At 64.8% G+C, this 56,167-nt stretch carries 53 protein-coding genes and 2 pseudogenes (2 of these 55 cut by a window edge); 23 read left to right on the top strand and 32 right to left on the bottom strand.

The window, feature by feature from the left end:
* Window positions 1–186, bottom strand: the start of a protein-coding gene (locus SFA35_RS22650; protein WP_320572885.1) for a carbon starvation CstA family protein. It extends 1,881 nt beyond the left edge of the window; 186 of the gene's 2,067 nt are visible here — the first part of the coding sequence; it begins with the start codon at window positions 184–186; its stop codon lies beyond the left edge, outside the window.
* Window positions 187–337: 151 nt separating this feature from the next.
* Between SFA35_RS22650 and SFA35_RS22655 the strand changes: the two genes are divergently transcribed.
* The gene (locus SFA35_RS22655) at window positions 338–712 is read left to right on the top strand and encodes a PilZ domain-containing protein (protein ID WP_320572887.1); all 375 of its coding nucleotides are present in this window, start codon (window positions 338–340) and stop codon (window positions 710–712) included.
* Window positions 713–852: 140 nt separating this feature from the next.
* On the opposite strand, the gene SFA35_RS22660 is transcribed toward SFA35_RS22655, so the two are convergent.
* Complete coding sequence (locus SFA35_RS22660) at window positions 853–1,539, bottom strand: HAD-IA family hydrolase (protein ID WP_320572889.1); 687 nt, start codon at window positions 1,537–1,539, stop codon at window positions 853–855.
* Window positions 1,540–1,611: 72 nt separating this feature from the next.
* Window positions 1,612–2,979 carry a DNA repair protein RadA gene (gene radA / locus SFA35_RS22665; RefSeq protein ID WP_320572891.1) on the bottom strand — a complete coding sequence of 456 codons (1,368 nt, stop codon included), beginning with the start codon at window positions 2,977–2,979 and terminating at the stop codon, window positions 1,612–1,614.
* A gap of 222 nt (window positions 2,980–3,201) precedes the next feature.
* On the opposite strand from radA, the gene mscL reads away from it, so the two are divergent.
* Entirely contained in the window at window positions 3,202–3,639 is a 438-nt protein-coding gene (gene mscL, locus SFA35_RS22670) for a large-conductance mechanosensitive channel protein MscL (protein WP_320572893.1), read from the top strand.
* On the opposite strand, the gene SFA35_RS22675 is transcribed toward mscL, so the two are convergent.
* The gene (locus tag SFA35_RS22675; protein WP_320572895.1) at window positions 3,630–4,406 is read right to left on the bottom strand and encodes a ferredoxin--NADP reductase; all 777 of its coding nucleotides are present in this window, start codon (window positions 4,404–4,406) and stop codon (window positions 3,630–3,632) included. The two genes, mscL and SFA35_RS22675, sit on opposite strands and share 10 nt — an antisense overlap.
* Window positions 4,407–4,555: 149 nt before the next feature.
* Here SFA35_RS22675 and SFA35_RS22680 point away from each other — a divergent pair, with 149 nt between their 5' ends.
* Window positions 4,556–5,680 carry a class I SAM-dependent methyltransferase gene (locus tag SFA35_RS22680; protein ID WP_320572898.1) on the top strand — a complete coding sequence of 375 codons (1,125 nt, stop codon included), beginning with the start codon at window positions 4,556–4,558 and terminating at the stop codon, window positions 5,678–5,680.
* Between the two features lie 111 nt (window positions 5,681–5,791).
* Here SFA35_RS22680 and SFA35_RS22685 read toward each other — a convergent pair whose 3' ends face one another.
* Genes SFA35_RS22685 through SFA35_RS22695 form a run of 3 tightly spaced genes read right to left on the bottom strand, consistent with a single transcriptional unit; the run spans window position 5,792 to window position 8,399 of the window.
* Window positions 5,792–5,935, bottom strand: a complete 144-nt coding sequence (locus tag SFA35_RS22685; protein WP_320572900.1) for a DUF2474 domain-containing protein — start codon at window positions 5,933–5,935, stop codon at window positions 5,792–5,794.
* Between the two features lie 13 nt (window positions 5,936–5,948).
* Entirely contained in the window at window positions 5,949–6,956 is a 1,008-nt protein-coding gene (cydB, locus tag SFA35_RS22690) for a cytochrome d ubiquinol oxidase subunit II (RefSeq protein WP_320572902.1), read from the bottom strand.
* A 3-nt stretch (window positions 6,957–6,959) separates the two neighbouring features.
* On the bottom strand, window positions 6,960–8,399 hold the full coding sequence (locus SFA35_RS22695; protein WP_320572904.1) for a cytochrome ubiquinol oxidase subunit I: 1,440 nt from the start codon (window positions 8,397–8,399) through the stop codon (window positions 6,960–6,962).
* 227 nt (window positions 8,400–8,626) lie between these two features.
* Here SFA35_RS22695 and SFA35_RS22700 point away from each other — a divergent pair, with 227 nt between their 5' ends.
* Complete coding sequence (locus SFA35_RS22700) at window positions 8,627–9,850, top strand: MFS transporter (RefSeq protein ID WP_320572906.1); 1,224 nt, start codon at window positions 8,627–8,629, stop codon at window positions 9,848–9,850.
* A gap of 94 nt (window positions 9,851–9,944) precedes the next feature.
* Here SFA35_RS22700 and SFA35_RS22705 read toward each other — a convergent pair whose 3' ends face one another.
* The 5 genes from SFA35_RS22705 to SFA35_RS22725 all read right to left on the bottom strand — a co-directional run bounded on the left by SFA35_RS22705 (window position 9,945) and on the right by SFA35_RS22725 (window position 16,131).
* Window positions 9,945–10,697, bottom strand: a complete 753-nt coding sequence (locus SFA35_RS22705) for a sulfite exporter TauE/SafE family protein (protein ID WP_320572908.1) — start codon at window positions 10,695–10,697, stop codon at window positions 9,945–9,947.
* A 313-nt stretch (window positions 10,698–11,010) separates the two neighbouring features.
* Window positions 11,011–12,183, bottom strand: coding sequence for an MFS transporter (locus tag SFA35_RS22710; RefSeq protein ID WP_320572910.1), 1,173 nt, complete (start codon window positions 12,181–12,183; stop codon window positions 11,011–11,013).
* Between the two features lie 245 nt (window positions 12,184–12,428).
* Window positions 12,429–14,618: a xanthine dehydrogenase family protein molybdopterin-binding subunit gene (locus SFA35_RS22715; protein ID WP_320572912.1), complete on the bottom strand. Its 2,190-nt coding sequence runs from the start codon at window positions 14,616–14,618 to the stop codon at window positions 12,429–12,431.
* Complete coding sequence (locus tag SFA35_RS22720) at window positions 14,615–15,604, bottom strand: xanthine dehydrogenase family protein subunit M (protein ID WP_320572914.1); 990 nt, start codon at window positions 15,602–15,604, stop codon at window positions 14,615–14,617. The genes SFA35_RS22715 and SFA35_RS22720 overlap by 4 nt, the downstream gene beginning before the upstream one ends.
* On the bottom strand, window positions 15,601–16,131 hold the full coding sequence (locus SFA35_RS22725) for a (2Fe-2S)-binding protein (RefSeq protein WP_320572917.1): 531 nt from the start codon (window positions 16,129–16,131) through the stop codon (window positions 15,601–15,603). Before SFA35_RS22725 ends, SFA35_RS22720 begins: the two co-directional genes overlap by 4 nt.
* A gap of 262 nt (window positions 16,132–16,393) precedes the next feature.
* On the opposite strand from SFA35_RS22725, the gene SFA35_RS22730 reads away from it, so the two are divergent.
* The 4 genes from SFA35_RS22730 (at window position 16,394) to SFA35_RS22745 (ending at window position 21,286) form a co-directional block, all read left to right on the top strand.
* On the top strand, window positions 16,394–17,689 hold the full coding sequence (locus SFA35_RS22730) for an NCS2 family permease (protein WP_320572919.1): 1,296 nt from the start codon (window positions 16,394–16,396) through the stop codon (window positions 17,687–17,689).
* Window positions 17,686–18,774 carry a tRNA (uridine(54)-C5)-methyltransferase TrmA gene (gene trmA, locus SFA35_RS22735; RefSeq protein WP_320572922.1) on the top strand — a complete coding sequence of 363 codons (1,089 nt, stop codon included), beginning with the start codon at window positions 17,686–17,688 and terminating at the stop codon, window positions 18,772–18,774. Before SFA35_RS22730 ends, trmA begins: the two co-directional genes overlap by 4 nt.
* Window positions 18,775–18,975: 201 nt before the next feature.
* Window positions 18,976–20,346: an MFS transporter gene (locus SFA35_RS22740; protein ID WP_320579194.1), complete on the top strand. Its 1,371-nt coding sequence runs from the start codon at window positions 18,976–18,978 to the stop codon at window positions 20,344–20,346.
* A 97-nt stretch (window positions 20,347–20,443) separates the two neighbouring features.
* On the top strand, window positions 20,444–21,286 hold the full coding sequence (locus SFA35_RS22745) for a shikimate dehydrogenase (protein WP_320572924.1): 843 nt from the start codon (window positions 20,444–20,446) through the stop codon (window positions 21,284–21,286).
* 77 nt (window positions 21,287–21,363) lie between these two features.
* Here the strand turns inward: SFA35_RS22745 and SFA35_RS22750 are convergent, their stop codons facing one another.
* Together SFA35_RS22750 and quiC are read right to left on the bottom strand one after the other, a co-directional pair.
* A complete protein-coding gene (locus tag SFA35_RS22750) occupies window positions 21,364–22,035 on the bottom strand; it encodes a TetR family transcriptional regulator (protein ID WP_320572926.1) in 672 nt (223 codons plus the stop codon).
* Window positions 22,036–22,156: 121 nt separating this feature from the next.
* Entirely contained in the window at window positions 22,157–24,067 is a 1,911-nt protein-coding gene (gene quiC / locus SFA35_RS22755; protein WP_320572928.1) for a 3-dehydroshikimate dehydratase QuiC, read from the bottom strand.
* A gap of 428 nt (window positions 24,068–24,495) precedes the next feature.
* Here quiC and SFA35_RS22760 point away from each other — a divergent pair.
* Window positions 24,496–25,767: pseudogene (locus SFA35_RS22760) on the top strand (MFS transporter); the annotation flags it as partial.
* A 37-nt stretch (window positions 25,768–25,804) separates the two neighbouring features.
* Here SFA35_RS22760 and SFA35_RS22765 read toward each other — a convergent pair.
* The 4 genes from SFA35_RS22765 to pcaH all read right to left on the bottom strand — a co-directional run bounded on the left by SFA35_RS22765 (window position 25,805) and on the right by pcaH (window position 30,588).
* Window positions 25,805–26,686: a DMT family transporter gene (locus tag SFA35_RS22765; RefSeq protein WP_320572930.1), complete on the bottom strand. Its 882-nt coding sequence runs from the start codon at window positions 26,684–26,686 to the stop codon at window positions 25,805–25,807.
* Window positions 26,687–26,784: 98 nt separating this feature from the next.
* The gene (locus SFA35_RS22770) at window positions 26,785–27,561 is read right to left on the bottom strand and encodes an IclR family transcriptional regulator (protein ID WP_320572932.1); all 777 of its coding nucleotides are present in this window, start codon (window positions 27,559–27,561) and stop codon (window positions 26,785–26,787) included.
* A 1,689-nt stretch (window positions 27,562–29,250) separates the two neighbouring features.
* A complete protein-coding gene (gene pcaG, locus SFA35_RS22775) occupies window positions 29,251–29,856 on the bottom strand; it encodes a protocatechuate 3,4-dioxygenase subunit alpha (protein WP_320572934.1) in 606 nt (201 codons plus the stop codon).
* Between the two features lie 12 nt (window positions 29,857–29,868).
* Entirely contained in the window at window positions 29,869–30,588 is a 720-nt protein-coding gene (gene pcaH / locus SFA35_RS22780) for a protocatechuate 3,4-dioxygenase subunit beta (protein WP_320572936.1), read from the bottom strand.
* Window positions 30,589–30,734: 146 nt separating this feature from the next.
* On the opposite strand from pcaH, the gene SFA35_RS22785 reads away from it, so the two are divergent.
* On the top strand, window positions 30,735–31,637 hold the full coding sequence (locus SFA35_RS22785) for a neutral zinc metallopeptidase (protein WP_320572938.1): 903 nt from the start codon (window positions 30,735–30,737) through the stop codon (window positions 31,635–31,637).
* 45 nt (window positions 31,638–31,682) lie between these two features.
* Here SFA35_RS22785 and SFA35_RS22790 read toward each other — a convergent pair whose 3' ends face one another.
* The 3 genes from SFA35_RS22790 to SFA35_RS22800 form a co-directional block, all read right to left on the bottom strand.
* Complete coding sequence (locus SFA35_RS22790) at window positions 31,683–32,279, bottom strand: HAD family hydrolase (protein WP_320572940.1); 597 nt, start codon at window positions 32,277–32,279, stop codon at window positions 31,683–31,685.
* Window positions 32,276–33,145 (bottom strand): acyl-CoA thioesterase II, encoded by an 870-nt coding sequence (gene tesB / locus SFA35_RS22795; RefSeq protein ID WP_320572942.1) that lies wholly within the window; start codon window positions 33,143–33,145, stop codon window positions 32,276–32,278. The genes SFA35_RS22790 and tesB overlap by 4 nt, the downstream gene beginning before the upstream one ends.
* A 67-nt stretch (window positions 33,146–33,212) precedes the next feature.
* On the bottom strand, window positions 33,213–33,779 hold the full coding sequence (locus tag SFA35_RS22800; RefSeq protein WP_320572944.1) for a GNAT family N-acetyltransferase: 567 nt from the start codon (window positions 33,777–33,779) through the stop codon (window positions 33,213–33,215).
* A gap of 87 nt (window positions 33,780–33,866) precedes the next feature.
* Between SFA35_RS22800 and SFA35_RS22805 the strand changes: the two genes are divergently transcribed.
* Window positions 33,867–34,787: a histone deacetylase gene (locus SFA35_RS22805; RefSeq protein WP_320572945.1), complete on the top strand. Its 921-nt coding sequence runs from the start codon at window positions 33,867–33,869 to the stop codon at window positions 34,785–34,787.
* A gap of 163 nt (window positions 34,788–34,950) precedes the next feature.
* Window positions 34,951–36,231 carry a TIGR03862 family flavoprotein gene (locus SFA35_RS22810; RefSeq protein WP_320572947.1) on the top strand — a complete coding sequence of 427 codons (1,281 nt, stop codon included), beginning with the start codon at window positions 34,951–34,953 and terminating at the stop codon, window positions 36,229–36,231.
* 69 nt (window positions 36,232–36,300) lie between these two features.
* Here SFA35_RS22810 and SFA35_RS22815 read toward each other — a convergent pair whose 3' ends face one another.
* Window positions 36,301–37,635, bottom strand: coding sequence for a DEAD/DEAH box helicase (locus SFA35_RS22815; protein ID WP_320572950.1), 1,335 nt, complete (start codon window positions 37,633–37,635; stop codon window positions 36,301–36,303).
* 39 nt (window positions 37,636–37,674) lie between these two features.
* Window positions 37,675–38,574 (bottom strand): drug/metabolite exporter YedA, encoded by a 900-nt coding sequence (yedA, locus tag SFA35_RS22820; protein ID WP_320572953.1) that lies wholly within the window; start codon window positions 38,572–38,574, stop codon window positions 37,675–37,677.
* Window positions 38,575–38,702: 128 nt separating this feature from the next.
* On the opposite strand from yedA, the gene SFA35_RS22825 reads away from it, so the two are divergent.
* Complete coding sequence (locus tag SFA35_RS22825; protein ID WP_320572955.1) at window positions 38,703–38,954, top strand: CopG family ribbon-helix-helix protein; 252 nt, start codon at window positions 38,703–38,705, stop codon at window positions 38,952–38,954.
* Window positions 38,929–39,210, top strand: a complete 282-nt coding sequence (locus tag SFA35_RS22830) for a type II toxin-antitoxin system RelE/ParE family toxin (RefSeq protein WP_320572956.1) — start codon at window positions 38,929–38,931, stop codon at window positions 39,208–39,210. Before SFA35_RS22825 ends, SFA35_RS22830 begins: the two co-directional genes overlap by 26 nt.
* 3 nt (window positions 39,211–39,213) lie before the next feature.
* Here the strand turns inward: SFA35_RS22830 and SFA35_RS22835 are convergent, their stop codons facing one another.
* From SFA35_RS22835 to SFA35_RS22845, 3 genes are all read right to left on the bottom strand, one after another.
* Window positions 39,214–39,822: a 3'-5' exonuclease gene (locus SFA35_RS22835; RefSeq protein WP_320572958.1), complete on the bottom strand. Its 609-nt coding sequence runs from the start codon at window positions 39,820–39,822 to the stop codon at window positions 39,214–39,216.
* A 32-nt stretch (window positions 39,823–39,854) separates the two neighbouring features.
* Entirely contained in the window at window positions 39,855–40,334 is a 480-nt protein-coding gene (locus tag SFA35_RS22840) for an NYN domain-containing protein (RefSeq protein WP_320572960.1), read from the bottom strand.
* 128 nt (window positions 40,335–40,462) lie between these two features.
* Window positions 40,463–41,206 (bottom strand): DUF2076 domain-containing protein, encoded by a 744-nt coding sequence (locus SFA35_RS22845; RefSeq protein ID WP_320572963.1) that lies wholly within the window; start codon window positions 41,204–41,206, stop codon window positions 40,463–40,465.
* A gap of 202 nt (window positions 41,207–41,408) precedes the next feature.
* Between SFA35_RS22845 and SFA35_RS22850 the strand changes: the two genes are divergently transcribed.
* From SFA35_RS22850 to SFA35_RS26840, 5 genes and pseudogenes are all read left to right on the top strand, one after another.
* Complete coding sequence (locus SFA35_RS22850) at window positions 41,409–42,116, top strand: glycerophosphoryl diester phosphodiesterase membrane domain-containing protein (protein ID WP_320572965.1); 708 nt, start codon at window positions 41,409–41,411, stop codon at window positions 42,114–42,116.
* A gap of 63 nt (window positions 42,117–42,179) precedes the next feature.
* Window positions 42,180–42,848, top strand: coding sequence for a hypothetical protein (locus SFA35_RS22855; RefSeq protein ID WP_320572967.1), 669 nt, complete (start codon window positions 42,180–42,182; stop codon window positions 42,846–42,848).
* 33 nt (window positions 42,849–42,881) lie between these two features.
* On the top strand, window positions 42,882–43,118 hold the full coding sequence (locus SFA35_RS22860) for a hypothetical protein (RefSeq protein ID WP_320572970.1): 237 nt from the start codon (window positions 42,882–42,884) through the stop codon (window positions 43,116–43,118).
* Window positions 43,119–43,302: 184 nt separating this feature from the next.
* Entirely contained in the window at window positions 43,303–44,523 is a 1,221-nt protein-coding gene (locus tag SFA35_RS22865; RefSeq protein ID WP_320572972.1) for an MFS transporter, read from the top strand.
* A 1-nt stretch (window position 44,524) separates the two neighbouring features.
* Window positions 44,525–44,611 (top strand): annotated as a pseudogene (locus SFA35_RS26840) (ABC transporter ATP-binding protein); the annotation flags it as partial.
* Between the two features lie 122 nt (window positions 44,612–44,733).
* Here the strand turns inward: SFA35_RS26840 and hrpB are convergent.
* A complete protein-coding gene (gene hrpB, locus SFA35_RS22870) occupies window positions 44,734–47,256 on the bottom strand; it encodes an ATP-dependent helicase HrpB (protein WP_320572974.1) in 2,523 nt (840 codons plus the stop codon).
* Window positions 47,257–47,373: 117 nt separating this feature from the next.
* Between hrpB and SFA35_RS22875 the strand changes: the two genes are divergently transcribed.
* Together SFA35_RS22875 and SFA35_RS22880 are read left to right on the top strand one after the other, a co-directional pair.
* Complete coding sequence (locus SFA35_RS22875; protein ID WP_320572976.1) at window positions 47,374–47,793, top strand: polyribonucleotide nucleotidyltransferase; 420 nt, start codon at window positions 47,374–47,376, stop codon at window positions 47,791–47,793.
* A gap of 7 nt (window positions 47,794–47,800) precedes the next feature.
* Entirely contained in the window at window positions 47,801–48,706 is a 906-nt protein-coding gene (locus SFA35_RS22880; RefSeq protein WP_320572978.1) for a cation diffusion facilitator family transporter, read from the top strand.
* Here SFA35_RS22880 and SFA35_RS22885 read toward each other — a convergent pair.
* Window positions 48,699–49,685 carry a DUF6515 family protein gene (locus SFA35_RS22885; RefSeq protein ID WP_320572980.1) on the bottom strand — a complete coding sequence of 329 codons (987 nt, stop codon included), beginning with the start codon at window positions 49,683–49,685 and terminating at the stop codon, window positions 48,699–48,701. The two genes, SFA35_RS22880 and SFA35_RS22885, sit on opposite strands and share 8 nt — an antisense overlap.
* A gap of 460 nt (window positions 49,686–50,145) precedes the next feature.
* Between SFA35_RS22885 and SFA35_RS22890 the strand changes: the two genes are divergently transcribed.
* Both SFA35_RS22890 and SFA35_RS22895 read left to right on the top strand, forming a co-directional pair.
* Entirely contained in the window at window positions 50,146–50,625 is a 480-nt protein-coding gene (locus SFA35_RS22890) for an Lrp/AsnC family transcriptional regulator (RefSeq protein WP_320572982.1), read from the top strand.
* A gap of 7 nt (window positions 50,626–50,632) precedes the next feature.
* Entirely contained in the window at window positions 50,633–50,833 is a 201-nt protein-coding gene (locus SFA35_RS22895) for a DUF2788 domain-containing protein (RefSeq protein WP_320572984.1), read from the top strand.
* A gap of 6 nt (window positions 50,834–50,839) precedes the next feature.
* Here the strand turns inward: SFA35_RS22895 and SFA35_RS22900 are convergent, their stop codons facing one another.
* The 4 genes from SFA35_RS22900 to SFA35_RS22915 form a co-directional block, all read right to left on the bottom strand.
* Entirely contained in the window at window positions 50,840–51,400 is a 561-nt protein-coding gene (locus SFA35_RS22900; RefSeq protein ID WP_320579195.1) for a pseudouridine synthase, read from the bottom strand.
* A 128-nt stretch (window positions 51,401–51,528) separates the two neighbouring features.
* Entirely contained in the window at window positions 51,529–53,001 is a 1,473-nt protein-coding gene (gene amn / locus SFA35_RS22905) for an AMP nucleosidase (protein ID WP_320572986.1), read from the bottom strand.
* 83 nt (window positions 53,002–53,084) lie between these two features.
* A complete protein-coding gene (locus SFA35_RS22910; RefSeq protein WP_320572988.1) occupies window positions 53,085–54,731 on the bottom strand; it encodes an acyl-CoA dehydrogenase family protein in 1,647 nt (548 codons plus the stop codon).
* Window positions 54,732–54,785: 54 nt separating this feature from the next.
* Window positions 54,786–56,167, bottom strand: the 3' portion of a protein-coding gene (locus SFA35_RS22915) for a hybrid sensor histidine kinase/response regulator (RefSeq protein ID WP_320572990.1). Its footprint extends 1,030 nt past the window's final position; only the last 1,382 of its 2,412 coding nucleotides appear in the window; the start codon falls outside the window, past its right edge — the gene reads right to left on this strand; its stop codon occupies window positions 54,786–54,788.

The following is a 56,167-nucleotide window of genomic DNA, read 5'->3' on the forward strand; positions in this document are numbered from 1 at the left end:
GTTATTGGCGATGAACAGGCTGTAGTAACGATAAGCGACAAGATAGATGGCGACCGCCGCGACGACGATCCATAGAGCGTTGATTGCTTCGCCACGGCGTAACGCGACGACCCCTAGCGCCCAAGCGCCAATGACCGCCACGACCAGCCACGGCAAGTGGCGGAGTGCGCTGTTATTATTTTTCATTTTTTTATATTTCCAGCAATTGGAGACAAAAACTCGCTTTACAAGTCTAGCGTTAGCTGAGCGAAAGACACAGCCCCCACTTTTGTCGAACACGCCACAAACAGCGTCTTGCCCGTGCGCTATAGTCAGGTCACTTGTCGAGGGACCTGCCATGACCGATTCAGCCGTTGCACACGAACGCCGCCGCTTCAAACGCATTGCTTTCGATGCCCGTACCGAGCTCAAGCAGGGGCCACACAGCTGGGCCGTGCAACTGCTGGATCTATCGCTCAAGGGCCTGCTGGTGGAAAAGCCGGTGGCCTGGGAGAGTGATGCGGAACAGCCATTCGTCGCCGAAATTCATTTGGGCGATGAGGCTCAGGTGGAAATGCAGGTGCAACTGGCCCATGACGATCATGGGCAGTTGGGATTTCGCTGCGAGAATATCGAGTTGGAGTCGATCGGGCATCTGCGCCGAGTGATCGAGCTGAACCTGGGCGACCCCGCGGAGCTGGAGCGGGAATTTGCCGAGCTCATTCAGCCTTAGCATAGAGCGGGATGGATGGCCATATGGAAGCGGGCTAGGCCCGCGAGCTTTTGATCTGGAAGATGAAGCCGGCCTGGCGGCCTATCGGGAGCTCTGCCCCCTCCCACATGGGCGCGGCGACTTCAATCAGGCAGGCCAGCCTAGAACTTGGGCAGCCCCCACACCTCAGGCTGAAACTCCAGCAGGCTTTTCAGCTTGTCATCGGCATGCAGGTACTTTTCCGCTGGCATCGCCGCATCCGGCACGGCGATGGCGAACATGCCAGCCGTCTTCGCTGCGGTGATACCGAACGGCGAGTCCTCGAACACCAGGCAGTCTTTGGGCTCGACGCCCAGCCGCCTGGCCGCCACGAGGAAAATATCCGGCGCCGGCTTGGCCGCACCGACTTGCGGGTCGTCCGCGGTGACCACGGTGTCGAACAAGGAAAACCACTCCTGATGCAGGGTGGTCTTCTGCGCGAAATAGTGCCGCGACGAGCTGGTGCCGACGGCGATCGGAATCCCGGCTGCCTTCAGGTGGCGCACCAGGGTCTCGGCCCCGGCCATCGCCATGGCGTGGGGGAAGCGCTCGGCCATCAGTGGCGCGCGGGTCTCCATGAACTCATCGGGGGTCATCGGCAGGTCCAGCGCCTTGACGATGTAGGCGGCCAGGTCGCCGGCACCCAGGCCGATGGTGTTCTGCTTGATGCTCCAGTCGAAGTTGCGTCCGTGGCGCTGAGCGATCATCTGCGTGACCTCGGTGTAGATGCCCTCAGTGTCCAGCAGCAGGCCGTCCATGTCGAAGATCACGGCCTTGATCGGGCCTTTGGCGGTGCAGGCTTGAGTCATGCGGCGTCCCTTGCAAAAGATTTAAACAATTGCCTGCACAATACACCCGCTGGCCGCCAAGGCGAATGACATCTATTCGAACAAAGCGTCCAGCGCCTGCTCCAGACGGCTCACGGCGATCACCTGCAAGCCCGCCGGCGGCTCCTTCGGGGCATTGCCCTTGGGCACGATGGCGCGCTTGAAGCCGTGCTTGGCGGCCTCCTTGAGGCGCTCCTGGCCGCTGGGCACTGGGCGCACCTCGCCAGACAGGCCAACCTCGCCGAACACCAGCAGGTCGTGGGGCAACGGCCGGTTGCGCAGGCTCGACATCACCGCCGCCATCAGCGCCAGGTCCGAGGCGGTCTCCAGCACCTTGACCCCGCCCACCACGTTGAGAAATACGTCCTGGTCATGGGTGGGAATGCCGCCATGGCGATGCAGCACCGCCAGCAGCATGGCCAGGCGGTTCTGGTCCAGGCCCAGGGTGACCCGGCGCGGATTGGCCAGGTGGCTGTCGTCCACCAGCGCCTGGACTTCCACCAGCATCGGCCGAGTGCCTTCCCAAGTGGCCATCACCACGCTGCCAGGCACTTCTTCCTGGGCGCGGGTCAGGAAGATCGCCGAAGGGTTGGAGACCTCCTTGAGGCCCTTGTCGGTCATGCCGAACACGCCCAGCTCGTTGATCGCGCCGAAGCGGTTCTTCACCGCCCGCAGCAGGCGCAGGCGGCCGTCGGACTCGCCTTCGAAGTACAACACCGTGTCCACCATGTGCTCCAGCACCCGCGGGCCGGCCAGCGCGCCTTCCTTGGTGACGTGGCCGACCAGGAAGATCGCCGTGCCGCTCTGCTTGGCGTAGCGCACCAGCAGCGCGGCACTCTCGCGCACCTGGGCGACGCCGCCTGGCGCCGACTGCAACTGCTCGGTGAAGATGGTCTGGATCGAGTCGATCACCATGACCTTGGGCTGCTCGACCTTGGCGGTGGCGATGATGGTCTCGATGCAGGTCTCGGTCATCACCCGCAGCTTGTCCTGCGGCAGACCCAGGCGTCGCGCCCGCATGGCCACCTGTTGTTGCGACTCCTCACCGGTGACGTACAGCGCGGGCATGCGCGTGGCGATGTTGCACAGCGTCTGCAGCAGGATGGTCGACTTGCCGATGCCGGGGTCGCCGCCGATCAGCACCACCGAGCCGTCGACCAGGCCGCCGCCGAGCACCCGGTCGAGCTCGCCGGAAGCGGTGCTGAAACGCGGGATCTCTTCAACGCTGACCTCGGCCAGGGTGCGCGTCTGCGCCTGCTGTCCGGCCCAGCCGGTACGGCCGCTGGGCGGCTGGGCAGCACCACTCTCGATCACGGTTTCGACCAGGGTATTCCAGGCGCCGCACTCGCCGCACTGCCCAGCCCATTTCGGAAAGGTCGCACCGCATTCGGTGCAGCCGTACAAACGCTTGGCCTTGGCCATGGAGGGAGGGTCCTGTGAACGCAAAACCGCCATGATAGCGGACCGCGCCATGGCCGGGGGCCGCCTGTCCTGCATCTTTAATCGGCGTGCAACTGAAAACCAACTAAGCTCATTTCCGGCAAAACTAATCGACGCTGCATCGGTCATTTGCACACGCACTGAAGTTTCGGGCCCTGCTGCTCGCTACTTGTACGGATTCACTTTCAATCTGAGGAAATACCCATGAGCATAATCAGCGAGTTCAAGGCCTTCGCCCTTAAAGGCAACGTCGTCGACATGGCAGTCGGTATTATCATCGGCGCGGCGTTTGGCAAAATAGTTTCATCCTTAGTAGGCGACGTGGTCATGCCGCCCTTGGGTTTGCTGATCGGCGGGGTGGATTTCAGCGATCTTGCGGTCACTTTGAAACCCGCTGAAGGAACTACCCCTGCGGTGATTCTGGCTTACGGCAAGTTCATCCAGACGGTTATCGACTTCCTCATCGTGGCCTTCGCCATCTTCATGGGCGTCAAGGCAATCAATCGCCTGCGTCATCACGAAGAAGCCAAGCCGCCAGCGCCGAGCAAAGAAGAAGTTCTGCTCAGCGAGATTCGCGACTTGCTCAAGGAACAGAACAACAAAGCGCCCGAAGCGCCGGTGACCACCGCGCCTTACCAGTAATTTTCCACCGCCACCTGCCCTGGCCGGCGACTCAGGCTCAGGCGCAGGTCGCGCGCCTTGAGCAGCGCTCGGGTGTCATCGATCATCTGCGGGTTGCCGCAGATCATCACCCGTGAATGCTCCGGCGTCAGCGCCACCCCGGCGGTGCGCTCCAGCGTGCCATTGGCGATAAGATCGGTAATGCGCCCGTGCAACGCTCCTGGCGCCTGCTCGCGGGTGACGGTGGCGATGAACTGCAGCTTGCCGGCATATTCGGCCAGATATTCCCGCTGTTCCAGGCCCGCTATCAATTCCTGATACGCCAACTCGCGGCCTTCCCGAGCGCTGTACACCAGCAGGATTCGCTCGAATTTCTCCCAGACCTCGAAGTCCTGCAGGATCGACAGGAACGGCGCCACCCCGGTGCCGGTGGACAGCAACCACAGGTCACGCCCGTCGACAAAACGGTCCAGGGTCAGATAGCCAAAGGCCTGTTTCTCCACCAGCAACGTGTCGCCCTCGCGCAACCGGCTCAACTCGCTGGTGAACTCACCACCCGGCACCACGATGGACAGGAACTCGAGGAACTCGTCATGCGGCGACGACACCATGGAATAGGCGCGCCAGGCGATCGTGCCATCCGGCTTGGTCACCCCCAGTCGGGCGAACTGCCCGGCCACGAAGCGAAACCCGGCGTCGCGGGTGGTGCGCAGGGTGAACAGGCTGGGGGTCAGGGGTTGTACCTGCAGCAGGGTCTGGCGGGTGAACTTGTCGGCGCTATCGGTCATGGGCGCTTTCCTTGAGTGAATGGCTACAGTGTCCCGCAAACCGCAGCGCACTAACACCGGTGGTTTGTAGGGCTGCCCTGCAAAACCGGGCGAAACCCCGTAGAATCCGGCGTCCAGACCCCCGCGTCGCTCTCGTTGCCCGAACCGCCATGCCGCAGCTGAACTCCGCCTACGCCCAGCTTGATCTCATTCGCCAGCCCGACCAGCCCAACGAGCCGCTGCAGGCGTTCGATGCCGCCGACGAGTACCTGCTCGCCTACCTGAGCCAGCAGAATCTGCCGGCGAGTGCGCGGGTTCTGGTGTTGAACGACAGTTTCGGCGCCTTGGCCATCAGCCTGTTCGGCAAGGTGGCAGTGGTCAGCAGTGGCGACTCGTACCTGGGCAGCCTCGGGCTGGAGAAAAACCTGGCGCGCAACGGCCTGCCGTTCGATGCCCTGCGCCTATTGCCGGCGAGCGAGCCGTGGCAGGGACTGTTCGACCGGGTGCTGATCCGCGTGCCCAAGACCCTGGCCCTGCTCGAAGAGCAGCTGATTCGTCTGCACGGCCATCTGGCGCCGGGGGCGCAGGTGGTCGCGGCCGGGATGGTCAAGCATCTGCCCCATGCGGCGGGTGACCTGCTGGCGCGCCATGTCGGGCCGATGCAGGCCTCGCTGGCGGTGAAGAAGGCGCGGCTGCTGATTGCCAGCGCGCAGGACCGCCCGGCGGCGGTATCGCCCTACCCTACTCGCTATCGCCTGGAGCAGCCGCCGCTGGAGCTGGTCAACCACGCCAACGTGTTCTGCCGCGAAGGCCTGGACATCGGCACGCGGGCCTTCCTGCCGCACCTGCCGGGCAACCTGGGCAGCGCGCGGGTGGCGGACCTGGGCTGCGGCAACGGCGTGCTGGGCATCGTCAGCGCCCTCGCCAACCCGGACGCGCAGTACACGCTGGTGGACGAGTCGTTCATGGCCGTGCAGTCGGCGGGCGAGAACTGGCGAGCGGCGCTGGGCGAGCGCGCGGTGACCCTGCGCGCCGATGATGGCCTGGCCGGGCAGGCGCCGCAGTCGTTGGACGTGGTGCTGTGCAATCCGCCGTTTCACCAGCAACAGGTGGTCGGCGATTTTCTCGCCTGGCGGATGTTTCAGCAGGCGCGCGAGGCGCTGGTCGTGGGAGGCGCGCTCTACATCGTCGGCAACCGCCACTTGGGCTATCACAGCAAGCTGGCGCGGTTGTTCCGGGCGGTCGAGCAAGTGGCGGCAACGCCGAAGTTCGTCGTGCTCAAGGCACGCAAGTAGGCAGGATCGGGAACTCGGGGGGCTTTGCCCCCTCCTGCGTCGAACGCGGTGCGCGTTGGATGTGGGAGGGGCAACGCCCCGAGAGGCCGCAAGGCTGGTTCGCTCAATCCATCAGTGCGACTTCATTCCCGCCGCACTCATGAACAGCCGCAACAGCATGGCGACCACGCCAAGCGCCACTACGCTGCCCACATAGATCATCACCAGCCAGCCCAGCCGCTTCCACAGCGGCGTCTTGCGCTCTTCTGTATCCATGGCTGTTTTCATCCTAGTGGTACCCGTCTTCAGCTGTCACCTTGCCGCGGAACACGTAGTAGCTCCAGAAGGTGTACATCAGGATGCACGGGATGATGAACAAGGTCCCCACCAGGATGAAGCCCTGGCTTTGCGGCGGCGAAGCGGCATCCCAGATCGAGATCGATGGCGGGATGATGTTCGGCCACAGGCTGATGCCCAGGCCGCTGTAGCCGAGGAACACCAGCACCAGGGTCAGCAGGAACGGCGCGTATTCAGCGTTGCGTGCCACGGCCTTGAACAGGCCCCACACGGTCACCAGCACCAGCACGGGGACCGGCAGGAACCAGAACAGATTGGGCAGGGTGAACCAGCGGTGAGCGATGTCGGCGTGGGTCAACGGCGTCCAGATGCTGACGATACCGGTCACGGCCAGCAGGCCCAGGGTCAGCGGGCGCGCCAGGTCATGCATGGCCTTTTGCAGCGGGCCCTGGGTTTTCATGATCAGCCAGGTGCAACCGAGCAAGGCGTAGGCCACGATCAGGGCCAGGCCGCAGAACAGGTTGAACGGGGTCAACCAATCCAGGCCACCCCCGGCGTACTGGCGGTTGACCACCGGGATGCCGGAGATGAATGCGCCCAGTGCCACGCCCTGGAAGAAAGTCGCCACCAGCGAACCGCCGATGAAGGCCTTGTCCCAGATGTGCTGCTTCTCTTCGGTGGCCTTGAAGCGGAACTCGAACGCCACGCCACGGAAGATCAGCCCGAACAGCATGAAGATCAGCGGCAGATACAGCGCCGACAGCACCACCGAGTAGGCCAGCGGGAAGGCGCCGAACAGGCCGGCACCGCCGAGGATCAGCCAGGTTTCGTTGCCGTCCCACACCGGCGCGACGGTGTTCATCATCACGTCGCGGTCTTTGCTGCCCTTGATGAAGGGGAAGAGGATGCCAATCCCCAGGTCGAAGCCGTCCATGATCACGTACATCATGACGCCGAAGATGATGATCATGGCCCAGATCAGCGGAAGATCGATACCCATGACTCAGTGCTCCTTGGTCAGGCTGGCGGAATTGAGGTCGTCGTCGCCCTCGTGGGCAGCCGACAATGGCCGCGCCTGGGTGCGCTGGGTACCCGGACCACCCTGGATCGGTGCATCGCCTTCGTGGGTCTTCGGACCTTTGCGCACCAGGCGCATCATGTAGCCGAAGCCGGTGCCGAACAGCGCGAAGTAGACCACCACGAACAGCACCAGTGTGATGCTCATCTGCGTCACGCTGTGGTTCGAGGAAGCGTCGGCGGTACGCAGCAGGCCGTAGACGACCCACGGCTGGCGGCCAATCTCGGTGGTGAACCAGCCGGCCAGCAGGGCGATCAGGCCCGACGGGCCCATCCACAGGGCCAGGTACAGGAACGGACGGCAGGTGTAGAGGCTGCCGCGCTTGCGCAGCACCAGGCTCCACAGGCCGACCAGAATCATCAGCATGCCCAGGCCCGCCATGATCCGGAAGGACCAGAAGATGATGGTCGAGTTGGGGCGGTCTTCAGGTGGGAATGACTTGAGCGCCGGGATCTGCCTATCCAGGCTGTGGGTCAGGATGAGGCTGCCCAGGTACGGAATTTCCACGGCGAAACGGGTTTTCTCGGCCTTCATGTCGGGGATGCCGAACAGGATCAGCGGAGTCGGCTCGTTGCCGACGTTTTCCCAGTGACCTTCGATGGCGGCGATTTTCGCCGGCTGGTGCTCAAGTGTATTCAGACCGTGTGCATCGCCGACCACCGCTTGGATTGGCGCAACGATCAGCGCCATCCACATGGCCATCGACAGCATCCGACGAATGGCCGGATTGTCACGCCCACGCAGCAGGTGCCAGGCCGCCGAGGCGCCGACGAAGAAGGCTGTTGCGACGAACGCGGCGATCGACATGTGCGCCAGGCGGAACGGAAACGAGGGGTTGAAGATGACGGCGAGCCAGTCCACCGGTACCACACGACCATCGACAATGGCGTGGCCTTGCGGAGTCTGCATCCAGCTGTTGGAAGCGAGGATCCAGAAGGTCGAAATCAGCGTACCGATGGCGACCATCACGGTGGCAAAGAAGTGCAGGCCACGGCCCACACGATGCCAGCCGAACAACATGACGCCGAGGAAACCGGCCTCGAGGAAAAACGCGGTCAGCACTTCGTAGGTCAGCAGCGGCCCGGTGACAGCACCGGCGAAGTCCGAGAAGCGGCTCCAGTTGGTGCCGAACTCGTAGGCCATGACCAGCCCGGAGACCACACCCATGCCGAAGTTGACGGCGAAAATTTTCGACCAGAAGTGGTACAGATCGCGGTATGTGTCGTCTTTTGTCTTAAGCCAGAGGCCCTCGAGCACTGCCAGGAAACTGGCCAGGCCGATGGTAATGGCAGGAAACAGGATGTGAAACGAGACAGTAAATGCGAACTGCATTCGGGCGAGATCTAAAGCCTCTAAACCGAACATGGGGTTCCCTCTATCAGGCAAACCGGCACGGCACCGGTTTTGACATGGATCAATCAACGGTAGAAGAGTAGCTGCTGTGGGCGCGCGCACCTGTGTGGTCTAGTGCCGCGCGACCTGTTGCCTCACCTACTTGCAATTTGGCTGATACGTTTCTTCTTGCAACCATCTGTTACAAACAAATGCTACTCTCGCCGCCTCCCTGTTTGCGCCAAGGCAGCCTGTCGTTCATGTCCAGCGAAGCCCCGTTGTTGTTGCGTCGTCACCGTCCTTTCCTGGCGTTCTGGCTGGCCCGTGTCAGCACCGCAAGCGCCTTCCAGATGCTCACCGTGGCCATTGGCTGGCATCTTTACCAGCTCACCGGCAGCGTGCTCGACCTGGGCCTGGTGGGCCTGGTGGAGTTCGCCCCGCGGCTGCTGTTCATGCTGCATACCGGGCATGTCGCCGACCGCTACGACCGGCGCAAAGTCGCCGCCATCTGCCAGTGCGCGCAGGGCCTGGTGGCCCTGGCCCTGTTCATCGCCAGCAGCACCGACAGCGTCAGTCGTGAAATGATCTTCATCTGCGCCTTCCTGCTGGGCAGCTCGCGGGCCTTCGAAATGCCCACCACCCAGGCGCTGCTGCCCAACATCGTGCCCACCGCACTGTTCCCCCGAGCGGTCGCCGCCTCGGCCTCGGCCATGCAGTCGGCGACCATCGTCGCGCCGGCTTTGGGCGGCTTTCTGTATGCCTTCGGCAGCGTCTGGGTCTACGGCCCCAGCGTGCTGCTCTATATAGTCGCGCTGTCGCTGATGCTCAGCCTGCCTGCCCGGCAAACCCCGCTGGCCAAGGGCCGTGCCACCCTGCAGTCGCTGCTGGCCGGCATCCACTTCATCCGCAGCCGCCCGGACATCCTCGGCGCCATCTCGCTGGACCTGTTCGCCGTGCTGCTGGGCGGTGCCACCGCGCTGTTGCCGGTGTTCGCCCGCGACATCCTGCTGACCGGCCCCTGGGGCCTCGGCCTGCTGCGCTCGGCACCGGCGGTGGGCGCGCTGCTGACGTCGTTCTGGCTGGCGCGCTTTCCGATCGAGCGCAAGGTCGGCCTGGTGATGTTCACCGGGGTCGGCGTGTTCGGCGTGGCGACCATCGCCTTCGGGCTGTCCACCTCGTTCTGGTTCTCGCTGGCGGTGCTGGCGGTACTGGGCGCGGCAGACATGATCAGCATGGTCATCCGTGGCGCCTTCGTGCAGCTGGAAACCCCCGACGAGATGCGTGGCCGGGTCAGTGCGGTGAACGGCCTGTTCATCGGCGCCTCGAACCAGCTCGGCGAATTCGAGTCGGGCCTGACCGCCCACTGGTTCGGCACGGTGCCGGCGGTGGTGCTGGGCGGGGTCGGCACGCTGATGGTGACCGGGGTATGGGTGAAGCTCTTCCCGAGCCTGGCCAAGCGCGATTACATGCACGCCAAGCCCTGAAGGCTGAAACCGGCCTGGCGGCCTCTCGGGGCTGCGCCCCTCCCACATTTTTAACGGTGCCCGCCAGAGGCCGCCAGGCTGGCTTGGCGACGCGTCAGAAGAAATACCGCACGATCAGCGCCACCCCTGAAGCCAGCACCACGCAGTTGATGAGCCGCAGGAATTGCTCGCGCGACATCTTCAAGGTCATCCGCCGCCCCACTGTCACACCGACCAGCATCCCCGGCGCCAGCACCAGGGCCAGCCACAGCAGACTGGTGTCCAGGTACACCCCGGCCAGGGCGAAGATGATCACCCGGGTCATGGTGCTCAGGCCGATCAAGGTGCTTTGGGTGATGCGAATGGCGTTCTTGTCGCCCAGCCGCCCGGCCAGGTAGATCACATAGACGAACCCGCCGCTGCCGAACAGGGCGCTGAATACCCCGCCAATGAGGCCGAAGGGCAGCACCGCCAGCGGCTGGAAATGCCGTTGCGGTTTTTTCCCGATCAGCGAATACAGCGCATAACCGACAGCGAACACCCCGAGCGCCAGTTCCAGCAGCACCGGTCGGGTGGTCAGCAAAATGGCCGCCCCAACCAGGCTGCCGACGACCATCAGTGGCACCAGGCGTCGCAGCTCCGGCCAATCGGCCTTGCGCGCATCGCGGCGAACATTGAAGAACGCCGCGCACATGTCGATCAGGGCCAGCAACGGCACGATCTTGGTCACCGGCAGGTACAGGGCCAGCACCGGACTGGCCAGCAGCGCACTGCCAAAGCCGGCGATGCCGAAGATGACGTAGGCGCAGGAGAGGGTCAGGAAAATGATCAGGTAGGCAGAGGGAGCCAGGGCGATGGCGTCGGTCACTGAGGCGAGTCCTTTCTTTTTATGGGGGGCGAGGGTTATCTTTCAGCGATTTGCCGCAAATGCAAAGGAAAACCGCAGCGCAACACAAGCAGGAACGAAGCAACTCGTTTCACCCCTTTGCCCAATTCCCCCAGCGCCAATCCTGTCCTGTCCTGTTGATTGATACCTCAGCATCCCACGCCGATCTTGCCAGCTTCGCCGCCTACATCGGGAACAACGCCGGCTAGTGGCTTCTCGGCGCTGCTCCCCTCCCATTTTGGGCGAGGCCGACAGGTCCGTTGAGCTGCTCAGGGCCATGCCCAGCTGGCGATGGCTATCTTTTCGCGAACCACTGTAAAACGCCAGCAAAAAGGCTGAGGGTGATAAAGCCGCACGCCAGGTTGCGCTCCAATGCCAATCCCGATGCGGCGATGCCCCCGCTGATTGTTCCACCGAGCATGAACATCAAGGTGCTAGCCACAGCTGCCGCGGCGCCCGCGTTGCGTGGAAAGCGAGACATAGCAAGGGTGAAGGCTGCCGGTCGAATGATGGTAGTACCTGCCGTGCAGATGATCATCGGCACCAAGACGCCTGGCACTGACAAGCCCCATACCCGCAACCCTCCCATAAGCACCACCCCGGCTATGCCGATCAGCAGCAAACCGGCTGCTATCTGCCGGCCCTGGCCGACTCGCTGATGCAACCAGGTCGCACATAGCCCACCTGCCGTATAAGCGAACCCGTAAGTAAGCAGGATCAAGGAAAATTCGAGTTGGCCCAGACCCATCCGCGCCATGAACAACAGCGGTGAAACGACGATGAAGGCGAAATGGCAGGTAAAGGCGATTGCGGCAATGGCGGCATAAGCCATAAAGCGCTTGTCGGTACAGACGACGGGAAAGGCGCGGAAAGCCTCGGTCACGGATGTGCTGGGCTGATCGGGCTTGAGGAACAGCATGGCGTGGCCAATCACAATGGCCGCCAGCGCAACAAACGCGTAGAAGCTGCCCGGCCAGTCGAATGCTATCTGCAGCCATGTCCCAAACAAGGGAGATGTGGCAATGAATACGCCACCAGCACTGGTTAGAAATATCCTCACGCGGGTCTGCGAATGCCGAGTGAACAGGTCCTGCACCAAGGCGTGGCCCAGGACAAAGCAGCCGCAGCCTACCGCCTGCATGATCCGAAACAGAAGAAAGGAAGGCAGAGTGCTGCTGGCCAGGCAGCCCATGGCGCCGACTACCGAAAGCACCAGGCCGCCAAGCAGCAGACGTTTGCGCCCAAGGGCATCGGACAGCGGGCCTACGATTAATTGGGATAGGGCGATACCGATGGCAAACAGGCTGACCGACAGCGAGATGTCAGCCGGAGTACTACCGAAGTAAGCGGCCAAGGTCGGGAATGATGGAAGGATCACATCCAGTGGAAATACGCCGAGCAGAACGATAAGCGTCAGCAGCAGCAGCGCATGAACGGCCGTAGATGTTGCTGAGCGTATTGCCTCCATGAGCCAGTCCGTCTTGCTTGCGAGAGGTCATCGATTTAGGCGGATGGCTCTCAGCTAAGCAAGGACGGCGCTGTAGGATCCAGCTGAATATCCTGTAGGAATTTTTTCATACAGGCGTTTGGCTAAAAAGGTGCACCTGGGGCCAAACCGGCCTCACGGCCTCGAAAGGCTTCACCCCCGCACATCTGCAACACATCACAAACGTGGGAGGGGTGAAACCCCGAGAGGCCGCAGGCCGGTTTGGCTTAAAGCAACTTGTCCAAGGTAATCGGAAACTCACGCACCCGCTTGCCGGTAGCGTGATAGATGGCGTTGGCCACGGCCGCCGCAACTCCGACGATGCCGATCTCGCCGACCCCCTTGGAACCCAGCGCGTTGACGATTTCGTCGTTTTCCTCGACGAACACCACTTCGATGTCGCCAATGTCGGCGTTCACCGGGATGTGGTACTCGGCCAGGCTGTGGTTCATGTAGCGGCCCAGGTTGTGGTCGATCTGGGTCTCTTCGTGCAGGGCCATGCCGATGCCCCAGACCACGCCGCCGAGGATCTGGCTGCGGGCCATCTTCGGGTTGACCACGCGGCCGGCGGCGATGGCGCTGACCACGCGGGTCACGCGCACGCTGCCCAGGTCCTCGTCCACTTCCACTTCGACGAACACCGCCGAGTGGGTCGCGGTGCTGTAGGCCTCGCGCTTCTTGTCGGGTTCGGCGTCGACCTGCACGGCCACGGCCTCTTCGCCGGCCATGGCTACCAGCTCGCCGAGGGCCAGGCGCTGGTCGTTCCAGCGCAGCTCGCCGTCGGCGAAGGTGACCTGGTCGATGGTGGCACCGGCAAACGACGGCGCGACCTGGTTGGCGATGTCCACCAGCCGTGCCTGCAATGCCTGGCAGGCTTGCTGCACGGCGGTGCCGACCGACGACACGGTGAAGGAGCCGCCCTGCAGCGGTGCCGTAGGCAGCGACGAGTCGCCCAACATGAAGGTGACGTCAGCCGCTCGCACCCCCGCTGACTCGGCGGCAATTTGGGTCATGACCGTATAAGTGCCGGTACCGATGTCGGTGGTGGCGCTGCTCACGGTCAGGTGGCCGTTACGGTCGAGGCTGGCCTTGGCGCTGGCCTTCATCTGCATGGCGTCCCACACGCCGCCGGCCATGCCCCAGCCGATCAGCTGGCTGTCGCGGCGCATGCTGCGCGGCTCGGGGTTGCGGTTGTGCCAGCCGAAGCGCTCGCTGCCCTGGCTGTAGCAGGCCAGCAGCTCCTTGCTGGAATAGGGCTTGTCTTCGTTCTGGTTGCGGTCCGAGTAGTTGAGGATGCGCAGCTGCACCGGGTCGATGGCCACGGCGCAGGCCAGCTCGTCCATGGCGCACTCAAGGCCGATCACCCCCAAGGCGGCGCCGGGGGCGCGCATGTCCAGCGGGGTGAAGACGTCCAGCGGCACCAGGTTGTAGGTCAGCTGCACGTGGTCGCAGTGGTAGAGCATGCCGCTCCATTCCACCACGTGCTCGGTGAAGTCCTCGAAGCGCGAGGTCTGCGCGGTGGCCGTGTGGCCGATCGCCTGCAGGCGGCCGTTGGCGGCGCAGCCCAGTTGCAGGCGCTGCACGGTGCGTGGCCGGTAGCCGAAGGTGAACATCTGCTGGCGGGTCAAGGTCACCCGTACCGAACGTTCGAGGTGCAGCGCCGCCATCACCGCCAGCGGCAGCTGGTATTGCGGTCGCAGGCCGGAGCCGAAGGCGCCGCCGACGAAAGCAGTAAGGATCTGCACGCGCTCCTTGTCGAGGTCGAAGACCTTCTGCACGTAGGCCTGGCAGTTCTGCGGGCTCTGATTCTTGTCGTGGATCACGAGCTTGCCGTCGGCCTGGTAGAGCACCGTGCTGGCGTGCGGCTCCATTGGGTTGTGGTGCTCGATGGGGGTGCTGTAGGTGGCGTCGATGTGCAGGGTCGAGCCGGCCAGCTCGGCGGCGAAGTTGCCGCGTGGCTCGGGCACTTCGGCCGGCGCCGGCTTGGCGTTTTCGAGCAAGGCGTGCAGGTCGGTCTCGTGGGCCTGCACCTCGTATTCGATCCGCACCAGCGAGCCGGCATGGCGGGCCAGCTCGAGGTTTTCGGCGACCACCAATGCCAGCGGCTGGCCGCTGTAGCGCACCTGATCGTCGTACAGGGGCCGGAAATGCTTGCCGTCGGCGGCGTCCATGTCTTCATAGGCCTTGTCGTAGCTGGCCAGATGCGGACGGTTGAGGTGGCTGATCACTGCCAGCACGCCAGGCAGTGCCAGCGCGGCGCTGGTGTCGATGTGGGTGATGCGGCCGCGGGCGATGTTGCTGCCCACCACGCTGCCGTGCAGCAGCCCGGCTTCGGGGAATTCGCCGGCGTAGCGCGCCTGCCCGGTGACCTTGAGCAGGCCGTCGACGCGGTCCATGGGTTGGCCAAGAGTGGTCATGGGCGTGCTCCTTCCAGGGCGGCCTGGCTGAGGGCGCGAATCACCGCGCGGCGCGCCAGGCGGATCTTGAAAGCGTTGTGCTGCAGGGGTTCGGCGTCCTGCAACAGCGCGTCGGCAGCGGCGGCGAAGGTTTCGTGGCTGACCTCCTGGCCGATCAGGTCGAACTCCACACCGTGGTCGCGCCAGGGCTTGTGCGCCACGCCGCCGAGCACCAGGCGCGCGGAGCGGATTACCGGGCCATCGAGTTCCAGGGCTGCAGCGACCGAAACCAGGGCGAAGGCATAGGAGGCGCGGTCACGCACCTTCAGGTAGTGGCTGTGAGCGGCGAAACCCTGCGCCGGCAGTTCGATGGCGGTGATCAGCTCGTCGTCGGCCAGCTGGTTGTCGCGCTCGGGGGCGTCTTCAGGCAGGCGATGGAAGTCGGCGAACTCGATGCGGCGGGTGCCGGCGCGGCCTTGTACGTGCACCACCGCTTCCAGGGCCGCCAAGGCGACGCACATGTCCGACGGGTGAGTGGCGACGCACTGGGCGCTGGCTCCGAGGATGGCGTGGATGCGGTTGAGGCCGTCCCGGGCCGGGCAGCCGCTGCCAGGCTCGCGCTTGTTGCAGGGCACGGCAGCGTCATAGAAGTAATAGCAGCGGGTACGTTGCAGCAGATTGCCGCCGGTAGTGGCCATGTTGCGCAGCTGCGGCGAGGCGCCGGCCAGGATCGCCTGGCTGAGCAGCGGGTAGCGCGCTTCGATCAACGGGTGCCAGGCCAGGTCGGCGTTGCTCACCAGGGCGCCGATCAGCACGCCGCCACTGGCGGTTTCGCTGACTTCGCGCAGCGGCAGACCGGTGATGTCGATCAGTTGCTCGGGCCGGGTCAGGTTCTCTTTCATCAGGTCGAGCAGGTTGGTGCCGCCGGCGATGAAGCGGCTGCGCGGACCGGCCAGGCGGATGGCCTCGTCGATCGCGGCCGGCTTGCTGTAGGCAAAAGGATTCATGCGCGCACCTCGACGAACTGTGGTTCGGCCTGGGTCGCCGAGTCATTTTGCAGCACCTCTTCGATGGCCGCGCGAATGTTGCCATAGGCACCGCAACGGCACAGGTTGCCACTCATCATCTCCTGCACCTCGGCAGGCGTGCCCGCCCGGCCTTCGGCGATCAGGCCGACCGCCGAGCAGATCTGCCCGGGCGTGCAGTAACCGCATTGAAAGGCGTCGTGCTTGATGAAGGCGGCCTGCAGCGGATGCAGGGCCTCTTCGCTGGCCAGCCCTTCGATGGTCACCAGGTCGGCGCCGTCGCACATCACCGCCAGGGTCAGGCAGGCGTTGACCCGCTTGCCGTTGAGCAGCACGGTGCAGGCCCCGCATTGGCCGTGGTCGCAGCCCTTCTTGCTGCCGACCAGGTCCAGCTGCTCGCGCAGCAGGTCGAGCAAGGTGGTCCAGGGCAGCACGTCGAGCTGGCGCGGCTGGTGGTTGAGGGTCAGGTGAATCGAGTGGCTGGCGTAGCCTTGGGGAGTCGCGCTCATGGGGTACCTCACGGGGGGGCCGGGTCATCGCGCGGTTATCGGAAAAAGTCCGCGTCTGTGAGGTGTACGACGGCGGATTTGGCACAATCGTTCAGCTTCGATGACCGCCTGGGGCCACTACCGATTCTCCCCACCCGGGCATGCTGGTATGATGCGCGGCTTTTTTCCGACCTCGGCAAATTTCACCAGCGCCCCGCGCTGCCTGTGCTTTGCTCAAGAGGTCGATTATTCACGGCGCCGCAGAGCGCCACGGGGAGCGGGCATGCTGGAACGGTTGTTTCAACTCAGAGCACATAACACCAACGTGCGCACCGAGATTCTCGCGGGCGTGACCACTTTCCTGGCAATGGCCTACATCCTGTTCGTCAACCCGAGCATTCTCGGCGCGACCGGCATGGACAAGGGCGCGGTATTCGTCGCCACGTGCCTGGCGGCAGCCATCGGCTCGACCATCATGGGCCTGATCGCCAACTACCCCATCGCCCTGGCGCCGGGCATGGGCCTGAACGCCTTCTTCACCTACACGGTGGTGCTGCACATGGGCCACACCTGGCAGGTGGCACTGGGGGCGGTGTTCATTTCGGCGGTGTGCTTCTTCCTGCTGTCGATCTTTCGCATCCGCGAATGGATCGTCAACAGCATCCCGCTGCCGCTGCGTTCGGGCATCGCCGCCGGCATCGGTCTGTTCCTCGCACTGATCGCCCTGCACGGTGCCGGTATCGTGGTCGGCAACCCGGCCACCCTGGTGGGCCTGGGCGACCTGAAACAGCCGGGGGCGATTCTCGCCTGCCTGGGCTTTTTCCTGATCGTCGGGCTGGAAGCCCTGAAGGTGCGCGGTGCGGTGCTGATCGGCATCCTCGTGGTCACCGTGGTGTCGATCGTCGGCGGCTTCAGCCCGTTCGGCGGCGTCGTCTCCATGCCGCCGTCGCTGCTGCCGACTTTCCTGCAGCTGGACATCAAGGGCGCGCTGGACATCGGCCTGGTCAGCGTGATTTTCGCCTTTCTGTTCGTCGACCTGTTCGACAACTCCGGCACCCTGATCGGCGTGGCCAAGCGCGCCGGCCTGATGGGCAAGGACGGCCATATGCCGAAGATGGGCCGTGCCCTGATCGCCGACAGCACTGCCGCCATGGCCGGTTCACTGCTGGGCACTTCGACCACCACCAGCTACATCGAGTCGGCGGCGGGCGTCAGCGCCGGTGGCCGCACCGGCCTGACCGCCGTGGTCGTCGCCGTGCTGTTTTTGCTGGCACTGTTCTTCGCGCCGCTGGCCGGCAGCGTGCCGGAATACGCCACCGCCCCGGCGCTGATGTTCGTCGCCGTGCTGATGGCTTCGGGCCTGGCGGAAATCAACTGGGACGACATCACCGAAGCGGCGCCTGTGGTCATCACCGCGTTGGCGATGCCGTTCACCTACTCGATCGCCACCGGCATCGCCTTCGGCTTCATCAGCTGGACGCTGATCAAGCTGGTCTCGGGCCGTGGCCGCGAGCTGAATGCGGCGCTGGTGATCCTGTCGATTCTGTTCGTGATCAAGCTGGGCTGGTACAACGCATGAGTGCCATGGCTTTCAATCCGGCGGATTACGAGCGCCAACTGCAGGAAAAGACTGCGCGCCTGCGCGAGCTGCTGGCGCCGTTCGACGCGCCGGAGCCGGCGGTATTCGACTCGCCACGCGAGCATTACCGCTTGCGCGCCGAATTTCGCCTATGGCGTGAGGACGGCCATCGCCACTATGCGATGTTCGCGCCCGGCGACAAGCACGTGCCGATCCTGATCGACGACTTCCCCATCGCCAGCCTGCGCATCAACGACCTGATGCCACGCCTCAAGGCGGCCTGGCAGGGCAATGCGGCGCTGAGCAACAAGCTGTTCCAGGTGGAGTTTCTCACCACCCTGGCCGGCGATGCCATGGTCACCCTGTGCTACCACCGCCCGCTGGACGAACACTGGCAGGCGGCTGCCGAGCAGCTGGCCAGCGAGCTCGAGGTCAGCCTGATCGGTCGTTCCAAGGGCAAGCGCCTGGTGATCGGGCGCGACTACGCCGAGGAAGCCCTGAGCGTGGCCGGCCGCGAGTTTCGCTACCGCCAGCCGGAAGGCGCCTTCACCCAGCCCAACGGCACGGTCAACCAGAAGATGCTTGGTTGGGCCTACGAGGCCCTGGGCCAGCGTGACGACGACCTGCTGGAGTTGTACTGCGGCAACGGCAACTTCACCCTGCCGCTGGCCACCCGGGTGCGCAAGGTGCTGGCCACCGAGATCAGCAAGACTTCGGTGAACGCGGCCCTGCACAACCTCGACGACAACGCCGTGACCAACGTGACCCTGGTGCGGCTGTCGGCCGAGGAACTGACCGAGGCGCTCAACGAGGTGCGACCGTTCCGCCGCTTGCAGGGCGTGGACCTCAAGGGCTATCAGTTCGGCAGTGTGTTCGTCGACCCGCCCCGCGCCGGCATGGACCCCGACACCTGCGAGCTCACCCGGCGTTTCGACAACATCCTGTACATCTCCTGCAACCCGGAAACCCTGGCGGCGAATATCGCCCAGTTGCACGACACGCATCGGATCGAGCGCTGTGCATTGTTTGACCAGTTTCCCTATACGCATCACATGGAGTCCGGAGTGTTGCTGGTCCGGCGGTGAGGATGGAGCGCCCCCCGAGACCGCCCGGCGGCCTCTCGGCGGGCCAACCCCTGCTATCTTCACGCACATATACATAGCCCCCTAACATAACCCCCTGACTTTTGTTGTACGATCTCTCAGTCCATTGCCCGCCGCGTCGACTGGGAGTCCCGCTTGAACACAGCCAGCACCGCCCCGCTGCCCCCTTCCCGCTCGCGCCTGATGGCGTTGCTGGTGGCCGGGGCGTTTTTCATGGAGAACCTGGACGCCACGGTGATCGTCACCGCGCTGCCGGACATGGCCCGCTCGTTCCAGGCTACGGCGGTAGACCTCAATGTCGGCATTACCGCCTACCTGCTGACCCTGGCGGTGCTGATCCCGGCCAGTGGCTGGATCGCCGACCGCTTCGGCCACCGGCGCGTATTCATGGTTGCGCTGGCGGTGTTTACCTTGGCCTCGGCCTTGTGCGCCGGTTCGCAGACGCTTTGGCAGTTCGCCGCAGCGCGGGTGCTGCAGGGCATTGGCGGGGCGATGATGGTGCCCGTGGGGCGCCTGGCGGTGCTGCGTAACACGCCCAAGAGCGACCTGTTGATCGCCACTGCCTACATCACCTGGCCGGGGCTGGTGGCGCCAGTGCTCGGCCCGCCGGTGGGCGGCTTCATCACCACCTACGCCTCCTGGCACTGGATCTTTCTGCTCAACCTGCCGCTGGGCCTGCTGGCCATGGCCTTCACCTGGAAACTCATGCCGGCCAGCGCCGGTGAAGTCGAGAAGCGTCCGTTCGATGTGCTCGGCTTCGTCATCTGCGCCCTGACCTGCGCCGGCCTGCTGTACGGCCTCGACAAGCTCGGCCAGAACCCCCGCGACTGGCACCCCTATGCGCTGCTGGCGACCAGTGCCGTGCTGCTGGTGGCGTTCTATTACCACGCCCGGCGCACGCCGGCGCCGCTGCTCAAGCTCGACGCGCTGAAGGTGCCAACCTACCGCGTGACCTTCAACGGCGGCTCGCTGTTTCGCGCCATGGTCAGCGCCCACCCGTTCCTGCTGCCGTTGATGTTCCAGCTGGGCTTCGGCTATGACGCCTTCACCGCCGGCCTGCTGGTGCTGACCCTGTTCGCCGGCAACATCGGCATGAAGCCCATGACCAATGCCGTGCTGCGCCGCTACGGCTTTCGCAGCACCTTGATCGGCAGCAGCCTGGTGCTGACCGCCTGCACCTTTTTCTGCGCGCTGATGACCCCGGCCACGCCACTGGCGCTGATCCTGCCGACCCTGTTGATTTCCGGCATGGCCCGTTCCATGGGCTTTACCGCCTACAGCAGCATGGCCTTCGCCGACATGCCGCAGCCGCTGATGTCTTCGGCCAACACCTTGTTCAGCATGACCCAGCAATTGGCATTCGGCCTCGGCGTGGCCTTCGCGGTGATCTTCCTGCGCATGGGCGAGTCGATTCTGGGCGTGGATCACGACACCCTGGGCAGCTATCACATCGCCTTCGCCGCCATCGGCGTATTGACCCTGCTATCGATGCTCGACCTGTGGCGCCTGCCGGCAAATGCGGGGGCCCACGTGACCGGCCACGCGGCGAATTGATCGGACGACCGGGGGAAAAATCCATTTGACGGAATTAACTAGTTAGTACAATTTAGCGCCACAGTACTGCCTACAATAACAACGGAGAATTCCCCCCATGAGTCGTACCGTATTGGCCGGCCTGATCGGCGCTGGCATCCAGGCCTCGCGTACCCCCGCTCTGCATGAGCGCGAAGGCGCGGCCCAGGGCATGGGCTACGTGTATCGCCTGATCGACCTGGACGCGCTCAAGCTGGACAACAGCGCGCTGCCGGACCTGCTGCTCAGCGCCCAGCGCATGGGCTTCACCGGGCTTAACATTACCTTTCCGGCCAAGCAGGCCATCATCCCGCTGCTCGACGACCTGTCCGCCGAGGCCCGCGGCATCGGCGCGGTGAACACCGTGGTGCTCAAGGACGGCCTGCGGGTCGGCCACAACACCGACTGCCTGGGCTTCGCCGAAGGCTTTCGCCGCGGGCTGAGCGACGCGCCACGGCGCAGCGTGGTGCAGATGGGTGCCGGTGGCGCCGGCGCGGCGGTGGCCCACGCGCTGCTGGCCGAAGGCGTCGAGCAGTTGAGCATCTTCGACGTCGAACCGAGCCGCGCCCAGGCCCTGGCCGACAACCTCAACGGCCACTTCCCCGGCCAACGCGCCAAGGCGGGCGAGGACCTGGCCGGCACCGTGGCCGGCGCCGACGGCCTGGTCAACACCACGCCCATGGGCATGGCCAAGCTGCCCGGCATGCCGGTGCCCAAGGCTCTGCTGCGCAAGGATTTGTGGGTGGCCGAGATCGTCTACTTCCCGCTGGAGACCGAACTGCTGCGCGAAGCTCGGGCCCTGGGCGCGCGCACGCTCGATGGCGGCACCATGGCGGTGTTCCAGGCGGTGAAGGCGTTCGAGCTGTTTACCGGCGTGGAGCCGGATGCCGAGCGGATGACGGCGCATTTTCTAAGTATGTAGTGCCAGCGCCTGCCCGGGAAGAAGGTCAGTCCTCGTTCCCGGGCAAACCCGGTCCTACGGTGCCAACCGAGACTGTTTCAAGCCTGCAAAAAGCGCAACACCGACTCGCAGATCATCTCCCGATGATGCCCGCGCAACTTCGCGTCACTAAAGTCGACCTGAAACAGCTCGCCAAAGGTGTGCTTGTTGGACACCCGGTAAAAACAGAACGAGCTGATCAGCAAGTGCACGTCCATGGCATTGAGCCCCGGGCGAAATACGCCGGCATCGGTCCCGCGGCGCAAGACACCGTCGAGCGCGTTGAGCACCGACTTGTTGAGCGAGCGAATGACGCTCGATTGCTTGACGTATTCGGCCTTGTACAAGTTCTCGTTGCACACCAGACGCACGAAATCGACATTGCTGTCGTGATGGTCGAAGGTGAACTCCACCAGCCGGCGGATACCCTCGACCGGCGTCAACTCCTCCAGGCGCAACTTGGCTTCGGTGCCACGAATATCGCCATAGACTTTCTCCAGCACTTCGACGTACAGCTGCTCCTTGCTGGCGAAGTAGTAATAGATCATCCGTTTGGAAGTTTGCGTGCGCTCGGCGATGGCGTCGACCCGCGCGCCCGCCAGGCCTTGCTGAACGAACTCGGTAATCGCGGCCTGAAGGATATTTTCCCGGGTCTTCTCCGGATTGTTCTTGCGGCTCTTGCGCGGCGCCGCTTCGGCGGGCTCGGCAGAAGCTTCTGTTGTTATTGTCATTACGGGGCTCACGGCCATCTACATGATGGCAATTATGGGGCGGCCGATACCAGCGAGGGAAGCATTGTATTGGAGTGCTTACAAGGGGCGTTCAGCCGAGCGCCCCTTGTTGCATCAGCGGTTACAGCTTGGCGTGGCGTACACCTTTGGCGCGGGCCTTGGCCATGGCCGACAGGCGCACCGCAACGTTGGCCGCGCCGTAGCCGGCGTACCCGCCGCGGCGTTGCAGCACTTCGAAGAAGAAGCGGTCTTCGAACGGCTCGGTGTACACGTGAAACAGCTCGCCGCCATTGGCGTCGCGGTCATACAGCACGTTGTAGTAGGCCAGCTCGCTGAGGAACTCGTCGTCGAATTCGAAACGCGCGGCCAGGTCGTCGTAATAGTTGAGCGGAATGTCCAGCAGCGCCACGCCGGCTTCCTTGGCCTTGCCGATGGCCGCGAAGATGTCGTCGCAGTCGAAGGCGATGTGGTGCACGCCCGAGCCACGGTAGGTCGACAGGGCGTGGGAGATGGCCGTGTTGCGGTTCTCCGAGACGTTCAGCGGCAGGCGGATGGAACTGCACTGGCTGCGCACCGCGCGGCTTTTGACCAGGCCATAGGGGTCGGGCAGCACCACCTCGTCGTCGGCCTTGAAGTCGAGCACGCTCTTGTAGAACAGCACCCAGCTGTCGAGGGTGTCCGGCGGGATCGCCATGGCCATGTGGTCGATGCGCTTGAGCAGGCCCTTGTCGGCGGGCGCCGGCTGCAGGCTGAAGTCGGTGTCGTAGATGGTGTGGCCTGGGGTGTTCTGGTCCACCAGGTAGATCAGGCTGCCGTCCAGCGCGCGCACGGCGGTCAGCGGGCTTTCGTTGGGGCCGACCAGGCCGCGGAATGGCTGGCCATGATAGGCCACCGCACGCTCCAGGGCCTTGGCGCTGTCCTTGACCCGAATCGCCGTGGCGCACAGCGAGGGGCCGTGGGATTCGAAGAAGTTGTGCGCGAAGGAATAGGGTTCGCTATTGAGGATCAGGTTGATATCGCCCTGGCGCAGCAGGCTGACGTTCTTCGAGCGGTGCTGGCCGGCCTTGGCAAAACCCAGGCGCTCGAGCCAGTGACCGAGCTTGGCACCCAGCGCCTCGTCCACGGCGAATTCGAGAAACTCGATACCGTCATAATGGCTTGCTGCCGGTGGGGCGAACAGGATGTCGAGGTTGGCCGGCGGGGTCGCTTGCTGCTCCAGCAGCTTGCGGGTCTTCTCTTCCAGGTACAGCAGCGAGCGCAGGCCGTCGGCGGCATTGGCCCGTGGCGGCGCGGCGCGGAAACCGTCGTTGAAGATTTCCAGCGACAGCGGGCCGCTGTAGCCGGTCTGGATGATGGGGGCCAGGAAGCCTGCCAGGTCGAACTCACCCTGGCCGGGGAAGCAGCGGAAATGCCGGCTCCACTCCAGCACGTCCATGGCCAGGATGGGCGCGTCGGCCATCTGCACGAAGAAGATCTTGTCGCCCGGGATGTCGGCGATGGCCGCCGGGTCGCCCTTGAGCGACAGGGTGTGGAAGCTGTCGAGCAGCACGCCGAGCGCCGGGTGATCGGCCTGGCGCACGATGTCCCAGACCTGCTGGTAGGTGTTCACGTGCCGGCCCCAGGCCAGCGCCTCGTAGCCGATCCGCAGGCCGCGCTTGCCGGCGCGCTCGGCCATCTGCTGCAGGTCGTCGACGATGATCTGGCGGTCGCCCATCGAGTCGGCTGCGGTGTTGCTGCACACCAGCACCAGGTCGGTGCCGAGCTCCTGCATCAGGTCGAACTTGCGTTCGGCGCGGTCGAAGTTGCGCGGCATGCGCTCGCGGCGGCTGCCTTCGAAGTCGCGAAACGGCTGGAACAAGGTGATGGCGATCCCCAGGTCCTTGCACATCTGGCGGATTTCCCGCGGACTGCCGTCGTAATAGAGCAGGTCGTTTTCAAAGATTTCGACGCCGTCAAAGCCCGCCGCGGCGATGGCTTCGAGTTTTTCCGGCAGCGTACCGCTCAGCGAGACGGTGGCGATTGAACGTTGCATGCTAGCGCTCCATTAGGCTCCGGGAAGCCAGCCTTTGGCCTCGACGGCGAGCCACTGTCGCAGAACGGTGGTACCCACGATCTGCGAGTTTAAGAATCCGATGCCGCCGATTCTATACCTGATTCAGCGACGTACGAACTAGTTAGTTTTTGTGCGATTATCGACCATTAAAGCCCTCCCACGAATTGACGATCCCTGCCCCAGTGTCCACCATCCCCTCCACTATTGAAGTCCGTGCATGGCCTGAACGCCAATCACCGGACTGTTCCACAGCCCGCCACCCATGGGCTTTGGACCGTGCAACAGCCATAACAATTTCAAGAAACGGGTAAGCCCAGATGATTTCACGAAGCACTTCGGTGCCTGCCGGTGAGGCTGCGGCCGCCGCCCCTGCCAGCGCCGACCAACCGGGTTTCAAGGCCATGTTCCGCGAGGCCATGGCCGTCGGCAAAACCCGCTGGGGCATGCTCGCCCTGGTGTTCTTCGCCACTACCCTGAACTACATCGATCGTGCCGCCCTGGGCATCATGCAACCGGTGCTGGCCCAGGCGATGAGCTGGACGGCGATGGATTACGCCAACATCAACTTCTGGTTCCAGGTCGGCTACGCCGTCGGTTTTCTCCTGCAAGGGCGGTTGATCGACAAGGTCGGGGTCAAGCGCGTGTTCTTCGGCGCCGTGCTGCTCTGGAGCCTGGCGACCGGTGCCCACGGCCTGGCCACTTCGGCGTTCGGCTTCATGATCTGCCGGTTCGTGCTGGGCCTGACCGAGGCGGCCAACTACCCGGCCTGCGTGAAGACCACCCGGCTGTGGTTCCCCGCCAAAGAGCGCGCCGTGGCCACCGGCATCTTCAACGCCGGCACCAACGTCGGCGCGCTGCTGACACCGATGCTGCTGCCGATGATCCTGCACGTCTGGGGCTGGCAGGCGGCGTTCCTCTGCATCGCCGTACTGGGCCTGCTCTGGGCGGCGTTCTGGGCCCTCAAGTACTTCAACCCCGAGGAGCATCCACGGGTCAGCGACAGCGAACTGGCCTATATCCAGGAGCAGGCCGAGCCGCCGCAGGCCGCCGTGCCCTTCCACCGCATCCTGCGCATGCGCGGCACCTGGGCTTTCGCCGGTGCGTTCATGCTCACCGCGCCGGTGTTCTGGTTCTACCTGTACTGGCTGCCGCCGTTTCTCAACCAGCAATACGCGCTGGGCATCAACGTCAGCCAGATGGGCATCCCGCTGGTGATCATCTACCTGTGCGCCGACCTCGGCAGCGTAGGCGGCGGCGTGCTGTCGTCGCTGTTGATCGGTCGCGGCATGCAGCCGGTACGCGCGCGGCTGCTGTCGATGCTGATCTGCGCGCTGGCGATCATCGGCGTGGTCTTCGCGGCCGGCGCCAGCCACCTGTGGGTAGCGGTGGCGGCAATCTCCCTGGCGATCGCCGCGCATCAGGCCTGGACCGCCAACATCTGGAGCGTGGTGATGGACTACACGCCCAAACACATGATGAGCACGGTATTCGGCTTCGGCGGCATGTGCGCCGCCGTGGGCGGGATGTTCATGACGCAGATCGTCGGCTACATCCTCACGGTGACCCACAACAACTACACCGTGCTGTTTCTGATCATTCCGGCGATGTATTTCATAGCCTTGGCCTGGCTGTTCGTCATGGCGCCACGGCAGGTGCCGGGGGCCGAGGGCAGCCGCTGAAACCGGGCTGGCGGTCTTTGGCATCCATGGTGGCCGGTTATCCAGACACCTTCACCCGCTTCTGCAACCAGGCCGCGGCCAGCCCGCTGAGGCAGATTACCGAAATGCCCAGCAAGGTCGCCGGCTCCGGCACGTGGTTGAACAGGATGAACCCCAACAGCCCGGCGAAGACGATCTGGCAGTAGCCGAAAGGCGCCAGCAGCGCCGGCGCGGCGTAGCGGAAAGCCTGGGTCATCAGCAGATGCGCGGTCATGCCGAAGCCGCCGAGGGCAACCATCATCAGGGCGTGGTACCAGGTCGGGGTCTGCCAGAAGAACGGCACCAGGGCGCTCATGATGATGCTGCTGATGATGCCGGCGTAGAAGTTGCTGGTGGTCGGGCTGTCCAGCCCGCTGAGCTTGCGCGTGAGGATCTGGTAGGCGCAGAAGCAGGTGGCCGAACACAGCGGCAGCAGGATGGCCGGGGTGAACAGTTCGCCGCCGGGGTGGACGATGATCAGCACCCCGCAAAAGCCCACCAATACCGCGACCCACTGGCCGCGGCTGACGCGCTCGCCAAGCAGCGGGACGGACAAGGCGGTCACCATCAACGGCGCCAGGAAGTTCACCGAAGTGGCCTCGGCCAGCGGGATGTACTGCAGGCTGGTAATGAAGAACAGGCTGGTGCCCAGCAGGCTGCAGGCGCGCAGCACCTGCAGCTTGAGGTTGCGCGTGCGCAGCACGCGCAGGCCGGTGTTGGGCACGAACAGGCCGAACATCAGCAGGGTGTGCGCCACGTAGCGTACCCAGATCACCAGCAGTACCGGATAGAACCCGGTGAGGTATTTGGACAACGCGTCATGGCTGGCGAACAGCATGGTGGCGAACACGATCAGCAGGATGCCCTTGAAGGGCTTGTTTGTTCCGTCCAGGGCTGCCACGGGTGGGTTCGACTCCGCTGATGAATGATGCGACTACCCGGCTATTTAGAACCCAGTTCCAGTTAACTTCAAGCTTGCGTGAAGAAAAATTTACTCACTCAGTGAAACAATTCCGAGGCCGGCGACGCCGCCGACAACTCCTCGGCACTGGCCAGCAGCGCCGGCGCCATGTCGGCCATCCGTGCCGGCGTGACCCGTGCGCTGGGGCCGGCAACGCTGAGCACGCCCACCACGTGGCCATCCACCGGGTGGCGCACTACGGCGGCGAGTGCCGACATACCCAGCGCCGAGCTTTCACAGACGCAGGCATAACCCAGCTCGCGGGCCACGCGCAGGTATTCGAGAAACTCGGCATTGCTTTTCGGGGCATTGGGGCCGAAGTCGGCGGGGTCGCCGAGGCCTTGCTGCTCGACTCGGGCCAGCGCCTGGGCGTCGCGCATGGAGGACAGCCAGGCATGCCCGGAGGCGGTGTAGAACAGCGGCGCATCGCGGCCCATGTCCGGGTCGTAGCGCAGGCCGGGACGGGCGCCCTGGGCTTTGGCGATCCAGGTCTGGCGATCGCCTTCGATGACACCCAGGCGCACCAGCTCGCCGGTCTGCTCGGCGAGCCGGTCAAGAATCGGCTGGACGATATCCGCGCCGCTGCTGGCCAGGTAGCGAAAGCCCATGGCGACCAGCTTGGTGGACAGGTGATAACGCAGGCTTTCCGGGTTCTGCCGCACATAGCCCAGGCGGATCAGCTCGGCGAGCATGCGGTGGGTAGCGCTTTTAGGGATGCCCAACTCCTCGGCCAACTCCTGCATGGGGGTGCCACGCGGGTTGCGGGTAAGGCTTTCGATTAGGCTGAACGCGCGTTCGATCTGACTGCCGGCCATCGGAGGGGTCCTGGAAAATCGGGCGATTCTACATGGGGCGTGTGCAAGCACAAACCATAGAATATGGAACCTGATTCCACAAGACCAAATGAATGGTATCGCGGGCCATGGCCAATCGAATCTGGCGTTCGGTGGTGCCCCGCTCGCCAGCTGCGCCGGCTCCTACGCGACCGTGCGGCGCTCCGGGTTGGCGTAGGAACCTGCGCAGCAGGCGAGGGGATCGCCTCGGTGGCCGTGTGGATAATCTGGTGGTATCGCGGCCCATGGCCAATCGAACCTGGTGTTCGATGGTGCCCCGCTCGCCAGCTGCGCCGGCTCCTACGCGACCGTGCTGCGCTCCGGGTTGGCGTAGGAACCTGCGCAGCAGGCGAGGGGATCGCCTCGGTGGCCGGGTGGATAATCTAGTGGTATCGCGGCCCATGGCCTATCAAGCCTGGCGCTCGGTGGCGCCCCCGCTCGCCAGCTGCGCCGGCTCCTACGCGACCGTGCGGCGCTCCGGGTTGGCGTAGGAGCCGGCGCAGCTGGCGAGGGGATCGCCTCGGTGGCCGGGTGGATAATCGGGTGGTATCGCGGCCCATGGCCTATCGAGCCTGGCGTTCGGTGGTGCCCCGCTCGCCAGCTGCGCCGGCTCCTACGCGACCGTGCGGCGCTCCGGGTTGGCGTAGGAGCCGGCGCAGCTGACGAGGGGATCGCCTCGGTGGCCGGGTGAATAATCTATTGGTATCGCGGCCCATGGCCTATCAAGCCTGGCGCTCGGTGGTGCCCCCGCTCGCCAGCTGCGCCGGTTCCTACGCGACCGTGCAGCTCTGCGGGTTGGCGTAGGAGCCGGCGCAGCTGGCGAGGGGATCGCCTCGGTGGCCGGGTGGATAATCGGGTGGTATCGCGGCCCATGGCCTATCGAGCCTGGCGTTCGGTGGCGCCCCCGCTCGCCAGCTTCGCCGGCTCCTACGCGACCGTGCAGCTCTGCGGGTTGGCGTAGGAGCCGGCGCAGCTGGCGAGGGGATCGCCTCGGTGGCCGGGTGGATAATCGGGTGGTATCGCGGCCCATGGCCTATCGAGCCTGGCGTTCGGTGGTGCCCCGCTCGCCAGCTGCGCCGGCTCCTACGCGACCGTGCGGCGCTCCGGGTTGGCGTAGGAGCCGGCGCAGCTGACGAGGGGATCGCCTCGGTGGCCGGGTGAATAATCTATTGGTATCGCGGCCCATGGCCTATCAAGCCTGGCGCTCGGTGGTGCCCCCGCTCGCCAGCTGCGCCGGTTCCTACGCGACCGTGCAGCTCTGCGGGTTGGCGTAGGAGCCGGCGCAGCTGGCGAGGGGATCGCCTCGGTGGCCGGGTGGATAATCGGGTGGTATCGCGGCCCATGGCCTATCGAGCCTGGCGTTCGGTGGCGCCCCCGCTCGCCAGCTTCGCCGGCTCCTACGCGACCGTGCAGCTCTGCGGGTTGGCGTAGGAGCCGGCGCAGCTGGCGAGGGGATCGCCTCGGTGGCCGGGTGGATAATCGGGTGGTATCGCGGCCCATGGCCTATCGAGCCTGGCGTTCGGTGGTGCCCCCGCTCGCCAGCTTCGCCGGCTCCTACGCGACCGTGCGGCGCTCCGGGTTGGCGTAGGAACCTGCGCAGCAGGCGAGGGGATCGCCTCGGTGGCCGGGATGGACACGCCTCCCACATCCCCCCTTCATATGCTCCAGAAGTCAGAAATCGAAGAACACCGTCTCGCCTTCGCCCTGGATACGGATGTCGAAACGGTATGCGGTCTTGCCGTCGACTTCGCAGCGCTTGGCGATCAGGGTCTGGCGGCGAGCCGGCTGCTCGATGAGGTTGAGCACCGGGTCCTTGGCGTTGGCCTCGGCCTCGTCGTCGAAGTACAGGCGGGTCTGCAGGTGGATGTTGATGCCACGGGCAAACAGGCTGAGGTTGATGTGCGGCGCCATCGGCACACCGGCAGCGTTGTTGACGACACCGGGCTTGACCGTGTGCAGGGTCCACTCGCCGCCGTCGAAGGTGGTGGCGGTGCGGCCGAAGCTGTTGAAGTCCTTCTCGGTGTCGTACTCGGTGTCGTAATGGCCATTGGCATCGGCCTGCCAGAATTCGAAGAACGAGTCGCGCACCAGGTGCCCGTTGCCGTCATAGACGTCGCCCAGCACCAGGATATGTTCGCCGGGGGCTCCGGGCTTGGCCAGCTGGTTCCAGATCTCGTGCTCGCGCGGTTCGATGCCGGCGGCCTTCAGCGCCAGGCCGATGTGCACATACGGGCCGGCGGTTTGCGACGGGGTTTCCTTGAGTGTTTGTACAGGCATGACGATTCCCCCTCAGCGGTTTTCGAAGTGAGTCTTGCGCTGACCGCGCAGGATGATGTCGAAGCGGTAAGCCAGGCAGTCCATGGGGTTGGCGTTGGCCATGTCCAGTTTGGCGATCAGGCTCTGTACGGCTTCGGGGTCGTTGATCGACTTGACGATGGGGCACATCGGAATCAACGGGTCGCCTTCGAAATACAGCTGGGTAATCAGCTTGGTGGCGATCGACGGCCCGCTGATGGAGAAATGGATATGCGCCGGGCGCCAGTCGTTGGGGCCGTTGCGCCACGGGTAGGGCCCGGGCTTGACGGTACGAAAGCTGTAATAGCCTTCGCTGTCGGTGAGCGTGCGGCCAACGCCGCCGAAATTGGGGTCCAGCGGCGCCAGGTAGCGGTCGTTCTTGTGCCGGTAGCGGCCGCCGGCGTTGGCCTGCCACATTTCCACCAGGGTGTGCGGGATCGGTTTGCCGAACTGGTCGCAGACGCGCCCGGCGATGATTACCCGCTCACCCACCGGCAGGCCGCCATGGTTGTAGTTCAGCAACAGGTCGTGGTCGTGCTCGCCAAACTTGAGGTGGGAGAAATTCGGCCCGGTGGTTTCGCTGACCGACTGCGGGATGCTCACCAAAGCCTGGCGCGGAGAGCGGGCAATGGAGGTCTTGTAGTCGGGGGTCAGGGCTTTGGGGTGCCAATTGCGATCACGGATGATGAAGCGACTGGTGTCCTGGGAAGACATGTCGTTCTCCTGTTATTGGAGTTATTAAAATGCCTGATGCAGGCCTGAAGACTAGTCTTGCTTAAACCCGATACAACGAACACTGAAAAGAACGGTCCGACCCATAACCGAATGGTTATGACGATAGACGATCCGAGGGTCCAGACATGCTATGGAAAAAAGGTCGGCAGAGTGACAACGTCGTGGATGCCCGCGACGACAGCGCAGGTGGCGGCGGTGGCGGCGGCTTTCGCATGGGCGGCAAGGGCCTGAGCCTGACGGCAGTGGTGCTGATCGTCGGCTTCGGCCTGTTGACCGGCCAGGACCCGATGCAGATCCTCGGCGAACTGACCGGGCAATCCAGCGGGCAATCCACGGGGAGCCAGCCGGCCAGTCCGGCCGCCAACAAGCCGCCGCCGGCCAATGACCAGCAGGCCGAATTCGTCCGCTCGATCCTGGGTGACACCGAAGACACCTGGCACCAGGTGTTCGCGCAGATGGGCCGGCAGTACAAGGACCCGACCCTGGTGCTGTTCCGCGGCCAGGTCCGCTCCGGCTGTGGCCAGGCGACTTCGGCCACCGGGCCTTTCTATTGCCCGGCTGACCAGAAGGTCTACCTGGACATGGACTTCTTCCGTGAGATGAGTACGCGCTTTGCCGCTACGGGCAATTTCGCCCAGGCCTACGTGATCGCCCATGAAGTCGGCCACCACGTGCAGACGCTGCTGGGCATCTCCGCCAAGGTCGACGAAGCGCGCCAGCGCGGGCAGCGCATGGAGGGCGCCAGCGGGTTGTCGGTGCGCCTGGAGTTGCAGGCCGACTGCTTCGCCGGGGTCTGGGCCAACAACGCCCAGAAGCGCCTGAACTGGCTGGAGCCGGGCGACGTGGAAGAAGCCTTGAACGCCGCCAACGCCATTGGCGACGACCGCCTGCAACAGCAGGGTCAAGGGCGCGTGGTGCCGGACTCGTTCACCCACGGCACCTCGGCGCAGCGGGTACGCTGGTTCAAGGCCGGGTTTGCCAAGGGCGATATCAACCAGTGCGACACCTTCGGCGCTGGCGCGCTTTAGGCAAGGATCGAACCGCTCGGGGGCTTGGCCCCCTTGCCCCTGCGGCTAGCTACGGATCATGGCGGCCAGGGCGTGGCAATCCACCGCATGCCAGTCGGCCAGTTCCGGCCAGGGGTTTTCCGGCAGGTTGACCAGGATCGCATGCACCCCAGCCGCTCGCGCGCAGTCCAGGTCGAAGCGGTAATCGCCGACCATGACCATCTCGCCGGGCGCCACGCCCCAGCTTCTGGCCAGACGCAGCAGGCCATCCGGGTCCGGCTTGGGCAGGGCCTCGTCGCGCCCGAGCACGTCCTGCTCGGCAAAGCAGTCGGCGATGCCGATGGCGGCCAGGGTGATATGCGCCAATTCGCGGGCGTTGCGGGTCAGCACCCCCAGCCGATAGCCACGTGCCGCCAGCTCGCGCACCAGCTCCACCGCCCCGGGCGCGGCTTTCGACGCCACGGCCAGCTCGCGCTCGTGCTCGAGCAGCCAGGCGTGCTTGGCCCTGCCCTCCTCGGCCGGCAGCGCCGCCAGGTGGGTCAGGATGTCGTCCTCGGCAGGGATGTCCAGCGCCCGGCGAATGGTAGCGAAGTCATGCACCGCAACGGTCAGGGTGCCGTCCATGTCGAACACCCAGTGGCGCAGGCGGGCCAGTGCGCTCATGCCCAGTCCTTGCGCTGGCGGATCAGGCCTTCCTGGGCCGACGAGGCCACCAGCTGCCCGGCACGGTTGTAGATGCTCGCCCGGCAGAAGCCGCGCGAGTTGCCGGCCCAGGGACTGTCGATGGCATACAGCAGCCACTCGTCGGCCTGGACGTTGCCATGAAACCACAGCGAGTGATCGAGGCTGGCCAACTGCATGTCGCGGCTCCACACCGACTTGCCGTGGGGCAGCAACGAGGTGGTCAGCAGGTTGAAGTCCGAAGCGTAGGCCAGCAGGTATTTGTGCAGGGCCGGCTGCGCTGGCAGGCTGCCGTCGGCACGAAACCAGACGTACTTGACCGGGTCGGCCGGGGTCGGGTTGAGCGGGTCGCGCACGGTCACCGGGCGCACCTCGATCGGCTTGGCGCACAGCAGCTTTTCGCGCATGCCGGCCGGAATCAGATGGGCCACCTGCTGCATCAGCTCAAGCTCCGTGGGCAGGTTCTCGGGGCCGACCACCTGGGGCATCGCCGCCTGGTGTTCGAACCCGGCCTCGTCGTATTGAAACGAAGCGCTGCAGGTGAAGATCGGGTTGCCTTTCTGCACCGCCGTCACCCGCCGCGTGCTGAAGCTGCCACCGTCGCGCACCCGGTCGACCATGTACACCACCGGCGTCGAGGCATCACCCGGGCGCAGGAAGTAACCATGCAGCGAATGCACGTGGCGCTCCGGCTCGACCGTCTGGCTGGCCGCCGACAGCGACTGGCCCAGCACCTGGCCGCCGAATAGCTGGCGAAAGCCGAGGTCCTGGCTGCGCCCGCGAAAAAGGTTTTCCTCGATAGGTTCAAGGGTCAGCAAATCGACCAGATCGTCCAACACATGGCTCATTCGAACTCTCCCTGCCGCCGCCTTGGCACAGTCACAAAACGATCATGATACAAAATGTACGAGCGGCTTACCCGCGCAACGTGTCCAGCCACTGCGCGCGGGTGATCCGGTACAGCAGATGTCGACGCAGTGGGTGACCCTCGGGCAGCTCAGGGTGATCGAAATCACTGCCTTCGCGGCGCATGCCGATGGCCTGCATGACCTTTTCCGAGGCCAGGTTGGCGGTGGCGGTAAAGGCCACCATCTCGTCCAGGTCGAGCTGGCCAAAGCCGCAGCGCAGCGTCGTCCAGGCCGCCTCGCTGGCGTACCCCAGGCCCCAGTGTTCGCGCGCCAGGCGCCAGGCAATTTCCACCGCCGGGGTGAAGCTGGCGTCGAACTCGACCCGGTTGAGCCCGGTAAAACCGATGAATTGGCCGGTGTCCTTGCGCTCCAGCGCCCAGAGACCGAAACCGTTCTCGGCGAAATGGCCGCGAATGTGGCCGATCATCGCGGCGCTTTGCAGGCGGCTGAGGGTATCCGGGAAGTAGCGCATGACCTGCGGGTCGGCGCACAGCTCGGCGAACGCCGGCAAGTCTTCGTCGCGCCAGGGCCTCATCACGAGGCGGGCGCTTTCCAGATGCAAGATAGGCGTCATTGCGATGTTTCTCCTTGGGCCCGTGGCCATGCGCTGGTGGCAACCGCCACAGAACTGGCAAGATTGCCTTTTCAGGCGAGCCCTGCGATGCCACTGCCATTGATTTACCACGAGGATTACAGCCCGGCATTCGCGCCGGAGCATCGCTTCCCCATGGAAAAATTCCGTCTGCTGCGCGATCACCTGGTCGCCAGCGGACTGACCCGCGACGCCGACCTGCTGCGCCCGGACATTTGCCCTGTGGATATCCTGGCCCTGGCCCATGACCGCCAATATATCGAACGCTATATGGCCGGCGAGTTGTCGCGCGAAGACCAACGGCGCCTGGGCCTGCCCTGGAGCCCTGACCTGGCCCGACGCACGGTGCGCGCCGTGGGCGGCTCGCTGCTGACCGCACAGATGGCCCTGAGCCACGGCCTGGCCTGCCACCTCGCCGGCGGCACGCACCATGCTCATTATGACTATCCTGCGGGGTTCTGCATTTTCAACGACCTGGCGGTGATCAGTCGCTACCTGCTGGCCAGCGGCCAGGTGACCCGGGTATTGATCTTCGACTGCGACGTGCATCAGGGCGATGGCACCGCCCGCATTCTTGCCGATACCGACGAGGCGATCACCGTGTCGCTGCATTGCGAGAAGAACTTCCCCGCACGCAAGGCGCACAGCGACTGGGACATCCCGCTGGCCATGGGCCTGGATGATCGGCAATACCTGCAGGTGGTGGACGAGACCCTGGACTACCTGCTGCCGCTGTACCGGCCCGACCTGGTGCTGTACGACGCCGGCGTCGATGTGCACAAGGATGACGCCCTCGGCTATCTGAAGCTGACCGACGCTGGCGTTGCGGCCCGCGACGAGGCAGTGATACGCCATTGCCTGGGGCGCGACATTCCGGTCATGGGCGTGATCGGCGGCGGCTACAGCAAGGACCGTCAGGCGCTGGCCGCCCGCCATGGCATCCTGCACCACAGTGCACAGCGCCTGTGGACAGAATTCGGCCTGGGCTGAGCCTCGGCAGTTACACACATTTGCTGTGCAACGGCCTGTGGATAAGCTGAGCGCAAGCGGTTTTCCCCCAGCAAATCCGGTACTTGCCAGACCCTGGTTATTTTTTGTGCAACTGACTTCAGGTTATACTCGCCCACCCCGCCGCCACCGACAGCACGCCGTCATGACCGCCCCGCCTGCCGCCCCAATCCCTCACGTCGCCATCATCGGCGGTGGCCCAGCCGGCCTGATGGCCGCCGAGCTGCTGAGCCAGGCCGGTGTGCAGGTGGACCTCTATGACGCCATGCCCTCGGTCGGGCGCAAGTTCCTCCTGGCCGGCGTCGGCGGCATGAACATCACCCACTCCGAAGCAGCGCCGGCCTTTGTCGGGCGCTATGCCGAGCGTCAGGACTGGGTCGCGGGCTGGCTGCGCGGGTTCGACGCCACTGCGCTGCGCGCGTGGATTCACGGGCTGGGTGTCGACACCTTCGTCGGCAGCTCCGGGCGCGTGTTCCCCAGCGACATGAAAGCCGCCCCGCTGCTGCGCGCCTGGCTCAAGCGCCTGCGCGACGCCGGGGTCGTTATCCACACCCGGCACCGCTTCCTGGGTTTTGCCGCTGACGGCGGCCTGCGGATGGCTTATCCACAGGGCGAAGCGCTGCTCAGGGCTGACGCCACCTTGCTGGCCCTGGGCGGCGCCAGCTGGCCGCGCCTGGGCTCGGATGGCGCCTGGGTGGCGCCGCTGAGCGCCAGCGGGGTGCCGGTCAGCCCGCTGCAACCGGCGAACTGCGGGTTTGAGGTGGCCGCCTGGAGCGAGCTGCTCAGGGAAAAATTCGCTGGCGCGCCGCTGAAGAACATTGCCATGGGCCTGCCCGACGGCCCGCTGCGGCTGGGCGAATGCGTGGTCACCGCCAGTGGCGTGGAAGGCAGCCTGGTGTATGCCCTGTCGGCGCAGATCCGCGAGCGGATCAACCGTGACGGCCACGCCACAGTGCAGCTCGACCTGCTGCCCGGCCAGCCTGTGGATAAAATCCTCAAGGCCCTGGCCAGACCGCGCGGCACGCGCTCGATGGCCAAGCACCTGCACAGCCAGGTCGGGCTCGATGGGGTCAAGGCGGCGTTGTTGCGCGAGCTGAACGACCGCGACACCTATGCCGACATGGCCGCCCTGGCTCAGGCCATCAAGGCACTGCCCTTGCGCCTGGAGCGGCCCAGGCCGCTGGCCGAGGCCATCAGTACCGCCGGTGGCGTGGCGCCCCACGGCCTGGATCAGCGCCTGATGCTCAAGGCCCTGCCAGGTGTGTTCTGCGCGGGCGAGATGCTCGACTGGGAAGCGCCGACTGGCGGCTATCTGTTGACCGCGTGCTTCGCCAGCGGCCGGGTGGCGGCCGAGGGCATCCTCAGTTGGCTGGCCGCCCCAGGTGGGAGGGGGCAAAGCCCGCGAGAGACTGCCAGGCCGGTTTGATCCCGAGAAAGGTGTAAGGCTCGGGGGGCTTCACCGCCCCTCGGATCGAACCCAGCCAAGCCATGCAAATCAAGGCTTGCGCTTGCGCGGCCCGGTGTTGAACGCCGGCACCTTGCGCACCGGCTTCACCGCAGGGGTTGGTTCGCTTGGGCTATCGCCGCTGTCCAGCCACTTGCCCAGGCTGCGCTTGCCGCCCGTGACTTTGGGTTTCTTCGGCTTTTTCGGTTTTTTCAGCACCTGGCCGCTGGGGTCGGTTTCCGGCACCCGGTGATCGGGCTCGAAATCCGGTTCCATGACCCGCTTGAGGGTCTGTCGAGTCAAGGTCTCGATGGCCGAGAGCAGCTGCACCTCGTCGGCACACACCAGCGAGATGGCTTCACCGGTGGCGCCGGCGCGGCCGGTGCGACCGATGCGGTGGATGTAGTCCTCGGCCACGATCGGCAGGTCGAAGTTGACCACCAGCGGCAGGTCCTCGATGTCCAGGCCTCGGGCGGCGACGTCGGTGGCCACGAGGATCTGCAGCTCGCTGCTCTTGAAGCGATCCAGCGCGCGCTGACGGGTGGCCTGGGGCTTGTCGCCATGGATGCCGTCGGCGTTCACACCCAGCCCTTGCAGGCGCTCGACCAATGCATCCACCCCATTGCGGGTCTTGGCGAACACCAGCACCTGCTTCCAGCGCTGCTGCTTGAGCAGGTGGCAGAACAGCTCCGGCTTGCGTTTCTTGTCGACGGTGACGATCCACTGTTTGACCGAACTGGCAGCCACGTTGCGCGGGCTCACCTCGATGCTCAACGGGTCGTTCAGGGTCTGCCCGGCCAATGCGCGGATAGCTTCGGAAAAGGTCGCGGAAAACAGCAGGGTCTGGCGCTTTTTCGGCAAGGCGGCATAGATGTCGCGCAGCTCTTCGGAAAATCCCAGGTCGAGCATGCGGTCGGCTTCGTCCAGCACCAGCGTCTGCAGCTGGTTGAACTTCACCGCATTCTGGCGGAACAGATCGAGCAGCCGGCCAGGGGTGGCCACCAGCAGGTCGACCCCTTTGCGCAGCTTCATCATCTGCGGGTTGATGCTTACGCCGCCGTACACGGCGTAGGTGCTCAGGGGCAGGTGCTCGGCATATTCGACGATGTTGGCGTGGACCTGCTCGGCGAGCTCGCGAGTCGGCACCAGAATCAGGGCGCGGGTCGAGTTGGCGGCCACTTTGGGACCTTCCATGGCCAGGCGCTGCAGCAGCGGCAGGGCGAAACCGGCGGTCTTGCCCGTACCGGTCTGCGCCGCAGCCATCAGGTCACGGCCGGCCAGTACGGCCGGGATGGCCTGGGCCTGGACGGGCGTGGGCGTCTGGTAGCCGAGGGTTTCCAATGCGCGCAGCAGAGGATCGATCAGGCCGAGGGAGGCAAATGTCATGGGAGTTCCGTCGAGATAAGTTCAGCAATGGCGCGCAGTTTACCTTGTCGGCAGCACTTGCGGCTTGCGCCATTGCGGCAGGCCGATCAACACCACCGCGCCGATGATCACCAGCATCGCCAGGCATTCCGCCAACCCTACCCGCTCGTCGACGAACAACACGCCGAGCAGCACGGCCACCGCCGGGTTGACGTAGGCATAGCTGGTGGCCGCCGCCGGGCGCACATGCTTGAGCAGGTACATGTAGGCGCTGAAGGCGAGGATCGAGCCGAACAGAATCAGGTACAGCAACGCCAGCCAACCCGAGGCAGTGGGCATCTGCGTCATGCGCTCGCCGCTGAGCACGCTGCCCAGCAGCAGCACGGCGCCACCGACCAGCATTTCGGCCGCACTGGCCATGGCGCCCGGCGGCAGCGGCAGGCTGCGGCTCCAGACCGAGCCGAACGCCCAACTCGCCGCCGCGAACAGGATCACTGCCGCGCCCATGGGACTGGCCTGCAGGTTGGAGCCCAGATTGAGCAAGGCGATGCCGACCAACCCCAGGGCGATGCCGGCCCACTCCAGGCGGCTGGCCGACTGACCGCGCAGCAGGCTGAACAGCAAGGTGAACAGCGGCACCGTGGCAATCGCCAGTGCAGCGACACCGGAGGCCACGCCCCAATGCTCGGCCAGCGTCACCCCGCCGTTACCGCAACTGAGCAACAGCACGCCGACGCAGCCGGCTGCGCGCCACTGCGCCCAGGTCGGCAGCGCCGCGCCGCGCCACAACAGGAACCCGAACAGCAGGGCGCCGGCGATCATGAAGCGCACACCTGCCATCATCAATGGCGGCCACGACTCGACGCCGATACGAATGAACAGGTAGGTGGAACCCCAGACGAAGTACAGGGCGAGAAAAGAACCAATCAGCAGCAGGGGGAAACGGCGGGGGGCAGGCATCGGGGTCTCGACAGTCCTTAGGCAAGAGGGGGGATGGTACACCGGTCTGCTGCAAACAGGCGGCTTGCCATCTGGTATACACAAGCTGCAATGTATACAACGTAGACAATCATGTTGGAGCAGCTAGCATGGCCTCACCCGTTATATCGTTCCGTGTGGAGGAGCATCTCGTGGCTCAACTCGACCAACTTGCTGCGGCAACCGACCGCGACCGGCAGTACCATCTCAAACGCGCATTGACCCGCTACCTGGAAACTGAAGCATGGCACGTGGCTGCTGTCGCGGAAGGCATAGCGGACGCGAAGGCAGGCAACCTGACCGACCTTGAACTGGTAAAAGCGGATTGGGCGGAACGTGCCAAAAATCGAGTTGACCAGTAAGGCCAGGAGCGACCTGGACGGCATCTTCGACTACTACCTGCCGGTGATTGGCAGCAAAGCCGCAGATCAAGCGATAGCGCACATTCTCGAGCGCTTGACCACGCTCGAAAACTTCCCGCATCTGGGCAACGCCTCGGCAATTGCCGATTGCCGAGAGCTGATATTCCGCCAGTACCCGTACAGAGCAATTTACAGCCTGGTAGCAGGAACCTTGGTGGTCTATCGCATCATCCACCAAAACGCCGACCGTCACTGACCTTCAGAGCCGATACTTCTTCAACGCATCGCCAATCTTCGCCGCCGGCACCTTCTGCAAAGTGCAGAACAGGTGATGCGAGACCTCGGGCAGGCCGTGGCGTTGGCGCAGCTCGGTCGCCAGATAGTGGGTCAGGTTGGCCGCCATTTCCGCGTCGGCCAGCGCCCGGTGAGCCTGGCCAGTATGCGGCAGGCGGGCCCAGGTGTTCAGCGTGCCCAACTTGTGATTGGGCGCTGCCGGAATCAGGCGCCGGGACAACAGCAGCGAGCACGCGAATTTCTGCACGCGCTCACGGCGAATCAGGCTCATTTCATAATCCCAGAAGCGCTGGTCGAACGAGGCATTGTGGGCCAGCAAGGGCGTATGGCCGACGAATTCGCCGACCTGCTCCATGACTTCGGCAGCGGGCGGCGCGTTGCGCACCATCGCGGTCGATATGCCCGTCAGCCCGGTAATGAAGCCCGGCACAGGCAGGCCGGCATTCATCAGGCTCTGGAAGCGGTCGACGATGCGCCCACCCTCCAGCATGACCACGGCTATTTCAGTGGCGCGGCAGCGGGCGTTCGGCGTGATGCCGGTGGTTTCAAAGTCGATGACAGCGATGCGTTCCAAGACAGCAGTATCCCGAGGTGGTCATGTTTTGATCAGTGCTTCAAAAGCAGCGCGCCTTCGACGGGCACATAGCGACTGGCGGCCCGGATCAGCGAGTTGGCGGTCAAACCGGGAACGCCGTAGGCGACGGCTTCGATCCCGTGTTTCCTGATGACGTGTTCAAGCAGCAGATCGAAGTCGCCATCACCGGAGGCCAGCACGATTTCGTCGACGTGATCGGCGGCGTCCATGATATCGATGGTGATGCCCACATCCCAGTCGCCCTTGGCCGAACCGTCGCTGCGCTGGATATAGGGTTTGAGTTTGACGGTGAAACCAAGGTTGCGCAGGATCTGCTGGAACTGCTGCTGCTTGCTGTCACCGCGGTCGATGGCATAGGCGTAGGCCTCGACGATTTCACCGCGCTGGCGAATGTCGGCCCACAGGGCGGCATAGTTGAAATGGCAGCCATGCACCTGGCGGACGGTGTAGTAGAGGTTCTGCACATCGGCGAACACTGCGATCTTTCTCACCGCGCTTCCTCGTGGCGCCCATACCCTCGGGCCGTGTCAAAGGCCCAGTATGCCAGCGTCGACGTGGCCGCGCTGAGATAAGGCTCAGCGCGGCGACGGAGGGAGGTGCGAAAGCGTGATCGGATGTATCAGACGTAGTCGTCATCGTCCGAGAAGAAACCACCGCCATCATCGGTGCTGTTGAAGTCGGTGTTGGAGAACCCGCCCGGATCCTGGTTGGCCCAGGAGTCGTTGCCGACATTGCGCTGATCGCCATTGCCCCAGTCATCATTGTTGTTGCCAGCGAATTGGCTTGGCTCTTCCTTGATGACTTCGACGATTTCCTGCGGTTGGTTGTGGTGGAACAGGCTGCTGATCCCTTCGGCCAGCATCACGCCACCGGCCACGCCCGCAGCCGTCTTCAGCGCACCGCTCATGAAGCCGCCGCCCGCCGGCGCGGCCGCTGGCTGCTGTGGTGGGTAATACGGTTGTTGCGGCTGCTGCGGCTGGCCACCGTAGGCAGGCGGGCGAGCCGGCTCACGCCAGCCGCCACCGGAAGACGGTGCCGGTGCTGGCGCCGGGTCACGCGAGCCGCCGCCAAACAGATTGGAGAGAAAACCACCGCTTTGCGGTTGCGCAGCGGGCTGCGCCTGAGCCTGCGCGCGGGCGTCGGCCAGGTCTTGCTGCAATTGCTTGTTCTGCTGGTCCATCCGCTTGAGCGCGGCTTCCTGCACCAGAATCGCCTGGGTCATGTAATACGCCGCAGACGGCTGGCGGGCCACGTGATCCTTGATCCGCTGTTCGGCGAGCGCGTCGCGCGGGCCGCCATCCTTTTCGGCTTGTTGCAGCCGGGAAAACAGTCCATCGATCAGGGTTTGCTCATCGCTGTTCATGGCGACCTCGTTAGATTGCCGGTAGAAATCGGGGGCCTGCAGCGGTTGCTGTTCAGGCCTGATCAAGTGATGGGGGCCACCCCTGGCATTTCAATGGCCCGCCATGATGAAACTTGTTTTATCTGCACACACTTTGCACGTAGGCCAGGAACAAGTGCTGAATTAGAGTGGCCAACCTGTTCGAAATTCCCGGGTTGGTCTCATGCATCCGCTTACCGTCATCCGCGACTCGCTGCGTTTCTTCAATAACAATCTGCCGGCGATCGCGCGGGCGTGCCTGCCCCTGATCGTGCTGCATGCAATCTGTGCGCAGCTTCTCGAGCAGGTCGACGATGACGGCGAACTGCTCATATTCGGCAGCGTCCTCAACCTGATGTTCACCCCGCTGTACACGGCCGCACTGTTCCTGTTCCTCGATGCCCATCGCCAGGGCCAGCAGCCGTCCTTCAAGGCGCTGGCGTCTGCAAGCTTGAGCATGTGGCCGGTGTATGTCGGCCTGATGGTGGTGCTCGCCCTGATCTTCATGGCCGGCACCCTGCTGCTGGTCATACCCGGCATCTGGATCGCGATACGGCTTGTGGTTGCCCAACCCCTGCTGGTGGTCAAAGGCCTGGGGCTGGTGGAGGCAATCAGCGAAAGCTTCAGGCTGACCCGTGGTCATTTCTGGCCGATCTTCGGCAGCGTCCTGGGCGCCGCCCTGCCTATCATGGTGCTGATGATGATCGTCTATCTGGTCTATCCGGGGCCTCGGCAGCTCATCCCGGCGGTGGTGATCGACAGCCTGTGCCTGTTCATGGGGCTGTTCATCAGTACGGTCACCTATCGCCTGTGGACTGAACTGAGCGATGAGCAACCCGATGTGCCCGCCGATGGCCCGAAGGCGATTGCAGACGACCAACCGGTCGCCTAGCGCAGGGCCTGTCGGGTATGCTGGCCACCCCTTGGCTGTCTTGTTCGCCTGCGACCCTTACCCATGAACCCGCTTAGCGTCTTGCGTGACTCGCTGTATTTCTTCCGCCGCAACATCCTTGCGATCGTCCGCCTGTGCCTGCCGTTGGTGGTACTCGAGGCCTTCTGCAAGGGCTTGCTGGACCACGCCGCCGGCCCCGAACATTCGCCGGTCTACGATATCGTACTGGGTTTGCTGTTCTACCCTCTTTACACGGCGGCGCTGATCCTCTTCATGGACGTGCGCAGCAACGGCGTGCAGCCGCTGACGCGCAACCTGCTGGCCGCCGCCATGCGCCTGTGGCCGATGTTCGCCCTGCTCACCGGCACCAGCACGGTGCTGATCATCCTGGGCATGTCGATGTTCGTCCTGCCGGGGCTGTGGATCATGGTCAAGCTGGCCTTCTCCGAATACCTGCTGGTACTACGCAACCTCACTCCGCTGGAGGCGATCCGCGAAAGCTTCGCGATGACCCGCGGCCACTTCTGGCGCATCCTCACCTGCGTGCTCGCCGTGCTCGCCCCGCTGTGGCTGCTGAATGGCGTCAGCGATCAACTCTACCCCGACCCACGCAACCCGCTCCTCGGGCTGGCCATCGACAGCGTGAACAGCTTCCTGCAGCTGTTCACGTCAGTTGTCCTGTATCGCCTGTTCATGCTGCTGAGCGACGCCAAGGGGGATGGGCCGCGCTGACATCATTGGTAGCATTTACCCAGCGCCGGGCGCTTGAGCTTCCAGGAAAAGGGCAAGAAGATGACCGAGCGAAATCTACTCTCGGCACCACTTGCCGGGCGGCAGCTCAAGGAGTTCACCATGCCACTCGTCTCGATCGCATTGGTCAGGGAAAGCAATAAGCGCCTGTCGTCCGCCGACCGCAAGAGCCTCGTTGCCTGGTCAGCCCATCTTACGAAAGACGCCATCAACCAGATGATGAAGCGAGCATACGAACGCCTTACTCGTTGATCGCGGCCTGCTGGTGACAAACGGCACCAACGCTACGCCCGAGCCGCTGAAGCCCCAGCCTTTCAACACCTTCGACAACATTGTGGAAACGGGCAAGGACTTCCTGGGCTTGCTCACCTATTCGCCGGCCCAGTCCAGCTCATAGCACCATGCCCACTCGCACCTTTTTCGCAAGGAGCCAGCCGTGACCGCTGCCCTCTCGCAGACACGCGCCACCGCCAAGGCCGCGCCCTTGATCCTGCTGCTGATCATTTTCATTGACGGCCTGGGCACGGCATTGCTGCTGCCCATGCTACCGATGCTGCTCGACCCGGGCGACCCTGCGGGGGTGGTTTTCGGCAGCGTACCTAATGCCGATCAGACCGCCTTGCTCTACGGTGTGCTGTTGGCCGGCTACGCCTTTGCGATGATGGTGGGCGCGCCTCTGCTAGGTGCGCTTTCAGACCGCATCGGGCGGCGCCCAACACTTGTGCTTGCGGTCGCAGGGTCGGTCGCCGGGTATGCTCTGAGCACTTGGGCCGTGAGCCTGGGCAGCGTGGGCTTGCTGATCGTCGGACGCTTGCTGGGAGGCACCTTCGCCGGGAGCGTCCCGGTGGCACAGGCCATGTTGGTCCAGACCCCCGAAAGCGCAATGAAACGCATTGGCTGGGTAATGTTTGCCATGACTGCGGGTTTTTTCGCCGGTCCCGCGCTCACGGGCGTCCTGCTGGCAAGTCATACCTTGGGAGCAAGCCTGCTCCTGCCGTTGCAGGTCGCGCTCACCCTCAGCGTGGCGTGCCTGTTGATGGCTTTCTTACTGCCCTCTACACCAACTCCGGCTGCAACAACGGGCCCATCGCTGATCAGGCAGATCTTGAACGGTTTCACCTCGCCAGCTACGCGTAGACCATTGCTTGCACTGCTCTGGCTGCAAATCGGCTGGAACCTCTTCTACCAGTACCTGCCCTGGATGCTCGCTTTCGAAAGCCAGCCGGTAGGCAAGATAAGCCTAATGCTGGCAGTGGTCGGGATCGGCATGTGCATCGCCTTCATCTGGGTGGCCGGAGCTTTGCAAACCCGGTATCCAGCGCCAAGGATCGCACGCGCTGCCATCCCCACGCTGGCGGTGAGCTGCGCACTGATAGCGGCAACGCTCGACAATTCGCTTGCGCTGGTTTTCGGCGCGCTTGCTGCAATCGCCTACGGAGTAGCCTACACCGCCTTGATCGGGCATGCCTTGGCATGCGAGCAGTCAAGCCTGCGAGGCACGGTGCTGGGTATCGCCGCTTCACTGGCTGCCGGCGCCGCAGCCGTCACGGCATTGCTGGGCGGGGTTATCGGCGGCTTGGGCAATCTGCTGCTGGCCTCGTTGAGCGTGGGTGCGCTGGTCCTGAGCTGGGTCATCCTGGTTTCGGGAAGAGATTGAAATGAGTAGCGACAACGTCACCTTGATCGTCAAGGACCTGACCTTGCACCTGCCAGACGGCAGGCCGCTGTTCTCGGGCTCGACTGCACGGGCCTGGCGCTGGCCATTGCCCCCTTGAAAACCCGTCCCAGATTCTTGGACCAGATGAGGTTGTTGCCCATTTATTCGTTATCAACAACGAACTTCCACGTGGAAAACTCCGGAGTCGACTCAAGTCCCCCGAGGCTTCACCCGCGCCGTCGCCTCCGCCACCAACGGATCATCCGGCCAGTAATGCTTGGGATACCGCCCCTTCAGATCCTTCTTCACTTCCAGATAGGTACTCCTCCAGAAATTCGCCAGATCCTGTGTCACCTGCACCGGCCGGCGTGCCGGTGACAGCAGGTGCAGCTTCAGGACCTGGCGCCCTCCAGCGATGCGTGGCGTGTCGGCCAGGCCGAACAATTCCTGCAAGCGCACGGCGAGTATCGGCGGTACTTCGCTGTAGTCCAGCTTGACCGACGAGCCTGAAGGCACGGTGATATGGCTTGGCGCCAGCTCTTCCAGTTGCTGGGGCAGAGGCCACGGCAGTGCGTTGTGCAGGATCGAAGACAGGTCGAGGGAGGCGAAGTGGCTGAGGCGGCTGACGTTGTTCAGATACGGTTGCAGCCAGTTCTCCAGCGTGGCCAGCAAAGCGCTGTCGCTGAGATCCGGCCAGGGGCTTTCAGCGTTGCGCTGCAGGTCGAGGGCGCGCAGCAGCGCCACGCGGGCCTGCCATTGGCGCAGGGCCGGCGTCCACGGCAGCAGTTCCAGGCCCTTTCGTCTTATCAGTTGCACCAGCGCGCGACTGCGCGCGTCAGGGTCCAGGCCGGTCAATGGCTCGGTGGCCAGCACCAGTTCGCCAACCTTGCGCTGGCGCTCGGCGCGCAGCACGCCTTCGCGCTCGTCCCACTCCAGTTCGTCGAGCACGCGCACCTGGTCGGCCAGTACGCCCTCGAACAACTGCGGGTCGAAATCCGTCGCCAGGTAGATACGCTCTTCGCGCTGGCCCTGCCGGCTGCCGAGGTCGGCGACGACCAGCCAGGGGTGCTTCATCAAGGCGTCGGCCTCGCCGAACAGCGCCGCGCGACCATTGGCCAGGCGGTATTCGGCACCGCCGGCGCGGCGTTGCTGGGCGATCCGGTCAGGGTAGGCCAGTGCCAGCAGGCAACCGAGCCAGCGCGGATGTTGCGGGTCGCTCACCGCTTGCGCCGACGCGCCGCGCAGATAGCCACGGTACTGCCGCGCCAGCTGACGAACCCGCTGCACCCCGCCCTGCCCGCCTCGCTGGACCTTCTGCTGGCCTGACAGCAAGGCCAACCGACTGTGCAGATCGGCGCCGCCGCCGCGCAGGATGTCGCGCTCGCCCAGCAGCGCTGCGACCTCGCAGGCCAGCTCGCCAAGACCCAGTTCATGGCCGCGCAACAGCAGATGGGCGATGCGCGGATGGGCCGGCACCTGGGCCATGGCCTGGCCATGGGCAGTCAGGCGACCGTCATCGAGCGCGGCACCGAGGCGTTGCAGCAGGTCGCGTGCCTGGGCCAGTGCGGCGCTGGGGGGCTGGTCAAGCCAATGCAGCTGCTCAGGCTGCACGCCCCAACGCGCCAGCTGCAGGGCCAGCCCGGCCAGATCGGCCTGAAGAATTTCGGCCGTGCCGTAGGCCGCCAGTTGCTGGTGCTGGGCCTCGGACCACAGCCGGTAGCAGACGCCCGGCTCCAGGCGCCCGGCTCGACCAGCCCGCTGGGTGGCGCTGGCGCGGGAGATGCGCTGGGTATCGAGGCGGGTCATGCCGCTGCCCGGATCGAAACGTGGTACCCGCGCCTGCCCGGCGTCGACCACCACGCGCACGCCATCGATGGTCAGGCTGGTCTCGGCAATATTGGTCGCCAGCACCACCTTGCGCTGCCCGGCGGGCGCCGGGTCGATGGCGGCGCGCTGGGCGGCCAGATCGAGTTCGCCATGCAGCGGGCAGAGCAGCACGTCAGTGGCACTGCCGAGCGAATCCTGCAGTTGCTGGTGGACCCGCCGAATCTCCGCCTGGCCCGGAAGGAACACCAGCAGGCTGCCGCTTTCGTCGCGCAAGGCCTCCAGCACCGTCTGCACCACGCTGGGTTCGATGAACTCGCCGGGTTGCAGGTTACGCCCCCAGCGGATCGCCACCGCAAACATGCGCCCTTCGCTACTGACCACAGGCGCATCGTCGAGCAGCGCCGAGAGGCGTTCGCCCTCGAGGGTGGCGGACATCAAGAGGATTTTCAGCGGCGGGTCGTCGCGCAGCAGCTCGCGGCCATTGAGGCTCAAGGCCAGGGCCAGGTCGGCGTCCAGCGAACGCTCGTGGAATTCGTCGAAAATCACCAGGCCGACGCCTTCGAGCGCCGGATCGTCCTGCAGGCGGCGCACCAGGATACCTTCGGTGACCACCTCGATGCGCGTACGCGGGCCGACCTTGCTCTCCAGACGGATGCGGTAACCGACCGTTTCGCCGACCTTCTCGCCCAGTTCGCTGGCCAGGCGCTCGGCCGCCGCGCGTGCCGCCAGGCGTCGCGGCTCGAGCATCAGGATGCTTTGCCCGGCCAGCCATGGCTCATCGAGCAAGGCCAGCGGCACGCGGGTGGTCTTGCCCGCGCCCGGCGGCGCTTCGAGCACGGCTTCGTGGCGCTCGGCAAGGGCCTGGCGCAAGGCGGGCAGTACCGCATCGATTGGCAACGCTTTCATGGTGGCTCCTGGATCAGCCGCGCAGTATAACGGCGAACCGCGAGCTCAAGGACACGGTCTGAAGTGTCGCCCTAGGCCATTTGCTTGTATCGTGGCATTCTTTCTCAGGAGATTTTCATGCGTACACCTTCGCGTATTATCGGTGGCGTCGTCGTTGCCGCCCTGCTCGGTCAACTGACAGCCTGCGGGGCCATCTTCTACCCCGAGCGCCGCGGCCAGATCGACGGCCGTATCGACCCAGGCATCGCCGTGCTCGACGCCATTGGTCTGCTGTTCTATATCATCCCCGGGCTGATCGCCTTCGGCGTCGACTTCACCACCGGCGCCATCTACCTGCCCCACGGCAAGACTGCCCAGGTCTCGCCGGAAAAACTGCACGAAGCAGTGGGCGTCGACGGCAAGGTCGACAACGTCAAGCTGCAAGCCATCCTCGAAACCGAACTGGGCCAGCGCCTGCCGCTCAACGACCCGCGCCTGATCCAGCACCGTGGCAGCGTCGAGCAACTGGCAGCCTACGGCCTGGTTCCTGCCGCCTGAGGTCTGCATGGTCACCACCCCCGAGCATGAACGACTGTTACGCCTGGCCACTCGTGCATCGGTGGCGGTGGCCTGCATCCTGATCGTCGCCAAGAGTTTCGCCTGGTGGATGAGCAGCTCGGTGAGCATGCTTGCCGGGCTGACCGACTCGGTGCTCGATGGCGCCACCTCGACCCTCAACCTGCTGGCGGTGCACTACGCGCTGCGCCCTGCCGACGACGACCATCGCTACGGCCACGGCAAGGCCGAGGCCATGGCGGGCATGGCGCAGGGGCTGTTCATCGCGGTGAGTGCGGTGCTGATCGGCTACCAGGCGGTCGAGCGTCTGCACGACCCGCAGCCTCTGGGCCAGGCCGGCATCGGCATCATCGTCATGCTGCTGTCGCTGGCGCTCACGGCGGCGTTGCTGGCCCTGCAGTTCAAGGTGATCAAGGAGACCGGCTCCACGGCGGTGCGCGCCGACTCCCTGCACTACCGCTCGGACATGATGCTCAACGGCAGCATTCTGGTTGCCCTGCTGCTGGCCCGTTTCGGCTGGGCCGAGCTGGACGCCTGGTTCGGGCTGGCCATCGCCGCCTACATTCTCTGGAGCGCGCTGCACATTGCCAAGGAGAGTTCGGCGATCCTGATGGACCAGGAGCTGCCCACCGACGTCAGCGAGCAGATGCTCGCCCTCGCCTGCGCCGTACCCGGGGTGCTTGGCGCCCATGACCTGCGCACGCGCATGTCGGGCAACCACTGGTTCGTGCAACTGCACCTGGAGTTGCCCGGGCATCTGACCCTGTCGGCGGCGCACGCCCTGTGCGACCAGGCCGAAGCGGCGATCAACCGGCAATTCCCCAAGGCCGAGGTGCTGGTGCACGCCGACCCCAAGGAAGTGCTGAAGAACGCCGCGAACGCTCCGGTCAGTTGACGCTGTAGCCGCGGCTGACCAGGCAGTTGCCCATGTTCTGCCGATAGATATTGACCACTTCCGGGGCCGGCGCGTAGCTGGCGGCGGCCGGGTCGAAACCGCTCTGCTGGGCTGCCCAGCGCTGGCAGTCGTAGCGGTCCTGAGCGACCTGCTCCGGCGGCTGGCCGTTGGCCGGATAGAAGTTGACGTCATAGCCATTGTTTGGCGCCGGCTGGGCGATCTGCTGCTGGATAACCTGGGGCTGCTGTACCACCGGCTGGTCAACCGGCGGATTGACCACGACGTAGTCCTGGGTAGTGTCCATGTATTGGTAGTAGGTCCCGGCCGCGACGAAGAACAGCGCGCCGCCGATCCACAACTGCTGGGCATAGTCAGGCAGGTAGTGGGTGCGCACACCATAGGGCGGGGCCACCACGACGTAGCGCGGGCCTTGCGGGCGATACCAGTAGCCGCCGGAGTAGTAGTAATCCTGGCCGCGCCATGGCACCCGGTCATAGCGGTCGGGGAAGCGGTCGATCATCTGCCCGGGACGATACTGCGGCCCAGGACCCCAGCCATTGCCGTGCGGACGGTTGTTGTTATTGAAGTTGCCCTGCGGCGCCCCGGCCTGCCAATGATTGTTGCCATCATTGCGCCGGTCGTTCCAGTTGCCGCGCACCGGCTCCTGGGTCTGGCGCACAGCGTCAGGCTTGCCCTGGATCGGCAGCTCGCGCTGCTGGACCTGCTGCTGTTGAATACGTTGTTGTTGTTGTTGCTGTTGTTGCTGCTGAAAGCCCGGCTGCCCCTGGGGGCGCTGTTGCTGTGCGGGGCCGTTATTACGCCATTGCTGGCCGCCCTGGGGCTGCCCTTGCGGCTGAGCTTGCGGCCCGTGCCCCTGGCCACCGCCATTGGGGTCCTGGGGACCTTCAGCCAAGGCGGGGGCGCCGATACTCAGGCAGAGCAAACCAACACCTGCCACACGCCAGATGCGCGACTTCATGCTTATCCTCATCGGATGGGGGAACTGTTTACGAGACCATTGGCCATAAGACTGAAAAAGCCGGATCCGGTTCGCGCGCCACTCTATCAGTCTGTCTGAAAAGGGTATCGGCAGCCGAAAAAATTTCATATAGCGAGAAATCGGCATAAAAAAAGGGGGCCCGTCGGCCCCCTCTTCTGAACTTCGTCCTGGCACGACGCTTGTGACGTCGGCTCACTTCACGCCGCCTTCTGGGCAGGGTGCAGCCCGGGGGCCAGTAAGCCCCGGTAGGGGCGGTGGCCGCAGCCGGCCTGCTTGGGCCTGCTGCAGTGGACTCGTGTCCGGGCAGTGATTCTGGGTAAAAGCATAACGCTGCGGTACTAGCTAAAGATTGCGAAGATTGCTCGAATAAACACCGCTTGCGCAATTTTTCGCTTAGGACGGATAATTCGCAGCAATATAAAAATGAAAGGCCTGACCGATGAGCAAGCTTGACCGCTACGACTTGAGTATTCTCGCGGAATTGCAGCGCGACGCGCGCATTTCCAACCAGGAGCTGGCCGAACGCATCGGCCTGTCGCCCTCCCCCTGCTCGCGCCGGGTCAAACAGCTGGAAGACGACGGCTACATCACCCGCCAGGTGGCCCTGCTCGACCGCAAGCTGCTCGGCCTGAGCCTGACCGCCTACGTGTTGATCGGCATGGACCGCCACACCCCCGAGCGCTTCGAGCATTTCGAGGCAACCATCCGCACGCTGCCGCAAGTGCTGGAATGCAGCCTGGTGACCGGCATGGAGGCCGACTATCAGCTCAAGGTGGTGGTGCCGGACATGGACCACTACCAGAAGCTGCTGCTCGGCCACCTGACGCGCATCGAAGGCGTGACCAGCGTGCGCTCCAGCTTCGTGCTCAACCAGGTGCTGGCCAGCACCGAGTTGCCCCTGACCCACCTGCGCACCTGAGGCCGCCATGGACCCGCAAGTATTCGAACACTGGATGATGATCGGCCTGATCAGCCTGCTGGTGGCCTTCATGGCGTTCATCGTCTGGGACCTGGCGAAGAAGTCCCAGGCTGGGCGCTACGGCACGCTGATCCTGTTCGGCGTGCTCGGGCTCGGGGTGGTGGCCTTCGTCATCAAGGAAATCGTCGTCGCCAGCCTGGGCCACTGATCGACTTCAGGGCCGGACCTCGCGCCATTGCCCCAGGTCCAGCCCGTCGAGGGTCCAGTCGCCGATGCGCACCCGCACCAGGCGCAGGGTCGGCAGCCCGACGGCTGCGGTCATGCGCCGCACCTGGCGGTTGCGCCCTTCCTTGATCACCAGTTCCAGCCAATGGGTGGGAATGCTCTTGCGAAACCGCACTGGCGGGTCACGCGGCCACAGCTCCGGCTCCTCGAGCAGCCGCGCCTGCGCCGGCAAAGTCAGGCCATCGTTGAGCTCGACGCCTTCGCGCAGCTGGCGCAGCTGTTGCTCGTCGGGTTCGCCCTCCACCTGCACCCAGTAAGTCTTGGCCAGCTTGTGCCGGGGGTCGGCGATGCGCGCCTGCAACTGGCCGTCGTTGGTCAGCAGCAGCAAGCCCTCGCTGTCGCGGTCCAGGCGCCCGGCGGGATAGACGCCGGGGACGTCGATGTAGTCCTTGAGGGTGGCGCGGCCGTCACCGTCACTGAACTGGGTCAGCACGTCGAACGGCTTGTTGAAGAGGATCAGCCGCGGCTCGGCGGGCGGCGCCTTGGCCACGCGGCGGGCAGCGCCGGGCTTGCCGGCTGGACGGCGGGGTCGGGGAGGCAGAGACATGGTACGAGGCTTCGCAGCGCAGGGGCGCCCATGCTAGAGCGCCCCTGCAGTTTGAGCAACCACCCGGCAGTTTATCGGAAGGGCGGCTCGTCGAAGCTGCGCAGCTTGCGCGAATGCAACGAGTTGAGCTGGTTGCGCAGCAGGTCGAGGGCGGCGATACCGATGTTCAAGTGCTGGCTGACCGCACGGTTGTAGAACGCGTTGGCCGAGCCCGGCAGCTTGATCTCGCTGTGCAGTGGCTTGTCGGAGACGCACAGCAGGGTGCCGTAGGGAACTCGCAGGCGGTAGCCCTGGGCGGCGATGGTGCCGCTTTCCATGTCCACGGCCACGGCGCGCGACAGGTTGATCAGCGGCCGCTCCTCCGCCCAGCGCAGCTCCCAATTGCGATCGTCGTAGGTCAGCACGGTACCGGTGCGCAGGCGCTTCTTCAGCTCGTCGCCGCGCTCGCCGGTGATGTGCGCGGCCGCCTCGTGCAACGCCAACTGCACCTCGGCCAGCGCCGGGATGGGAATGTTGGGCGGCAGCACGCGATCGAGAATGCCGTCACGGCGCATGTAGGCGTGGGCCAGCACGTAGTCGCCGATGGTCTGTGACTGCCGCAGGCCGCCACAATGGCCGATCATCAGCCAGCAGTGCGGACGCAGCACCGCCAGGTGATCGGTGATGTTCTTGGCGTTGGACGGGCCGACGCCGATGTTGACCAGGGTCACGCCGTCGCCGTCGGCGGCGATCAGGTGATAGGCCGGCATCTGGTAGCGGTGCCAGACCACCCCGGCGACCAGCGCCTGGGCTTCGCCGCTGTCCATGCCTTTTTCGATGACCACGTTGCCGGGCATGACCAGACGCACGAAGCGCGGGTCGTTCTGCAGTTGTTCCAGGCCGTGCATGACGAACTGGTCGACATAGCGGTGGTAGTTGGTCAGCAGGATCCAGGGCTGCACGTGGCGCCAGTCGCTGCCGGTGTAGTGGATCAGGCGGCGCAGGGAAAAGTCGACCCGCGCGGCGTCGAACAGCGCCAGCGGCAGGGGGTCGGCCTTGGCCCAGTCGTACAGGCCGTCGGCGATGCCATCGGTGGCCGCCGACAGGTCGGTGCTGGGGAACACTCGCGCCAGCGCCGCAGCGGTGACGCCGCTGCCGGCCAACTCGTCGCCTTGCTCGACCACGTAGGGATAAGGAATGGCTTGCTGGCTGACGCCCACTTCGATGACCACGCTGAAGTCGCGCATCAGCGGGCGCAGCTGGTCGAGCAGGTAATTGCGAAAGGCCGCCGGCTGGGTCACGGTCACCGAATAGGTGCCGGGCACGTTGACCTTGGCATAGGCGCGGGTGGTCGACGGAACCTCGCCACTGTGGCGATAGGTCAGGCGCAGTTCCGGGTAGTAGAACAGGGCGCGCTGGGCCGCATCGGGCTCGCTGCGGTCCTTGAGATAACGCTTGAGCGCGGCGCTCAGGGCAGTGGTTGCCTGGTCGTGCAGCGCGGCAAGACGATCGACGGCTTGCTCGGCGGTTTCTACCACGACGAAGGCTTCGGCAGTTGGGGTCACGGGGGCACATCCTGTCTGGCTTGCAAGGCTCCATCTTGCCTGTATTGCCTGGGATTGGGAAATTGTCGGCGAAGATGAGCGGCCTACCCCACCGGCAGCGAACGCCCGACGATATACTCAACGTCCGCACCACGTGGCAAGGTGCCGTAGACCCGGCCGCTGTGCCCCAGCCGGCTGGTGATGAAGGCGTCACTGACGCGCGTATCCCCCGCCTCCAGCAACAGCCTGGCCTGCAGCCCCAAGGCGATGTCTTCGGTCAATTGGCGAGCGCGGTACTGCATCTCGTCGGTGTCGGCAAACGAGCGCTTGAGCCCCTCGATATGCGCTGCCAGCAGAGCATCACCGTGGCCATCGCCCAGCTCGGCGAACAGACTGTCCAGCACCCCTGGCTCCCTGGACAGCGCGCGCAGCACATCCAGGCACTGGACGTTGCCCGAACCTTCCCAAGTGGAATTGACCGGCGCTTCGCGGTACAGCCGCGGCACAATGCAGTCCTCCACGTAGCCGGCGCCGCCCATGCATTCGGCGGCCTCGTTGATCATGGCCGGGGCGCGCTTGCAGATCCAGTATTTGCCCACCGCCGTAACCAGGCGGGCAAAGCGCGCCTCGTGAGGGTTGTCGGGATGGTCCAGGGCGCGTGCCATGCGCACGCTCAGGGCCAGCGCCGCTTCGCTTTCCAGCGCCAGATCGGCCAGCACGTTCTGCATCAGCGGCTGCTCGCTCAATGGCCGCCCGCCGACCTGGCGGTGGGCGCAGTGGTGCGCCGCCTGGGTCAGGGCCTGACGCATCAGCGCGCTGGAACCGATCATGCAGTCGAAGCGGGTCATGGCGACCATCTCGATGATGGTCGGCACCCCGCGCCCTTCCTCGCCGATCATCCAGGCCAGGGCACCCCGAAACTCCACTTCGCTGGAGGCGTTCGAGCAGTTGCCGAGCTTGTCCTTGAGGCGCTGGATATAGAACTCGTTGCGGCTGTCGTCAGGCCGGTGACGCGGCAACAGAAAGCAGCTCAGGCCCTTGTCGGTCTGCGCCAGGGTGAGAAAGGCGTCGCACATCGGCGCCGAGCAGAACCACTTGTGCCCCACCAGTTCATAAGCCTGGCCCGGCCCCGCTGCACCTACCGGATAGGCTCGGGTGGTGTTGGCGCGCACGTCGGTGCCGCCCTGCTTCTCGGTCATGGCCATGCCCAGCGTCACCCCGGCCTTGTGTGCCATGCCGACGTTGCGCGGGTCGTACTGGGTGGCCAGCACCTTGGGCAGCCAGCGCTCGGCCAGGTCCGGCTGCAGGCGCAAGGCCGGCACGCTGGCGAAGGTCATGGTCAACGGGCAGCCGCTGCCGGCTTCGGCCTGGAAATGCAGATAGGTCAGGGCCGCCCGGGCCACATGGGCCCCAGCGCGCGGATCGGTCCAGGGCAGCGACGGCAGGCCGTGCTCGATGGCGGTCTGCATCAGCTCGTGCCAGGCGGGGTGAAATTCCACCCAATCGATGCGCTGGCCGTAGCGGTCGTGACTATGGAATTGCGGCTTGTGACGGTTGGCGAGAAAGCCTGCAGCCATCAGCGGGCCGCCCGCCAGCGCGCCATAGGCGTCGATGCGATCGCGGGCCCAGCCACCGCCGAAGCGGTCGATCCACTGCTGCAACGGCAGGTCGGCACGCCACAGGTTGAGGCCATCGAGCGGGGGTGGCTGATTGGTGACCTGATGGGTTTCGGCGAATTGGCTGGGGTGCATGGGCTTACCCTCTGGATCAAGCACAACGGCTACTGGCTCTCAGTCAAGCACGCCTCAGACGCTCTCGCCTGCCGCCCTCGCCAGCAGCCAGCCATGCAGCAGCCGCTGCAGGTCTTCGAAGCGCACCGGGCGCGCGATGCATTCGGTCATGCCAGCCTCCATGCAGCGCTCGCGCTCGCCGCGCTGCTGGCCGCTGATGATCGCCAGCACCGGGATATGACTATGGCCGGGCAGGTCACGCAGGCGCCGACAAGTGGCGAAGGCGTCGGTCAGCGGCATCTGGCAGTCGAGCACCACGGCGTCGAAACGCTCGGCCTGCAGCAGCTCCAGCGCGGTCAGGCCATCCTCGGCCGTGCGCACCCGGTAACCCAGCTTGAGCAGCATGCCGCGCAGGACCAGCTGGTTGACGCTGTTGTCGTCCACCAGCAACAGGGTGCACTCCTGGGCCGAGCGGCGCGCACTGTAGCCGGCGGGCCGGGCCAGGCCGGTGACGCTGCGCGCGGGCAGCGGATGCGCTTCGACCAAGCCCAGGCGCACCGTCAGCTCGAACGTGCTGCCCTGCCCCTTCGTGGAGAAATGCTGCAGACGCCCGTCCATCAGTTCGGCCAACTGCCGGCAGATCGCCAGGCCGATGCCCAGGCCGCCGTGCTCGCGGGTCATGGAGCCGTCCACCTGGTAGAAGCGCTGGTACAGGGTGTTCTCGTCCAGGTGGCTGAAACCGATACCGCTGTCACTCACCCGGAAGCACAGCTGCACGCTGTCGCCCTGCACGCCCTGGTTTTCCAGCTCCAGGCGCACCGAGCCCTGGCGGGTGAACTTGAAGGCGTTGTCCAGCAGACAGTTGAGGCACAGGGCGAGCTTCTTCGAGTCGCCCTGCAGGCGTTCCGGCAGGCTCGGGTCCATCTGCACGCTGAAGGCCAGGCCCTTGCTCTGGGCCGGCCTGGCGAACTGCATCTGCATGCTGTCAAGCAGCACCTGCAGGCTGAACGGCTCGTGCTGGGGGTACAGCTTGCCCGCCTGCAGCTCGGTGAGGATCAGGATGTCGTCGACCATGCGCATCATGTCCCGCGCCGAGCCCGCCGCCGTCTGCTGGTATTGCTCAAGCTCGGAGACCATGGGCACCGTCTGCATCAGTTCGAGCGAGCCGATGACGCCGTTCATTGGCGTGCGCAGCTCGTGGGTCACGGTGGCCAGGAATTCATCCTTGAGGCGGTTGCTGTTGGCCAGTTGCTGGTTGAGTACCTCGAGCTTGTGCCCCGCCTCCAGCAGAATCCGCGATTGCTGGTCGCGCATGGTGTTGATGCGATCGGCCAGCGCCAGCGACAGCAGCATGACCTCCAGCGCCGAGCCCAGCTGGCTGGCGTACATGGTCAGGAAAACGTTGGGCAGGTGGCCGAGCACCATCAGCGTGTTGACGATGCCGCCGAGCAGGAAGG

The organism is Pseudomonas sp. HR96 (assembly GCF_034059295.1).
GTDB lineage: Bacteria > Pseudomonadota > Gammaproteobacteria > Pseudomonadales > Pseudomonadaceae > Aquipseudomonas.

Coding starts and splice junctions, on each gene's coding strand:
- SFA35_RS22875 (WP_320572976.1), top strand. CDS start 47,374: ATGCGTACACCTTCGCGTATTATCGGTGGCGTCGTCGTTGCCGCCCTG.
- SFA35_RS22740 (WP_320579194.1), top strand. CDS start 18,976: ATGGCGTTGCTGGTGGCCGGGGCGTTTTTCATGGAGAACCTGGACGCC.
- SFA35_RS22810 (WP_320572947.1), top strand. CDS start 34,951: ATGACCGCCCCGCCTGCCGCCCCAATCCCTCACGTCGCCATCATCGGC.
- SFA35_RS22895 (WP_320572984.1), top strand. CDS start 50,633: ATGGACCCGCAAGTATTCGAACACTGGATGATGATCGGCCTGATCAGC.
- pcaG (WP_320572934.1), bottom strand. CDS start 29,856: ATGCCTGTACAAACACTCAAGGAAACCCCGTCGCAAACCGCCGGCCCG.
- SFA35_RS22720 (WP_320572914.1), bottom strand. CDS start 15,604: ATGAATCCTTTTGCCTACAGCAAGCCGGCCGCGATCGACGAGGCCATC.
- SFA35_RS22725 (WP_320572917.1), bottom strand. CDS start 16,131: ATGAGCGCGACTCCCCAAGGCTACGCCAGCCACTCGATTCACCTGACC.
- SFA35_RS22675 (WP_320572895.1), bottom strand. CDS start 4,406: ATGACCGATAGCGCCGACAAGTTCACCCGCCAGACCCTGCTGCAGGTA.
- trmA (WP_320572922.1), top strand. CDS start 17,686: ATGAGTGCCATGGCTTTCAATCCGGCGGATTACGAGCGCCAACTGCAG.
- SFA35_RS22855 (WP_320572967.1), top strand. CDS start 42,180: ATGAACCCGCTTAGCGTCTTGCGTGACTCGCTGTATTTCTTCCGCCGC.
- cydB (WP_320572902.1), bottom strand. CDS start 6,956: ATGGGTATCGATCTTCCGCTGATCTGGGCCATGATCATCATCTTCGGC.
- SFA35_RS22790 (WP_320572940.1), bottom strand. CDS start 32,279: ATGAGCGCACTGGCCCGCCTGCGCCACTGGGTGTTCGACATGGACGGC.
- mscL (WP_320572893.1), top strand. CDS start 3,202: ATGAGCATAATCAGCGAGTTCAAGGCCTTCGCCCTTAAAGGCAACGTC.
- SFA35_RS22805 (WP_320572945.1), top strand. CDS start 33,867: ATGCCACTGCCATTGATTTACCACGAGGATTACAGCCCGGCATTCGCG.
- hrpB (WP_320572974.1), bottom strand. CDS start 47,256: ATGAAAGCGTTGCCAATCGATGCGGTACTGCCCGCCTTGCGCCAGGCC.
- SFA35_RS22750 (WP_320572926.1), bottom strand. CDS start 22,035: ATGACAATAACAACAGAAGCTTCTGCCGAGCCCGCCGAAGCGGCGCCG.
- radA (WP_320572891.1), bottom strand. CDS start 2,979: ATGGCCAAGGCCAAGCGTTTGTACGGCTGCACCGAATGCGGTGCGACC.
- SFA35_RS22745 (WP_320572924.1), top strand. CDS start 20,444: ATGAGTCGTACCGTATTGGCCGGCCTGATCGGCGCTGGCATCCAGGCC.
- SFA35_RS22910 (WP_320572988.1), bottom strand. CDS start 54,731: ATGCACCCCAGCCAATTCGCCGAAACCCATCAGGTCACCAATCAGCCA.
- SFA35_RS22800 (WP_320572944.1), bottom strand. CDS start 33,779: ATGACGCCTATCTTGCATCTGGAAAGCGCCCGCCTCGTGATGAGGCCC.
- pcaH (WP_320572936.1), bottom strand. CDS start 30,588: ATGTCTTCCCAGGACACCAGTCGCTTCATCATCCGTGATCGCAATTGG.
- SFA35_RS22770 (WP_320572932.1), bottom strand. CDS start 27,561: ATGGCCGGCAGTCAGATCGAACGCGCGTTCAGCCTAATCGAAAGCCTT.
- yedA (WP_320572953.1), bottom strand. CDS start 38,574: ATGCCTGCCCCCCGCCGTTTCCCCCTGCTGCTGATTGGTTCTTTTCTC.
- SFA35_RS22680 (WP_320572898.1), top strand. CDS start 4,556: ATGCCGCAGCTGAACTCCGCCTACGCCCAGCTTGATCTCATTCGCCAG.
- SFA35_RS22700 (WP_320572906.1), top strand. CDS start 8,627: ATGTCCAGCGAAGCCCCGTTGTTGTTGCGTCGTCACCGTCCTTTCCTG.
- SFA35_RS22785 (WP_320572938.1), top strand. CDS start 30,735: ATGCTATGGAAAAAAGGTCGGCAGAGTGACAACGTCGTGGATGCCCGC.
- SFA35_RS22715 (WP_320572912.1), bottom strand. CDS start 14,618: ATGACCACTCTTGGCCAACCCATGGACCGCGTCGACGGCCTGCTCAAG.
- SFA35_RS22885 (WP_320572980.1), bottom strand. CDS start 49,685: ATGAAGTCGCGCATCTGGCGTGTGGCAGGTGTTGGTTTGCTCTGCCTG.
- SFA35_RS22890 (WP_320572982.1), top strand. CDS start 50,146: ATGAGCAAGCTTGACCGCTACGACTTGAGTATTCTCGCGGAATTGCAG.
- SFA35_RS22710 (WP_320572910.1), bottom strand. CDS start 12,183: ATGGAGGCAATACGCTCAGCAACATCTACGGCCGTTCATGCGCTGCTG.
- SFA35_RS22685 (WP_320572900.1), bottom strand. CDS start 5,935: ATGGATACAGAAGAGCGCAAGACGCCGCTGTGGAAGCGGCTGGGCTGG.
- SFA35_RS22815 (WP_320572950.1), bottom strand. CDS start 37,635: ATGACATTTGCCTCCCTCGGCCTGATCGATCCTCTGCTGCGCGCATTG.
- SFA35_RS22845 (WP_320572963.1), bottom strand. CDS start 41,206: ATGAACAGCGATGAGCAAACCCTGATCGATGGACTGTTTTCCCGGCTG.
- SFA35_RS22695 (WP_320572904.1), bottom strand. CDS start 8,399: ATGTTCGGTTTAGAGGCTTTAGATCTCGCCCGAATGCAGTTCGCATTT.
- SFA35_RS22825 (WP_320572955.1), top strand. CDS start 38,703: ATGGCCTCACCCGTTATATCGTTCCGTGTGGAGGAGCATCTCGTGGCT.
- SFA35_RS22655 (WP_320572887.1), top strand. CDS start 338: ATGACCGATTCAGCCGTTGCACACGAACGCCGCCGCTTCAAACGCATT.
- SFA35_RS22850 (WP_320572965.1), top strand. CDS start 41,409: ATGCATCCGCTTACCGTCATCCGCGACTCGCTGCGTTTCTTCAATAAC.
- SFA35_RS22730 (WP_320572919.1), top strand. CDS start 16,394: ATGCTGGAACGGTTGTTTCAACTCAGAGCACATAACACCAACGTGCGC.
- SFA35_RS22660 (WP_320572889.1), bottom strand. CDS start 1,539: ATGACTCAAGCCTGCACCGCCAAAGGCCCGATCAAGGCCGTGATCTTC.
- SFA35_RS22880 (WP_320572978.1), top strand. CDS start 47,801: ATGGTCACCACCCCCGAGCATGAACGACTGTTACGCCTGGCCACTCGT.
- quiC (WP_320572928.1), bottom strand. CDS start 24,067: ATGCAACGTTCAATCGCCACCGTCTCGCTGAGCGGTACGCTGCCGGAA.
- tesB (WP_320572942.1), bottom strand. CDS start 33,145: ATGAGCCATGTGTTGGACGATCTGGTCGATTTGCTGACCCTTGAACCT.